The organism is Halalkalibacter oceani, from assembly GCF_023715705.1.
Taxonomy (GTDB): domain Bacteria; phylum Bacillota; class Bacilli; order Bacillales; family Bacillaceae_D; genus Halalkalibacter; species Halalkalibacter oceani_A.
Genome location: NZ_JAMBOS010000003.1, coordinates 57,672 through 115,342, shown reverse-complemented (window position 1 = coordinate 115,342; position 57,671 = coordinate 57,672). Strand labels below are relative to the sequence as shown.

The 57,671-nt window shown below is 47.0% G+C and carries 53 protein-coding genes and 1 riboswitch (2 of these 54 cut by a window edge); of the genes, 17 read left to right on the top strand and 36 right to left on the bottom strand.

The annotated features are described in order from the left end of the window. Together M3212_RS04135 and M3212_RS04130 are read right to left on the bottom strand one after the other, a co-directional pair. Positions 1-97: the 5' end (the start) of a DMT family transporter gene (locus M3212_RS04135; RefSeq protein WP_251192690.1), read on the bottom strand. The gene continues 251 nt to the left of window position 1, outside the view; only the first 97 of its 348 coding nucleotides appear in the window; it begins with the start codon at positions 95-97; its stop codon lies beyond the left edge, outside the window. A 66-nt stretch (positions 98-163) separates the two neighbouring features. Further along, a riboswitch (guanidine-I (ykkC/yxkD leader) is annotated at positions 164-263 on the bottom strand. A gap of 198 nt (positions 264-461) precedes the next feature. Next, positions 462-1,661, bottom strand: coding sequence for a class I SAM-dependent rRNA methyltransferase (locus tag M3212_RS04130; RefSeq protein WP_251192689.1), 1,200 nt, complete (start codon positions 1,659-1,661; stop codon positions 462-464). A 139-nt stretch (positions 1,662-1,800) separates the two neighbouring features. Here M3212_RS04130 and M3212_RS04125 point away from each other — a divergent pair, with 139 nt between their 5' ends. Both M3212_RS04125 and M3212_RS04120 read left to right on the top strand, forming a co-directional pair. After that, the gene (locus M3212_RS04125; protein WP_251192688.1) at positions 1,801-3,192 is read left to right on the top strand and encodes a hypothetical protein; all 1,392 of its coding nucleotides are present in this window, start codon (positions 1,801-1,803) and stop codon (positions 3,190-3,192) included. Positions 3,193-3,339: 147 nt separating this feature from the next. Beyond that, the gene (locus M3212_RS04120) at positions 3,340-3,663 is read left to right on the top strand and encodes a DUF3817 domain-containing protein (RefSeq protein ID WP_251192687.1); all 324 of its coding nucleotides are present in this window, start codon (positions 3,340-3,342) and stop codon (positions 3,661-3,663) included. Between the two features lie 162 nt (positions 3,664-3,825). Here the strand turns inward: M3212_RS04120 and M3212_RS04115 are convergent, their stop codons facing one another. Continuing rightward, a complete protein-coding gene (locus tag M3212_RS04115) occupies positions 3,826-4,413 on the bottom strand; it encodes a DNA-3-methyladenine glycosylase (RefSeq protein WP_251192686.1) in 588 nt (195 codons plus the stop codon). A 133-nt stretch (positions 4,414-4,546) separates the two neighbouring features. Here M3212_RS04115 and M3212_RS04110 point away from each other — a divergent pair, with 133 nt between their 5' ends. Then, on the top strand, positions 4,547-5,506 hold the full coding sequence (locus tag M3212_RS04110; RefSeq protein ID WP_251192685.1) for a D-2-hydroxyacid dehydrogenase: 960 nt from the start codon (positions 4,547-4,549) through the stop codon (positions 5,504-5,506). A gap of 206 nt (positions 5,507-5,712) precedes the next feature. Here M3212_RS04110 and M3212_RS04105 read toward each other — a convergent pair whose 3' ends face one another. Together M3212_RS04105 and M3212_RS04100 are read right to left on the bottom strand one after the other, a co-directional pair. After that, on the bottom strand, positions 5,713-7,938 hold the full coding sequence (locus tag M3212_RS04105) for a sensor histidine kinase (RefSeq protein ID WP_251192684.1): 2,226 nt from the start codon (positions 7,936-7,938) through the stop codon (positions 5,713-5,715). Beyond that, on the bottom strand, positions 7,916-8,608 hold the full coding sequence (locus M3212_RS04100; protein WP_251192683.1) for a response regulator transcription factor: 693 nt from the start codon (positions 8,606-8,608) through the stop codon (positions 7,916-7,918). The genes M3212_RS04105 and M3212_RS04100 overlap by 23 nt, the downstream gene beginning before the upstream one ends. Before the next feature lie 485 nt (positions 8,609-9,093). Between M3212_RS04100 and M3212_RS04095 the strand changes: the two genes are divergently transcribed. From M3212_RS04095 to M3212_RS04085, 3 genes are all read left to right on the top strand, one after another. Further along, positions 9,094-10,143 (top strand): tripartite tricarboxylate transporter substrate binding protein, encoded by a 1,050-nt coding sequence (locus M3212_RS04095; RefSeq protein ID WP_251192682.1) that lies wholly within the window; start codon positions 9,094-9,096, stop codon positions 10,141-10,143. Between the two features lie 106 nt (positions 10,144-10,249). Beyond that, positions 10,250-10,690: a tripartite tricarboxylate transporter TctB family protein gene (locus tag M3212_RS04090; protein WP_251192681.1), complete on the top strand. Its 441-nt coding sequence runs from the start codon at positions 10,250-10,252 to the stop codon at positions 10,688-10,690. Between the two features lie 100 nt (positions 10,691-10,790). After that, on the top strand, positions 10,791-12,299 hold the full coding sequence (locus tag M3212_RS04085; RefSeq protein ID WP_251192680.1) for a tripartite tricarboxylate transporter permease: 1,509 nt from the start codon (positions 10,791-10,793) through the stop codon (positions 12,297-12,299). A 177-nt stretch (positions 12,300-12,476) separates the two neighbouring features. Here M3212_RS04085 and M3212_RS04080 read toward each other — a convergent pair whose 3' ends face one another. The 15 genes from M3212_RS04080 to M3212_RS04010 all read right to left on the bottom strand — a co-directional run bounded on the left by M3212_RS04080 (position 12,477) and on the right by M3212_RS04010 (position 25,915). After that, positions 12,477-12,680, bottom strand: coding sequence for a helix-turn-helix transcriptional regulator (locus tag M3212_RS04080; protein ID WP_251192679.1), 204 nt, complete (start codon positions 12,678-12,680; stop codon positions 12,477-12,479). Continuing rightward, positions 12,677-13,204 carry a DUF6773 family protein gene (locus M3212_RS04075; RefSeq protein WP_251192678.1) on the bottom strand — a complete coding sequence of 176 codons (528 nt, stop codon included), beginning with the start codon at positions 13,202-13,204 and terminating at the stop codon, positions 12,677-12,679. Before M3212_RS04075 ends, M3212_RS04080 begins: the two co-directional genes overlap by 4 nt. 140 nt (positions 13,205-13,344) lie before the next feature. Further along, complete coding sequence (locus tag M3212_RS04070; RefSeq protein WP_251192677.1) at positions 13,345-14,193, bottom strand: SDR family oxidoreductase; 849 nt, start codon at positions 14,191-14,193, stop codon at positions 13,345-13,347. Next, positions 14,184-15,263, bottom strand: coding sequence for a mannonate dehydratase (uxuA, locus tag M3212_RS04065; protein ID WP_251192676.1), 1,080 nt, complete (start codon positions 15,261-15,263; stop codon positions 14,184-14,186). Before uxuA ends, M3212_RS04070 begins: the two co-directional genes overlap by 10 nt. Positions 15,264-15,281: 18 nt before the next feature. Next, positions 15,282-16,685, bottom strand: a complete 1,404-nt coding sequence (uxaC, locus tag M3212_RS04060; protein ID WP_251192675.1) for a glucuronate isomerase — start codon at positions 16,683-16,685, stop codon at positions 15,282-15,284. Positions 16,686-16,704: 19 nt separating this feature from the next. Further along, positions 16,705-18,027 (bottom strand): TRAP transporter large permease, encoded by a 1,323-nt coding sequence (locus tag M3212_RS04055; RefSeq protein ID WP_251192674.1) that lies wholly within the window; start codon positions 18,025-18,027, stop codon positions 16,705-16,707. Between the two features lie 3 nt (positions 18,028-18,030). Beyond that, complete coding sequence (locus M3212_RS04050) at positions 18,031-18,522, bottom strand: TRAP transporter small permease (RefSeq protein ID WP_251192673.1); 492 nt, start codon at positions 18,520-18,522, stop codon at positions 18,031-18,033. Between the two features lie 55 nt (positions 18,523-18,577). Next, on the bottom strand, positions 18,578-19,615 hold the full coding sequence (locus M3212_RS04045; protein WP_251192672.1) for a C4-dicarboxylate TRAP transporter substrate-binding protein: 1,038 nt from the start codon (positions 19,613-19,615) through the stop codon (positions 18,578-18,580). Between the two features lie 97 nt (positions 19,616-19,712). After that, positions 19,713-20,414 carry a GntR family transcriptional regulator gene (locus M3212_RS04040; RefSeq protein WP_251192671.1) on the bottom strand — a complete coding sequence of 234 codons (702 nt, stop codon included), beginning with the start codon at positions 20,412-20,414 and terminating at the stop codon, positions 19,713-19,715. Positions 20,415-20,675: 261 nt separating this feature from the next. Further along, positions 20,676-21,293, bottom strand: a complete 618-nt coding sequence (locus tag M3212_RS04035) for a hypothetical protein (protein ID WP_251192670.1) — start codon at positions 21,291-21,293, stop codon at positions 20,676-20,678. 97 nt (positions 21,294-21,390) lie between these two features. Then, on the bottom strand, positions 21,391-22,521 hold the full coding sequence (locus tag M3212_RS04030; protein ID WP_251192669.1) for a hypothetical protein: 1,131 nt from the start codon (positions 22,519-22,521) through the stop codon (positions 21,391-21,393). Positions 22,522-22,533: 12 nt separating this feature from the next. After that, positions 22,534-23,745 (bottom strand): hypothetical protein, encoded by a 1,212-nt coding sequence (locus tag M3212_RS04025; protein ID WP_251192668.1) that lies wholly within the window; start codon positions 23,743-23,745, stop codon positions 22,534-22,536. Beyond that, a complete protein-coding gene (locus M3212_RS04020; protein WP_251192667.1) occupies positions 23,742-24,611 on the bottom strand; it encodes an ABC transporter ATP-binding protein in 870 nt (289 codons plus the stop codon). Before M3212_RS04020 ends, M3212_RS04025 begins: the two co-directional genes overlap by 4 nt. A gap of 1 nt (position 24,612) precedes the next feature. After that, entirely contained in the window at positions 24,613-25,368 is a 756-nt protein-coding gene (locus M3212_RS04015) for a hypothetical protein (protein ID WP_251192666.1), read from the bottom strand. Next, positions 25,358-25,915, bottom strand: coding sequence for an RNA polymerase sigma factor (locus tag M3212_RS04010; RefSeq protein WP_251192665.1), 558 nt, complete (start codon positions 25,913-25,915; stop codon positions 25,358-25,360). The genes M3212_RS04015 and M3212_RS04010 overlap by 11 nt, the downstream gene beginning before the upstream one ends. 498 nt (positions 25,916-26,413) lie before the next feature. On the opposite strand from M3212_RS04010, the gene M3212_RS04005 reads away from it, so the two are divergent. Further along, positions 26,414-34,426, top strand: coding sequence for an S-layer homology domain-containing protein (locus M3212_RS04005; protein ID WP_251192664.1), 8,013 nt, complete (start codon positions 26,414-26,416; stop codon positions 34,424-34,426). 95 nt (positions 34,427-34,521) lie between these two features. Here M3212_RS04005 and M3212_RS04000 read toward each other — a convergent pair whose 3' ends face one another. The 7 genes from M3212_RS04000 to M3212_RS03970 all read right to left on the bottom strand — a co-directional run bounded on the left by M3212_RS04000 (position 34,522) and on the right by M3212_RS03970 (position 40,662). Next, positions 34,522-35,310, bottom strand: coding sequence for a cyclase family protein (locus M3212_RS04000; RefSeq protein ID WP_251192663.1), 789 nt, complete (start codon positions 35,308-35,310; stop codon positions 34,522-34,524). Positions 35,311-35,337: 27 nt separating this feature from the next. After that, positions 35,338-36,126 carry an SDR family NAD(P)-dependent oxidoreductase gene (locus M3212_RS03995; RefSeq protein WP_251192662.1) on the bottom strand — a complete coding sequence of 263 codons (789 nt, stop codon included), beginning with the start codon at positions 36,124-36,126 and terminating at the stop codon, positions 35,338-35,340. 29 nt (positions 36,127-36,155) lie between these two features. Further along, positions 36,156-36,821, bottom strand: coding sequence for a cyclase family protein (locus tag M3212_RS03990; RefSeq protein ID WP_251192661.1), 666 nt, complete (start codon positions 36,819-36,821; stop codon positions 36,156-36,158). 24 nt (positions 36,822-36,845) lie between these two features. Beyond that, positions 36,846-37,637, bottom strand: coding sequence for a cyclase family protein (locus M3212_RS03985; protein WP_251192660.1), 792 nt, complete (start codon positions 37,635-37,637; stop codon positions 36,846-36,848). 95 nt (positions 37,638-37,732) lie between these two features. Beyond that, positions 37,733-39,007: a TRAP transporter large permease gene (locus tag M3212_RS03980; RefSeq protein WP_251192659.1), complete on the bottom strand. Its 1,275-nt coding sequence runs from the start codon at positions 39,005-39,007 to the stop codon at positions 37,733-37,735. Further along, positions 39,004-39,531 (bottom strand): TRAP transporter small permease, encoded by a 528-nt coding sequence (locus M3212_RS03975; protein WP_251192658.1) that lies wholly within the window; start codon positions 39,529-39,531, stop codon positions 39,004-39,006. The genes M3212_RS03980 and M3212_RS03975 overlap by 4 nt, the downstream gene beginning before the upstream one ends. An 87-nt stretch (positions 39,532-39,618) precedes the next feature. Further along, positions 39,619-40,662: a TRAP transporter substrate-binding protein gene (locus M3212_RS03970; RefSeq protein WP_251192657.1), complete on the bottom strand. Its 1,044-nt coding sequence runs from the start codon at positions 40,660-40,662 to the stop codon at positions 39,619-39,621. A 374-nt stretch (positions 40,663-41,036) separates the two neighbouring features. On the opposite strand from M3212_RS03970, the gene M3212_RS03965 reads away from it, so the two are divergent. Together M3212_RS03965 and M3212_RS03960 are read left to right on the top strand one after the other, a co-directional pair. Continuing rightward, positions 41,037-42,041 carry a LacI family DNA-binding transcriptional regulator gene (locus M3212_RS03965; protein WP_251192656.1) on the top strand — a complete coding sequence of 335 codons (1,005 nt, stop codon included), beginning with the start codon at positions 41,037-41,039 and terminating at the stop codon, positions 42,039-42,041. 296 nt (positions 42,042-42,337) lie between these two features. Next, a complete protein-coding gene (locus M3212_RS03960; RefSeq protein WP_251192655.1) occupies positions 42,338-43,357 on the top strand; it encodes an LLM class flavin-dependent oxidoreductase in 1,020 nt (339 codons plus the stop codon). A gap of 239 nt (positions 43,358-43,596) precedes the next feature. On the opposite strand, the gene urtE is transcribed toward M3212_RS03960, so the two are convergent. From urtE to urtA, 5 genes are all read right to left on the bottom strand, one after another. Continuing rightward, entirely contained in the window at positions 43,597-44,289 is a 693-nt protein-coding gene (urtE, locus tag M3212_RS03955) for an urea ABC transporter ATP-binding subunit UrtE (protein ID WP_251192654.1), read from the bottom strand. After that, complete coding sequence (urtD, locus tag M3212_RS03950) at positions 44,267-45,073, bottom strand: urea ABC transporter ATP-binding protein UrtD (RefSeq protein WP_434084032.1); 807 nt, start codon at positions 45,071-45,073, stop codon at positions 44,267-44,269. The genes urtE and urtD overlap by 23 nt, the downstream gene beginning before the upstream one ends. After that, positions 45,018-46,109, bottom strand: coding sequence for an urea ABC transporter permease subunit UrtC (gene urtC, locus M3212_RS03945; protein WP_251192652.1), 1,092 nt, complete (start codon positions 46,107-46,109; stop codon positions 45,018-45,020). Before urtC ends, urtD begins: the two co-directional genes overlap by 56 nt. 85 nt (positions 46,110-46,194) lie before the next feature. Continuing rightward, a complete protein-coding gene (urtB, locus tag M3212_RS03940) occupies positions 46,195-47,097 on the bottom strand; it encodes an urea ABC transporter permease subunit UrtB (protein WP_251192651.1) in 903 nt (300 codons plus the stop codon). Between the two features lie 96 nt (positions 47,098-47,193). Next, positions 47,194-48,477: an urea ABC transporter substrate-binding protein gene (gene urtA / locus M3212_RS03935; RefSeq protein ID WP_251192650.1), complete on the bottom strand. Its 1,284-nt coding sequence runs from the start codon at positions 48,475-48,477 to the stop codon at positions 47,194-47,196. A gap of 271 nt (positions 48,478-48,748) precedes the next feature. On the opposite strand from urtA, the gene ureA reads away from it, so the two are divergent. The 8 genes from ureA (at position 48,749) to M3212_RS03895 (ending at position 54,861) form a co-directional block, all read left to right on the top strand. Continuing rightward, a complete protein-coding gene (ureA, locus tag M3212_RS03930) occupies positions 48,749-49,051 on the top strand; it encodes an urease subunit gamma (protein ID WP_251192649.1) in 303 nt (100 codons plus the stop codon). A 76-nt stretch (positions 49,052-49,127) separates the two neighbouring features. Further along, entirely contained in the window at positions 49,128-49,499 is a 372-nt protein-coding gene (locus M3212_RS03925) for an urease subunit beta (RefSeq protein ID WP_251192648.1), read from the top strand. Continuing rightward, complete coding sequence (gene ureC, locus M3212_RS03920; RefSeq protein ID WP_251192647.1) at positions 49,496-51,211, top strand: urease subunit alpha; 1,716 nt, start codon at positions 49,496-49,498, stop codon at positions 51,209-51,211. Before M3212_RS03925 ends, ureC begins: the two co-directional genes overlap by 4 nt. 23 nt (positions 51,212-51,234) lie before the next feature. After that, complete coding sequence (locus tag M3212_RS03915) at positions 51,235-51,717, top strand: urease accessory protein UreE (protein ID WP_251192646.1); 483 nt, start codon at positions 51,235-51,237, stop codon at positions 51,715-51,717. Then, positions 51,617-52,369 (top strand): urease accessory protein UreF, encoded by a 753-nt coding sequence (locus tag M3212_RS03910; RefSeq protein WP_251192645.1) that lies wholly within the window; start codon positions 51,617-51,619, stop codon positions 52,367-52,369. The genes M3212_RS03915 and M3212_RS03910 overlap by 101 nt, the downstream gene beginning before the upstream one ends. Before the next feature lie 165 nt (positions 52,370-52,534). After that, entirely contained in the window at positions 52,535-53,164 is a 630-nt protein-coding gene (gene ureG, locus M3212_RS03905) for an urease accessory protein UreG (protein WP_251192644.1), read from the top strand. Continuing rightward, positions 53,161-53,961, top strand: coding sequence for an urease accessory protein UreD (locus M3212_RS03900; RefSeq protein WP_251192643.1), 801 nt, complete (start codon positions 53,161-53,163; stop codon positions 53,959-53,961). Before ureG ends, M3212_RS03900 begins: the two co-directional genes overlap by 4 nt. A 96-nt stretch (positions 53,962-54,057) precedes the next feature. Continuing rightward, positions 54,058-54,861 (top strand): alpha/beta hydrolase family protein, encoded by an 804-nt coding sequence (locus M3212_RS03895; RefSeq protein WP_251192642.1) that lies wholly within the window; start codon positions 54,058-54,060, stop codon positions 54,859-54,861. A gap of 167 nt (positions 54,862-55,028) precedes the next feature. Here M3212_RS03895 and M3212_RS03890 read toward each other — a convergent pair whose 3' ends face one another. The 4 genes from M3212_RS03890 to M3212_RS03875 form a co-directional block, all read right to left on the bottom strand. Then, positions 55,029-55,433: a hypothetical protein gene (locus M3212_RS03890; protein ID WP_251192641.1), complete on the bottom strand. Its 405-nt coding sequence runs from the start codon at positions 55,431-55,433 to the stop codon at positions 55,029-55,031. A 111-nt stretch (positions 55,434-55,544) separates the two neighbouring features. Continuing rightward, positions 55,545-56,567 carry a fatty acid desaturase gene (locus M3212_RS03885; protein ID WP_251192640.1) on the bottom strand — a complete coding sequence of 341 codons (1,023 nt, stop codon included), beginning with the start codon at positions 56,565-56,567 and terminating at the stop codon, positions 55,545-55,547. A 531-nt stretch (positions 56,568-57,098) separates the two neighbouring features. After that, a complete protein-coding gene (locus M3212_RS03880) occupies positions 57,099-57,404 on the bottom strand; it encodes a DUF3221 domain-containing protein (RefSeq protein ID WP_251192639.1) in 306 nt (101 codons plus the stop codon). 114 nt (positions 57,405-57,518) lie between these two features. Then, positions 57,519-57,671: the 3' end of a catalase gene (locus tag M3212_RS03875; protein ID WP_251192638.1), read on the bottom strand. It continues 1,887 nt past the right edge of the window; only the last 153 of its 2,040 coding nucleotides appear in the window; the start codon falls outside the window, past its right edge; the stop codon is at positions 57,519-57,521.

Below are 57,671 nucleotides of genomic sequence, written 5' to 3'. Positions count from 1 at the left end.
ACTCTCCTGCCGCAGCGGCATATTTCAGCCCGATCACCCAGCCAACCTCAAACACTGCTGCCACCACAACCATTATCCATTCAACTGATCCTTTCATCCTCATTCCCCTTTCCTTCTTCTCCTCACAGAAAAAGCCCGGGAGCCTTCTGTCTCTTCAACAGAATTCTCCCGGGCTTTTATCCCTCCGTGTCACAGGCTCGGAGCCCGTGCGTTTTCTCTCGGTCCAGACCGCCTGCCGGCGCGGAACCCTAGAAAACCTTTTTATCCTATTGCCCCTTATGAAAACCGCGTAGCGGCTTTTCTTAGAAGCGGCGTGCGGAGCCGTTACAATCTCTTTTAAGGATGGCTGAAAACGGGCTTTCTTCAGCCATCCGCGTAACGCGCGAAGCCGACGCCCTTCCTCGAATCCCTCCTTATCGTTGAGCAAAGTCTCAGATCAAGTCAACCTCACCTGCAACCCGTCAGCTTAGCCTTTTCAGAAAGACAACCTTTAAATAATCACCTTCAGGGAAGGCCTTCATTGTGCGGAAATCAGCAGGCAGACTATATTGCTCAATCAACTCATAGTTGACTCCTTCACGTGAAAAAGCTTCGCGAATAAAGGAATGAAACTTTTTCATCGAAAAGAGGCTGCAATTGGTCGAGGCGACAATGACACCATTTCTCCTCGTCAAGGCAATCGCTTCCTGCAGCAAACCGGTATAGTCTTTCTGGGCGCTGAACGTTCTTTTTTTCGAGCGGGCAAAGCTTGGCGGGTCAAGCACAACCAAGTCAAATGTCTTTCCTTTTTTGCGTGCGTAGGAAAAATATTGAAACACATCCATCACGACAATATCCTGTGCTTCATAATCAAGTTGGTTGATACTGAACTGTTCAATGGTTTTTGGTAAACTGCGTTTGGCAAGATCGACGCTTGTCGTTTTTCGCGCTCCTCCCAAAGCGGCCGCAACCGAAAACGCTCCCGTATAAGAAAATGTATTTAACACATCCTTGCCGGCGGCATAATGATCGCGAATTCGTCGGCGGACGTCACGCTGATCAAGAAAAATCCCCGTCATCGGTCCATCATTCAAATACACAGCGAATGTCATACCATTCTCCTTAACCAATAATGGAAATTCCCCCCGTTCGCCGCTGACAAAATCATCGTCCTCCACATACTGGCCTTTCGCCGAGAAGCGCTTTTTCTCATAGATCCCTTTGCATGACACGATTGCTTGCAGCGCCTCGTAAATCTCTTTACGAAAGGTATAGATCCCCTCGCTGTACCAGGTGCACAGATAAAACCGGTCATAATAATCGATCGTCAATCCGCCGATTCCGTCTCCCTCGCCGTTAAACAGGCGGAAAACCGTCGTCCGGTCATCTGCCTGCAGCGCGGTCCGTTTGTCAAAGGCGGCCTTAAGACGGGATTGAAAGAAATGACGGTCAATCTTCTCACCCTGCTTTCTTGTCAGCACCCAGCCGACTCCTTTATTTTGCCGGCCAAAATACCCTTTGCCGAGAAATGAACCCTTTTCGTCAAGCAGCTGGAGCAGCGTTCCTTCCTGAAGCGAATCGATAAACGGCTGGTCGAACGCTGATTTCTCAATGAGCGGATAGCCATTTTTCATTTTCGTCGCGAAACGCTGTTTAATCACTGCTGTTTCTTCTTTTGCCATTACGATCCAACCTTACTCTTCATTAGCTGTTTTCTTTTCTCATCTTACCATAAACAGCTTCCTTTCCCTAAGCAGGCCGAAAAGTCGCTCAGGAAATCAAACCTGGAGTGTGTTACACTTATAAAAAAGGAGGGATTGGGTGAATAATTCATATGTTTGGACCCTGATCATCAATAAACAGAGCAAAAAGATACAGCCAGATAAAATAACGGTTTTTCAACAATGTACCCTGGTGGAATGCGAGGAGACGACAAGCGCTGAACGCTACCTGCTCTATTTTTATCATAATCATTTCCTTACCGCTCTTCCACAGCATGCAGCGGAGCCGGGGACCTTTTTAGCTTTGGCCGAAAAAAGAGGTCTTCATATTGAACAGGCAGCCCCGTTTTTTTCCTTACTCGCTGACCCGGCAGAGACACTTCATGCTGATGGTCTGTCACAATTTCTCCTGCGCCTGAAACGGTCCTATCCGGCTGAGGACACCGCGCTTATTTTCTCCTATTTCGATCATATTCTGACCCCGAAGGAACTCGAAACCTCATTGAAGGATCTCTTTTTTTCCTATCGCCGCAATGGTCAGCTGAACAATGCCTTTCGCCTTGCCACCCTTCTGCGCCTGCGTGGCTATAAACAGGATTGGCTGCAATCGACGGTCATCCATCCGGACTACACAAAAGCGGCTGAACTATATCAGGCTCCACTTTCCACCCTGCTGGAAACCGATCCTTTGTATGTGGAACAGAAAGCGTTCATCCGCTATATCAAAAAGGAGGACGACGGCCTACTAACCGCTCTGTATAAAAATCAGAAAAACACGCTCAATCTCCTTGTCCTGCAAACCGACAGCTACAAGCGAAACCCGTCCAGGGAAGCCCTTGCGCCCCTGATCACCTCTTACCAATCTGCTTTTAGTGAGCAGGATTGTCTACGCTGCCTCTTCGCCCTGACAGAAAGTGTCCCTGCTGAAAGCGGGCTTCATGCTCAAGTCTTCCACTTCCTGATCAAGCAAAATGAATATGACAAAGCGATCCAGCTCCTGTTGACACATTCTTTCCGTCTTTCCAAGGAAGAGCTCATGCAGTTACCTGATATTTGGCGGCAGCTAACGGCGGTTCCGGACAATCTGCTGGCCAAAAAGGTCTCAAAACGATTATTCAAGCTGCTTCATGGCCACCCCGCTGTGCTGGAACGGATCATCCGTCTCTCGCTTCCTGCCCTGCTGCAGCGCTACCAACTAAAGGAGCTGCACGAATGGATCAAAAATGCCAAACAGGCCACCTTGCAACCGTTGGAGGAGCGGCTCGCTCAAGTGCTGAAACTCGAAGAAGAAGCCGACAACCAGCTGGAACTCGGCCAGTTCTATTTTGAATTTGGGCAGTATGAAAAAGCAATCGACTGCTTTAGTTGGGACATGGAGCTGCGCCCGAATGACACCAGTCCACTTGAATGGCTTGTGAAGACTTATCAAAAACTCGGGAAACATGAGGAGGCGGCCGCCTACCAACAGCTGCTTGGTCAGTTGAAAGCATAATCAGCGGCTGCTTTCACGTTTTCACAAAAAATCCACCAGATTGCCGCATTCCTGGCTCTCTCCGCTAAGAAAAAGCTGCTATACTTGGTATGGATGCTATGCAAAATAACCACCATCTACTTTTTCTTATTATAAAGGAGCTGATTATTGGTGAGTGCCTCTTTAAAAAGTTTTAGAATCATCAGCTATTTGGAAGGCATATCCTTCTTACTGTTGCTTGGAATTGCCATGCCATTAAAATATTGGTTTGATATGCCGCTCGCTGTCACGATCACAGGAATGGCACATGGGATTCTTTTCGTAATTTACTTGCTCGCTGTCGCCTATTTAATGATCGCCTTCCGTTGGTCGTTCATGAAAGGACTGCTCGCTGTCGTGGCGTCAGTCGTTCCGTTTGGTCCGTTTATTTTCGATGCGAAAATCATCAAGAGCGAAACGGCCGCTACTGACAAAGCGGCAAGCGAAGCATAACCGGAACGCAGAATGAGACAAGCTATTAGAAAAGCTGTCCTGAAAGGGTTGAACATGACCTTTCAGGACAGCTTTTTTTCGCTTCCAAAATCGTTGTAGAAGCTGTAAGCAGGTTGACTTTCCCGGTTGCGTGCCTACAGACAAAATACCTTTAGCTGACCCTTATCTTGACACAAAGCGGTTCCCATTGACCCAAAACCGCCACGGATATTCTCTTGCTTCTCCGCTGTTGTCAATCCCGATCCGCGGACCGCTCATAATGCTGCCGGGCTGGCGTCCTTCGGCAATATACAAAGGAGGCTCCACAAAGCGCCGTCCGTAGTCGTTACGGTCGATGCCAAGCGCTTTCGTCAGCTTTCCTGGTCCATTCGTCAACTCCTGCTCTTTTTTCTTCTCTCCGCGCCGCTCATACATGAGCTCCAGCCCCTGATACGGCTCTACCGCCCGAATCAGCACCGCTTCCGGCTGATCGATATCGCCTGACACGACATTGACGAGACAATGGGTATGCATGACATATGTATAGACATAGCCCGGTGCAGCAAACATGATTTCCGTGCGCGGCGTGCGCCGGTTGCCAAAGCTGTGAGCCGCGCGGTCACCCGGTCCAATATACGCTTCCGTTTCGACAATCCAGCCGGAGGCCATACCTGAAGCCGTCTCTTTCACGAGCAGCTTGCCGAGCAAGGCCTTTGCTAAATTAAGAGTAGGCTGTTCAAAAAACGATTGCGGTAATGGCTCAACCTTCATTGGCTTCTCTCCTTCCAAACTCCGGCCCGAGTACCGGTTCCACTATTTGTCTTTCTTTCAAAAGAAAGCGATATAGCGCTATAATAGATTATAGCAAATAAGTCGCTGTCTCAATAACGAAAGGAGTTTCCCAATGACCCGAACCCTCATCATCACTCACGATATCGAAAGCGTGCTGCTGGACAAAGTCAAAGACGCTCTCCCGGATTGGAATATAATCAGTGGAAGAAACAAGGAAGTTTGGCATGACAAATTGAACCAGGCCGAAATTATTGTCGGCTGGAAGAAAGAAATGGCCTTGGCCTGTCTCGAGCAGCCGGCAGAGCTTCGCTGGCTCCAATCATGGACGGCTGGCGTCAATAACCTGCCATTATCCAAGCTCAAAGAGCGCGATATCCTCGTCACCGGCGGGAATGGTGTTCACGCCTATCCTATTTCTGAAACAGTATTTGCCCTCATGCTTGCTCTTACCCGCAACATCCATACGTATGTCAGAAACCAGCAAAAGAAAGTGTGGCACGACGGCTCCATCCGTCTTGAGCTTCACCAAAAAACAATCGGCATTATCGGCGTAGGGGCGATCGGCAAAGAAACAGCGAAAATCGCCAAGGCATTCGGAATGACCGTGCTTGGTGTCAGACGGTCGGCGAAGCCAACGGATTATGTTGATGAGATGTATCCGATTGATGAATTAAACTCGATCCTGCCAAAATGTGATTATGTTGTTGTTACCCTCCCGCTCACAAAAGAAACGCATCACCTCTTTGGTCAAGAACAGTTTGCCAAGATGAAGCGCTCGGCGTTTTTCATCAATATTGGCCGCGGTGATATTGTCGACGAAGAAAGCCTGATTACAGCCTTGCAGCAGGAGCAGCTTGCCGGCGCCGGACTCGATGTTGTCTCAACCGAGCCGCTTCCGGCGGACAGTCCTCTCTGGGAAATGGAACAGGTAATCATTACGCCGCACACAGCCGGAGCCACCGAACATTATGCCCGTCGGTTAATCGAGGACATCTTTCTGCCAAACCTCAAAAGCTATTTAGCCGGCAACCAGCCCTCTCTAAATGTCATAGACTACGAGGCGGGATATTAAAGAGACTGGACCAAAAGGTTGTTTGGTCCAGCCCCCAAGCATGAGCGTAACCGCCACGTTCTTTGAACGCGTGTTGTGAGCGGGTTTCTCACAACACGCTTGTGGCGAGTGAAGCCATTGCTGCTCTATGCTAACTGGTTTTGTCCCAAGCTCTTCCCCGGGGCGATTGTATGTGCGCAGAACGAAGCCACTGCCTTCGCCAATTTCTACCTGTCCAGCGCGTCCAGAACAACAATTACCTTGAATAAGTCACCGTCAACCTCAATGGTCAGGCTGCCGCCGTGGAGGTCGATAATCGACTTGGCGATCGCCAGACCGAGACCGGAGCCTTCAGTATGACGGGAAGCATCACCGCGCTTGAACCGTTCGAATAACTCTTCACTATTGTCGCCAAGCTCGTATTTCGTTACATTTTTGAAGGTGATGATAACCTGGCCGTTCTCACGCTTGCTTGAAATATAGACCCTCGTATGCTCAAGCGAATAGTGTAAAATGTTGGCGATTACGTTATCGAATACCCGCCAAAGCTTTTGCCCGTCAACGAATGCAAAGACATGCGTCTGTTCATGGGTGACGCGGAACTGTAATGTTGAAGCCTGAATCGTTTCATTATGCTCAGCGAGCGTCTGCTGCAGCAGCTGGACGATATCAGCCCGCTCTTTAACCAATTCAATGTTTCCACTGGCCATTTTCGAGGCTTCGAATAAATCATCAATTAACACTTTCAGCCGCTTTGACTTCCGATCGATGATTTCAATATACGCCTGCCGATCCTCGCTTGTCGTATCCGGCGCCTTGAGCAATTCGGTATAGGTAATAATCGATGTGAGCGGCGTCCGTAAATCGTGACTGACATTGGTGATCAATTCTGATTTTAACCGTTCACTTTTCGCCTGCTCCAGCTGTGATGCCTGCACGCCAGCCTTCATTTTATTCATCGCATCTGCCAGCTCGCTTAGCGCCGACTTTCCTTTCACCGGCAAGTCAGCCGTCACCGCTCCTGTCGCCACAGTCGCCGCATGGCTGACAATTTTGTTGAAATACCCGACTTGCTTCAACAGCCAGAGCATAAGCGGTCCTCCAACAAGGAACAAGACTATGGCATATGGAATAACGAGAGTTGGCTCAACACCGATAAAAATCGCGCCGAAGCCCATCAAATAGATCATGCCGAGAAGAAGGAGCATTTGCGTGCCGACCTTCCGATTCGCAAAGGTCTCCTTAACGGCCTGAATCATCCTGCAAAGTAGCGTTCTCTCCCAATAAAGTCCCCACTCATCTTTTTCTTTGGCAACGGTCAGTAAGTAGCTGCCTTGAACTAGACAGAGACCGATCAGAACTGCCGCGAGCAGCCAGTTGATGATAAAGCCCTCCAGCATATAATAAAGATTGTAAGACAGACTGTAGCCAAGCGGCTTTCTTGCCAATGAATCAACGAAATCCAGGGCGAGAAAGACTAGAATGATAAACAGGATCACCCCGGCGTCCTGCGGCATCCGCTTATAAAGCTCCAACCCTTTTTGATAAGGAAGAACCTCTTTAAAAGGAATTCTTTTTCTTCTAAAGATCATCGCGCAGGTTAAAAGAAGCCCCAATGAAAAATATCCTGCTAATAGCCACTGCGCCTGTTGATAATGATCGTACGATTCCATAATGAAATTATTTGTCCGATCCTTTGGAATGGCAATAACACCTTCGATATTGCCCATATCCGCATAGGAGAAAAGCGGAAAGCCGTCGTCCGCGTGTACCAACTGGCCATCCATCGGCAAATACTCACCGTTTTCACCTGAATAGCGCTTCATAAATATCATCTTATCCGTGGAAAATACTTGGTCGAAATCGGCAATATTCAAGGTCGTATTCGTATAAATATTACCCGTACCCGTATCCTCTAAATAATACGTAAAAATGCTTTTATACGTTAAAAAAGCCGCACGTTCTCTCTCCAGCTCCTGAAAGTATTGATCGACCTGCCTTGCTTTCATATTGCGAATCTTCGCTTCAATATGCTCATCGCTATTAAAATTAAGCGTAATATCCTCTATCTTCGCATCGCGTTCCTCCCGGTAGGCTGAGGCAAGCTCTTCGTTCCCTTCGCTTTGTGCGAATTGAATATCGGCTTCATACTGCGCGTTAATCGACGATATCTGTTCTGTTAAATCCCCATAGCGATAGCGATGCTCTTCAATTTCTTCCTGCGAGACGGGGATCCGTTCCTTCGCTTCTTCCTTGGAAAGGTCGTTCAGCTCGTATAAGTGTAAGTAGCCGATAAATTGCGAAAGGATATGCTCAAAATCTTCTGTTTCGAAGTAGTTCTTTTTTGAATATTCACTGCTATGAGTCAGACCGGCCATTATTCCACTGACCCCCAGGGTGATCAGTAAGAGCCAAAGACCTACTCTTACTCTACTTTTCCATTTTATAGCCAACTCCCCACACCACCTTTACATATCTTGGATTCTTCGGATCAATCTCGATCTTTTCCCGGATTTTGCGGATGTGAACGGCGACCGTATTTTCCGCATTGTAGCAAGGCTCGTTCCAAACCCGCTCATAAATTTCCTGAATCGAAAAGACCCTACCTGCATTTCTCATCAACAGTTCAACGATTTTATATTCAAGCGGCGTTAATTTGACTGCCTCCCCATGAACGGCAACCTCCTTCGCCGCCGGATCAATCGTCAAACCGTGCAAATCAATCACTCTCGCTCCGCCCTCATACGTGCCAAGCGTGACATAGCGTCTAAGCTGCGACTTCACCCGGGCAATCAGCTCCAGCGGATTAAACGGCTTTGTCACATAGTCATCGGCGCCGACCTGCAGCCCGAGTATTTTGTCAATGTCCTCACTTTTTGCACTGAGAATGATGATCGGAATGTTTTGCTTTTCACGAATTTTAAAAGTCGTCGCTATTCCATCAAGCCGTGGCATCATAATATCAAGAATAATCAAATGCACGGTCTGCTCATTCAGAAGATCAATCGCTTCAATCCCGTCCTTCGCCTGAATGACGGTAATTCCCTCGTTGCGTAAATAGATCTCGATTGCATCGCGAATCTCAGTTTCATCATCAACGACCAATACCGTGTACGGCTCCATTTCCGTTCTCCCCTTTCCTGTCTAACGTAGTATAGCATGTCTCTCTTTTCCTGCTCACTCAGTATAAACAGGAAATCTTAACATCTCCTTACTGAATTTCTTAAGAATTTCTTAACATTGCAAGCTAGAAGAAAGAAGCGGCGTACGTAACCGTTACAACTTTTCAAAGGTGGCTAAAAACGAGATTCTTTTAGACATCCGCGAAACGCCATTACTTGAATTACCCCCAAATTTTTATTCTTCTTATCTAATAGAGGGGCGTGTGACAGGCGACAAAATGTTTTACAGTTATTGGTTTTACTAAAAAATTTTTCTTCGTTAAAGAAATTTATAAAATTAAAAATATTGACTTTTATTTAATTAAATAATAAACTCAGTTTTGTAAACGCTTTCTATACTCCTTTTTTAACTCAATTTCCGTAATTGATCTTAAATATAAGCGAGTTTTTAGAAAGCGTTTTCTATTTCGATAAAGGGGGACTACTATGAAAAAATTTATTGCTAGTTTATTTTTTGTATGCTTCATGCTGTTTTTAGCCGGTTGTGGAGGGTCAGAATCAACTTCCGATGATGGGGCCGGGGAGCCTGCTGAAACGGAAGAACCGGCTGAAAATGGAGAAGAGACAACAGATGGAGCCGAATCCGGGACATCATTCCCTGAACAAAACATTACATTAATTGTTCCTTTTGATGCTGGGGGCGGAACGGATGCCACAGCAAGAGCTCTTGCCTCTGCCGCAGAAAAGCATCTCGGTGCTTCGATCGGCGTCGTCAATCGCAGCGGCGGCGGCGGTGCGGTTGGAATGTCTGAGGGAGCCAATGCCTCACCCGACGGATACACGGTGACGATGGTAACGGTCGAGCTGGCAACCCTGCCTCACTTAGGACTTGCTCCGATCACACATGAAAACTTTGCGGGAATCGGCCAAATAAACTTTGACCCGGCGGCGGTAACTGTTCCGGCTGATGCCCCTTATGATACATTGGAAGAATTTATTGAATATGCGAAGGAAAACCCTGGACTGCAAATGGGGAACTCCGGAACTGGCTCGATCTGGCATCTTGCCGGAGCTTCGATCGAACAAGCGACAGGTACGGAATTCAACCATGTGCCATTTGATGGAGCAGCGCCTGCTGTCACAGCATTGCTTGGCGGACATATTGATGTCGTCCCGGTCAGCCCGGCGGAAGTATTGACTCATGTCGAGGCTGGCACATTGAAGACGCTTGCCGTCATGTCGAATGAGCGCTCACCTGCCATGCCTGATGTTCCTACGTTTGCCGAACTCGGAATTGATGCTGTCGCTGTTGGTCCTTGGCGTGGACTTACCGTGCCGAAGGATACACCGCCAGAAGTCATTGAAGTGTTGACAGAGGCATTTAGTAAAGGTGCACAGGAAGAAGAGTTTATCGAGTTTATGGACAATAACGGCTTAGGGATTGTGATTCTGGACGGTCCTGAATTTGAAGCGATGATGCAGGAATCCCATGATTTCTATGGAGAGCTGATTCCAGACCTTGGCTTAGACGAATAACCAGCAATAAACAGACGCGGAAATGACATTCCGTTGTTCAGGCGGCCCCGGACCTATATCGTCCTTCCGGGCCGCCGGCTATTTCTTTTCTATATGAGGTGATCATATGACAAAAGCCAATCATGATGTACTAATCAGCATTTTTGTAATGGGATTTGCTGTCTTTTTCTTTTATCTTACTTTCCAATTTCCGACCGGCAACCCGCAGGATATGGGTCCGGCCTTCATGCCGAGAGCCTACGCCATCATGATTATGATCCTTGGACTATTGTTATTTTTCAAAGGGTTAAAAGGCGGCCAGCAGACCGGGAAAAAAGGAACAAAACTCGTCTTAATGACGATTGGTTGGCTTTTTATTTATATTTTCTTTGTCCCGATTATTGGTTTCCATATTATGACACCAATCTTCTTATTTGTTTTCCTGTGGATGGTCCGTGAACGCCGGCTTATCCCGTTGCTCGCCATCCCACTTCTCACAACTGTTCTTATCTTTTTCTTTTTCAAACAGCTCCTCAATGTTCCGATTCCAACCGGAACATTATTTTAAGAGTCTGCATGTTCACTTGATGCAGAACGGATGCACTGTCTCATGATTACGGGTTGGAAAAAGGCGCTGAGACAGCTCCATTATGTTAAGGAGGGATCGCATGGACTTATTTATTCAAGGCTTAAGCAATATTTTAACGATTCAAGTAATCGCCATCCTCCTGCTTGGATCGGCAGTTGGAATATCAATCGGTTCACTTCCGGGACTGACGGCGACAATGGGCGTAGCCTTGATTTTACCGATAACGTTCGGAATGGAAGCCGTCACAGGTATTCTGTTGCTGGTCGGCGTTTATTTTGGAGCAATTTACGGCGGCTCAATCACAGCGATTCTACTGCGAACACCGGGTACACCCGCCTCTGCGGCCACAGCGATTGAAGGCTATGCGCTTTCCCAAAAAGGCTATGCCCACAAAGCGCTGACGGTAGCGACTTTATCTTCTGTCACAGGCGGCATCCTCAGCGTTCTTGTGCTGATCTTAATTGCACCGAAGCTGGCCAGCTTTGCCTTGCAGTTCAGCGCGCCGGAATCATTCGCGCTGGCATTTTTTGGCTTATCGATTATTTCAAGCATCTCCGGAAACTCGCTCATTAAAGGATTAATTTCCGGCTTTGTCGGCTTGCTCATCGCCACGATCGGTCTTGATCCGATGGGCGGCTTTCCGCGCTTTACGTTCGATAGCCTTAATTTAATGAACGGCGTAAACTTCATTCCGGTGATGATTGGTCTGTTTGCTGCGGCAACCGCCCTGGAGTCGTTGGAGGATCTCTTCTCCGCCTCGACGAAGAAGGTGAACGATACGCTGAAAAAGGTCAAATTAAAATGGGTGGAGTTCCGCGCTCTCACGGTTACGATTTTACGATCGTCAGCGATCGGCACCGGTATCGGCATGATCCCGGGAGCCGGCGGCGATATCGCCGCCTTTGTTGCTTATAACGAAGCAAAGCGGTTCGCGAAAAAAACCGACCAGTTTGGTGAAGGCGAAATCAAAGGAATTGCCGCGCCCGAGGCGGCCAATAACGGCTCGACGGGCGGAGCGATGATTCCATTATTAACATTAGGAATCCCCGGCGACGCTGTCACCGCCGTCATGCTCGGCGCTCTAATGGTACAAGGCTTACAGCCGGGACCGTTGCTGTTTGATACAAATGCCGAGCTCGTCTACACCCTCTTTGTCGGGATGCTTGCAGCCAATTTAATCATTCTGCTATATGGAATGCTTGGTATACGCTTATTTACAAAGGTGCTGCTCGTTCCAAAAGCATTTCTCGCGCCGATTATTCTCGTGCTATGCGTCATCGGTTCCTATTCCTTAAACAACAGCTACTTTGATGTTTGGGTCATGCTCGTGTCAGGAATAATCGGTTATATTATGCTGCGCTATGGCTTCCCTGCTTCCCCGGTGATCCTTGCCCTGATCCTTGGACCGATGATGGAGGCGAATTTCCGGAGAGCGCTCGTCATGTCCGAAGGCAGCTACAGCGTCTTTTTCAGCCGGCCGATTTCAGCCACTCTGATTATTCTTGGGCTGTTCACGCTGCTAACTCCATTGATCAAAAGCTGGTATCAAAGCAGACGAATCGACAATAAGCAATCACTTGATCTGTAAGGAAATGGCGGACCCGCTTCACCATGAGCGGACCGTGACGGCTTCCAACCGCCCGTCCAACATGGCATTTTGCATGAGCGGTTACTCGTGAGCAGGAAAACAGACGGATCTCCTGCTCACTTTGTGCTTTTTTGCACCCGTTCCATTTCCTTTCCACTCCGTGAGAGGGACCCTCTGCTACCCCTGATCATCCTCCCAAAACAGTTCATCCAATGTGCGGGAAAGCGCTTTGCAAATAGCAAGACAAAGGCTGAGGCTCGGATTATACTTTCCGAGTTCAATCAGCCCAATCGTTTGTCGTGAAACGCCAACGATTTTGGCAAGCTGCTCCTGTGATAAATCCTTTTCGACGCGCGCCATTTTCAATTTGATATTCTTCACGGTTGATCACTCTCTTCATCTTCCTTAAGCTCACGCTCTATCGCCCGCTCACTTCTTTTTAACGCAGCCTGATGGGAGATAACTAAAATGAGAACAAGCACTGGAACGTACATAATCAAGGACGCTAAAAAGACGATTCCAAAATAAGAGAGACTTTGAGCGGCTCCTTCTCCATAAACAATCGCGCTGCGAATGCCAAAAAACAGCGCGATCGCCACGCCAATCGCTAACCCTATGATGATATTCTTCTTATTCATCGACAGCCTGCTTTCCCGGTCATGAAGCTCTACTTCGGCAGAAAAGACACCAAGATTAGCCGACCTCACTGCATAATAAACACCCTGACTAAATAAGATAACCAGTTCAGTTACGACCAGTCCTAACTGAACACCATGGATAATCGTTTTTACGACGATGGAGCCGATACAAATAAGCAAGACTAGCATGTAAATCTCACGGTAAATTTTATTTTGTAAATGAACGATCCTTTCATCGACGCTGGCGCTTCCTTTAAACAGATTCATCCCGCTCACCCTCATTTCCTTTAAGATACTCATATTATATAATATATTCATCTTTTTGCAATATATATATGTCATTTTGTATCATAAAATAGTCATCAGCCGATTTACCATAATCGACTGATGACTATGTACATTCTTATTTAAACACCGGAATAGGCGAGAAAACCGCCGTCAACCGGGACTGTAATCCCCGTGACAAACCCGGACATTTGCTCGTCGACCAACCAGAGCAATGTACCGAGCAAATCCTCGGGCTTGCCGAAGCGTTTCATCGGAGTGTGGGTAATAATTTTCTCCGAGCGCTCTGTTAATGAACCATCCTCATTCGTTAACAGCCGGCGGTTTTGCTCAGTGAGGAAGAAGCCTGGCGCGATCGCATTGACACGCACGCCAGCCGGTGCAAGATGAACGGCGAGCCATTTCGTGTAATTCTCCACCGCCGCCTTAGCGGCGCTGTAGGCCGGGACCTTCGTCATCGGGGAAGGTGCGCTCATCGATGAAATATTGATCATTACCGCGCCCGGACGGTTGATCATCCGTTTGCCGAACACCTGGCTCGGGATAACCGTGCCGATAATGTTTACGTTAAAGACGAACTCAAACCCATCTCCCGTTAAATCAAAAAAGCTCGTTACATCCTCATTCTCGATATCCTCAGGCTGCAGCGTTTCCTTCGTCGTCGTCCCCTGCGGATGATTGCCGCCCGCCCCGTTGATTAGAATATCACACGGTCCGAACGCCTCATAAACAGCAGCCTCAGCGGCTTGAACGCTTTTGCCATCCGTAACGTCACAAGAAACAGCCAGCGCCGTCCCCCTTGCCGCCACAATATCATCGACAACGAGCTTTCCTTTTTCTGCACTGCGATTTAAAACCGCGACCTTAACTCCATGGCGACCGAGCTCTCTTGCCATCGCTCCGCACAGCACGCCGCTGCCACCCGTAATCACCGCCACTTTTCCAGCTAAATTTTCATTTTTCATTCGCATGACCGCTCCTCCTTAAGCTGACTGAGTGTATCCCAAATTCCCCATAAATACATAATCCCCAGCGCCCGGTCATATAGACCGTAGCCCGGGCGGCATTGCTCATCCCAAATATGACGGCCGTGGTCAGGACGCACGTAGCCTTTGAAATTCATGTCATGATAGGCTTTGACAATACTCGTAATATCGACGCTGCCATCCTTTGTGCGGTGAGACGTTTCGATAAAGTCCCCGTTTTCGAATACTTTCACATTGCGAATATGAGCGAAGGCAATTCGGTCACCAAACTCCTTAATCATCTTTACCAGATCATTCTCGCCGTTCGCGCCGAGCGAGCCGCTGCACAATGTGACCCCATTGGCCGGGCTATCGACCAGCTGCAATACGTTGCGGATATTTTGCTGATTGGTGACAATCCGCGGCAGGCCGAATACAGACCATGGCGGGTCATCAGGATGAATCGCCATCGTCATACCATATTTCGCCGCAACGGGAACGACTTCCTCTAAGAAGTAACGCAAATTTTCCCATAAATCGGCCTCGGTCACATGCTGATAACGTGCAAACAGCTCCGTCAAGTATTTCAGCCGTTCAGGCTCCCAGCCGGGCATCGTGAAATCATCGTTCTTCGTTATCTGTTCAACCAATTCCAACGGGTCCATATCATCCAGCTTCGCCTTCTCATAAAAAAGGCTGGTTGATCCATCCGGATGCGGTTCAAAAAGATTCGTGCGCACCCAATCAAACACCGGCATAAAATTATAGCAGATCACCTTAACGCCGACTTGAGCGAGACGCTCAATCGTCATCTTGTAATTTTCGATATACGCATCCCGTGTCGCTGCCCCCAGCTTAATATCCTCATGAATATTCACACTCTCAACGACATCAATAGTTAAATTATACTTTTCAGCTTCCTGCTTGATCTCCATCATCCGTTCAAGCGGCCATGCTTCTCCGGCCGGGATATCATGAAGCGCCCAGGCGACTCCTTCCACCCCTGGAATTTGCCTTATATGGTTCAGTGGAACCGTATCGTTTCCCTCACCAAACCAGCGGAATACCATTTTCATCTGATGTGAACCTCCGTTCTAGTGAGCCTCTAGTAAATAAGAATGTATATTGTGGAAGCAAATATTTTCAACAAGCTCTCCTAAAAATTCGTAATCCTCGGGGTATTCTCCATTCTCGACCCAATTGCCGATCAAGTTGCAAAGAATCCGCCTGAAATATTCGTGCCTCGTGTAAGACAGGAAGCTCCTTGAGTCTGTCAGCATCCCGACAAAGTTGGAGAAGACGCCAACATTGGCGAGAACTTTCATTTGCTCTTCCATCCCGTCCCGCTGGTCGTTGAACCACCAGGCCGTGCCAAACTGCACTTTCCCCGGCCTGCCGCCTTGAAAATTGCCGGCCATCGACGCCACCATATAATGATCACGCGGATTCAGGTTATAGAGAATCGTTTTCGGAAGCTCATCCGTCTGATCAAGTGTATCGAGCAGCCGGGCAAGGTCTTCGGCATAAGTAAAATCAGCAATCGAATCAAAGCCGGCATGCGCCCCTGCCATCCGCTGCATTTTCGTATTCGTTCTCCGCAAAGCACCAATATGAAACTGCATCGCCCATCCTTTTTTCGCATACATTTTTCCGAGTGCTAACAGAGTCGCCGTGCGCAGCTTCAATGCCTCTTCGGCAGTTAGCTGCCGGCCCTCCATCCGTTTTTGAAACAGCTGCCCGACTTCCTGCTCCGTTGCCTGCTGAAAGAAAGGCTGATCAAGACCGTGGTCTGACAAGCGGCAGCCCACGTCATGAAAATAGGCGACCCGCGTCTCCAAGGCGGCGATAAAATCGTCGTACGTGGTAATCTCTCTGTCCGTGACCGCTTCAAGCCTATGCAGCCAGTCAACAAAGCCGGCCAGCTCAAATTGCAGCGCCTCATCCGGCCTGAACGTCGGCAACACGCTCACCTTAAAGGAGCGATCCTCCTTCAGCTGCTTATGATATTCCAGTGAATCAACCGGATTATCTGTCGTGCATAATGCTTTGACGTTGAACTTTTGAATCAATTCCCGTGCAGAAAAGGATGGCTTCTGCAAAAGCTCGTTGCATGTCCCCCAAATCAGTTCCGCGTTGGCAGGCGTCAAAATCTCCTCCATGCCAAAGCAGCGCCGCAGCTCTAAATGAGTCCAGTGATAAAGCGGGTTCCCGATCAAATGGGGTACGGTTTCAGCCCATTTCTGAAACTTCTCCCTCTCATCCTTTTCTCCCGTAATATACGCTTCCTCAACGCCATGGGCGCGCATCGCCCTCCATTTATAATGGTCGTCACTTAGCCACGCCTCCGTTATTGTCTGAAACTGTTTGTTTTCCGCGATGTCCTGTGCCGATAAGTGACAGTGATAATCAAAGATCGGCATCTCCTTCGCAACATCATGATAGAGCCGTTTCGCGGTGTCTGTTTCCAGCAGGAAATCCTCATTGATAAAACGCTTCAATTCATTCACCTCACATCGTTTATCTCATTAACAACTCTGGCAAAAACATAACAATCTGCGGGAAGATCGTCATTAATGCAATCAGCACAATCACTGCCAATAAGAAAGGAGTGGCCGATTTTATATAATCACCAACAGAAACCCCTGTCAGCGAACAAACTGTATACATCGTCACCCCTACCGGCGGAGTCATCCCTCCCATCGTCACAATCGTCATCATGATGACGCCGAAATGAACCGGGTCGACGCCGATGCTAGTCACGACCGGCAGCAGAATCGGAGTCAGAAGAATCGTATTCACCGTGCTTTCCATTACCATGCCGGCTAGCAATAAAAACAGCAGGACAATTAGCATGATGATCACCGGATTTTCCGTTATACCTAAAAGGGTATTGACGGTCGTCTGCGGTATTCTGGCAAACGTGATCGCATAGCCTAAAATCGAAGCCGCAGCGATAATCAGCATAATAACCCCGTTATCTTCGACTGTATCCTTCAGCACCGTGCGCATGCTTTTCTGATCAAGCTCCCGATAGACGAACTTCCCGATAATGAAGGCATAGACGACAGCAAAGGCCCCCGCTTCAGAAGGAGTAAACACGCCAAAACGGATTCCAACAATTAAAATAACTGGGAATAGTAAGCCCCAGAAGCTTTCTTTAAAGGCGACCGCGACTTCCTTAAATGTCGCCCGTCGCGGCCGATCAAGGTCGTAATCATTTTTCTTGGCGATCACGAAGGCGGCGATCATTAAGAGCAAGGTCATCAAAATCCCCGGAACGATCCCGGCAATAAACAGCTGTCCAATCGAAACCTGACCGACAAACCCATAGAGAATAAGCCCAATGCTCGGTGGAATCGTCGCCGTAATTAAAGCACTGACGGCAATGACAGCTACCGAGTAACCACCGGAGTAGCCTTTTTGCATCATTTGCGGCGCCAAAATTCGACTTTGCATCGCCGCATCGGCATTGGCCGAACCGGAAATCCCGCCCATTAGCGCACTAAGAACGATTGAGACGTGTGCCAGGCCGCCAACCAAATGGCCGGTGAGCGCGTTGGCAAACCGGATCAGACGCTTCGTAATCCCGGTCGCATTAAGCAAATTCCCTGCGAGAACAAAGAATGGAACGGCCAGAAGCGGGAAGGACTGGGTTCCCGACACAAAGCGCTGTATTGCTAGGTTAATAGGCAAATTTGGTTCAAGAATAAAAAAGAGCAAACCCGAAATCCCAATCGTAAAAGCGATCGGCATATTCAGTAACAATAAAACCACAAAGACTATCACGACGATCAGCATCCCGGCACCTCCCTGCAGCAAGCCTCTGCATTCAAATGACATCTCTTATTCATCATCTCTACCTACTTTACGATTCCGCTGCGCAGACAGCGCCCGGCTCCATTTAAAAATAAGTGTCAGCAGCATTAAAGAGCAGCCGACCGGAATCGCGCTCGTAATATAGGAATAGCTCAACGGCAAGTTTTGGATCGACCGCAAGGAGTGGTGCAGGCTATGCTGGAAGCCATAATAAATCATGAAAATCAGAAACGCTGCCACGAGGAGATCCATCAGAGCCGCCACAGCGACTTTCACCTTCTGCGGCAGCTTCTCTGTCAGAATATTGACGCCGATATGCCGGTTGTTCCGCAATGCCTGATTCGCCCCAAGAAAAATAATCCAAATAAAGAGAAGCTGGGCCATTTCAACCGACCAGGCAACAGGAAAGCCCCCCCACCTAAATACAGCGGCAAAGAATACTAACCCGACAACGGCGATTAATAAAAGCTTTGTCAGCTTTTCTTCTATTAAAATGATATATTTTTGCACGTTTGACATGAAGGCCACCTTCCCATTCCTCGTCATTACTCGTTTTCACCCAGCCTACTCCTGCTTAATGTCCTAACAGCTCATTGATTTGCTCGCGCAGCTCGGCATAGCCTTCAAACTGCTCATATACCGCATCTGTCGCTTCCCTGAAAGGAGCGGTATCTACTTCGATAATTTCCATTCCCGCCTCAGCCATCATTGCTTCGTACTCATCAAGTTGATCGATCACACGCTGCGAGGCGAACTCTCCGCCGGCGACCGCTTCCTCCAGCACAATCGTTTGGTATTCCTCTGGTAAACTAGTAAACCATGCATCGCCAATTACAAGCCCCGTTACCAATTGAAAATGAGCGGTTTTCGACAAGTAATCAGCCACTTCAAACAGGCTCGCCCCATGCGTGGCAGGATGCTGCGCCTCGGCGCCATCAATAACGCCCTGTTGAATTCCTGAATAAACCTCAGCCCAGGCCAGTCCGGTTGGGTTGGCTCCCATCGCCTCAATCGATTTTAGAAAGACGTCGGCGCCAATCGTCCGAATGCTTAATCCATTCAAATCGGCAGGCTCATGGATCGGCTTATTCGTCACCATATGACGAGCACCCTGATACCAGTTCATCGACAAAATTTTCAAATTGTGTTCAGCCGCCAAATCATCCGCCCAGCCCTGAAACAAGTCGGACGTTGTCACCGTCTTGATTTCCTCGTAATCTTTCAGCAAATAAGGTCCTTGCAAAATCCCCATCTCATGATTAAAATCGGCCATGATTCCGGCATCGGCCACCGTTCCAACGTTTGCACCGGCCATCGCCTGCTCCTGAATTTCGGCCGTATCACCTAATTGCGAGTTTGGATAAATTTCGACCGTTAAGTCTCCATTTGTACGCGCTTCCACATTGTTTTTAAATTCAACAAGCCCTTCATAGATTGGATCATTTTCTGTCACAACAATACCAATGTTCAATGCATAGCTTCCCTCTTCGGCGCCTTCAGCACCTCCTGAATCCCCTGTTGCCTCCCCACCTGAGCTTTCTTGATTGCCGCCGCAAGCAGCCAAAAGAAGTAAAAGAGCCAAGCCTACTAAAAACAATGCTTTCTTCGTCATCCTATTTCCCCCTTAAGATTGGTTTTGTCTATGACAAAGGAAATCTCATCCATGTCACCGCTTTCATTTTGCCGGACAAGCTGTTCTTTAAGCTTGTCTACCATAAAGAGCGTTCCCCGACCGAAGCCGTGTAAAAATATTGCGGGTACTCCTGCATGAACTTGGCAAAATCAATTGATTGAAGCCCCATATGGTCCGTCATGATCTGACGTGCTTGATCACGCTCATTGTTCCTCATGCTGTCAATAATTTGCTCATGCTGTAATAAAAGGGTTTCCCAATGATAGTTCGAAGCAAGGCTAAGCATCCGGATACGATTCAGGTTGAACATCATGCCCTGCATATAATCCCAGACACGCAGCTTGTTACATGCTTCAAAAATCGTTTTATGAAAATCCTGATCGTACTCGAAGAAATCCTCATATCGCTTTTCAGCGATGCTGTTCTTTTGCTTTTGCAGATTCTCCTCAAGCTTGACCAGCATCTCTTCAGAAACATGGTCAAATGCCAATTCAACGGTGGCAATCTCTAATGTTGCCCGCATGTATCTCGCCTCTTCCACATGCTCCGGGTCAATTAGCGAAATAAACGAGCCGCGCTGTGGATAGACAACGATCAGCCCTTCCTGCTTAAGCCGCAAAAACGCTTCCCTTACCGGAGTTCGGCTGACACTAAGCTTTTCGGCAATTTTGTTCTCTGTAATTTTTTGTCCTGGAACTAAATTGAACTTCACAATCTCGTTTTTGATAATGTTGTACACGTTTGTTTGCACGGTATTCGTATTCTCGTTATGAATCATGACAACTCCACCTTTTTTAGTTCCAAAATAACAGATGATTAGCAATTAATCTATTTGCATACTTGTATACTACAATACATGTATTCCAGGTGTCAAAACTTTTTCGCAATTTCGATTAAGTTTGTTCACTTTCATTTTGGTATTCTACAAATGAAGGAGGGTGGATATGAAACATGACGGTGCGGTGAATAAAGCGATTTACTACATTGAAACCTGTCATGCGCCTTGCGAGAAAAACATTCATAGCAGCTACGTTCATTACTAAAAATCCGCACCGAGGGTTTCTTCGGTACGGACTTTGCGCCACGCGGAGCTACCGCCAGCGTTTATTTCGTTTATTTTCTCCCACATGCTTCGGTAAGTTTCATAAAATTTATGTATCGGTACATCTTTATATCGTCCTGTTACAAGATGTTCCTCCAAGACATGACGGAGGTACTGGACGTCATTTTCAATATCGCCAGCGATTTGTATAAGCTGAGCTTTATTTTGTCTCTCTGCCACCTTCTCTAATTCAGTCTGAAAGAACGTTAGATAACTTTCAAAGTTAGCAACAAGATTTGAATGATCATTAAGAAGAAACAAAGCATTCAGGAGGTTCGAGCTATGTAACACCATACTATCAACGAGGTGATTGATCGAATGGAGATGAAGAAGTTCCTCCTCGGCATTGGCTGCATTCTCAAGCTCGCCAATTTCATCAATTATTTTTTCTAAATAGTGAACTTGGTGATAGATCGTATAGGTGTACATCTGACTTACTCTTTCTTTATAAATACGCAGCTCTCTTTCTGCTGAATTTTTTTCATTGTAGAAATAAAATGTGCTGACCATGAACAGCAAGAGTATGACAGACAAGGCGAAAAGTGTCTTCTTCATTCCATTGTCCTCCAAAAAACGATATTTCTTCTAGTATATCAAAAATAGCAGCCCGGACCTTGATCAGCGTCCGGGCTGCTACTAGTTTTTCTGTTTGTTAGTAAAGCACATCTGCCTGTCTTTCCCGCCGCCATCTCACGACGATCAGGATTATGGCGCCGGTAATCAGGCAGCCATATAAGAGCGGCTGCATGTAGACCGGCAGCCAGAAAGTGGTCAAGTGCTCAAGCAAGTAGTCAAGCCCAATCGAAAAGCTGACAAAAGCAAGCGGCACCTGTACGCCGACCGCGCTAATATAATTTGGGACGACACTTGAAATAAAGAAGATAAGCAGCGTGAAAAGAAAGCCGAGTAAATAAACAGCGACGATCGTCAGCGCGATATAATCCCTGAACGTCAGATCAAACCAGGAAATCAGCTCATAATTAAAGAATGAATTGACCGGCGCGTCTAAAAACATGGCGGTATGATTCCCGCGATAAAGCAGGAAGAGCGCCGCCAAATAAACTGTAATTAGCAAAAAGCTGGCGGTCAGAGAGGCAAAAAGCTTTGTAATCAGCAGCGGCCGCCCTTTCTTGAATGTATATTGCAGCTCGACGAGACGAGTGCGGCGATCCCGCAAATAGACCGGCGTCAGCAGGACCATTAAACTAAGCAGGATCAACACCGTCGTATAAGTGATCAAAGAATTGTAATTAGCAAAAATTTCACCCGAGAAAATCGCCGTTATCTGCCCGCTGGCAATTAATTGCTGCTCTCGTGCCAGCTGGGCTTCATTGTAATCATTTGACAGCGTACCAATCCTGCTATAGCGCTCGATAATATATTCACGTGCCTGCAGCTCCCAGAAAAGATCCACTCCCTCGTCAAACAAAAGCCGGCTGCTAAGCTCATACTCACCCTCACCGGAACGGTTTCTAAAATCGGCATAGGTGCCCATCCCGGCTTCGACGTATTCGGGGCGCGCCTGCAAAAATTGATCGGCCTCAGTGACCCGTTCTTCATATTTTTCCTGGAAATGAACGAACTCCTCCTCATCCAAAAATCGGCCATAATCCTCCCTCATCTCGATCAAAGCAAGATGACTGTCTCCGTTCGGTCGGCCATTTGGAAAGTGGTCGAAATAAAAGCTGATAAACAGCTGATAAAACAAGCAGGCGACAATGAAAAGGAGCAGCATGATTTTCCAGGTAAACAACTTCTTAAGTTCATATAAAAAAATCCTCATCAGTTTCTCCTTTTATAGATTGGATTTGCCAAAGCGTTTCAGGGCAAAGGTTGAAGCAAGAACGACTATAATTGTCCAGCTGAGAATCGTTGCCTGTTCATAATAGGAAAAGATCGTTAATGTTCCATTGCCCGTCCACCATATATGCGGATTAAGAATGAGCGTAAAGGGAGTAAACATCGTCACAAACAACAGATTTGACGATGTCGGGACAATGCCGGGCAAAAGCACCGCTGCGCCAAAGACAATCGCAAATGTAATAAAGACGAGATAGCTGTTGCGAATAAAAAGAGCGAGCACAGCCGTAAAAGCAGTAAACAGCAGCTGGCAAAGATAAACGAGCACAATCGAAGCCAGTAAATATTCCGCAAACGACAGGTTCCACCATGAAAGATAAGCCATTCCTGATTCACTGTTGAACTGGCTGCTGATCGGCACGTGCCAAAGCCCGCTATAATCAAACCTGAGAAAATACGCCGCCAAGGTCGAGCCGACGAGGACGGTGGTGGCAAGGACACTGGCTACTAGCGACACAAGCAGCTTGTCCAGCTGCAGCCGTCTGCCCCTTTTCGTCGTATAGGTGACAAAGGCGGTGCGGTTTTCAAATTCATACGTCAGCAAAAAGCCCGTCATCAGGACAATGAGAATCAGCGATTGATTAAGCAGGGAACGGAAAATGGTTTGAAATAAAGCGGTGTGCATTTCATACACTTTGCCGTAAAAAAACAGCGTATTCTGTTCCCCGGCCTCGCCCGCCTCTCTTTCCCGTTCCGCCAATGCCCGGTACTGCTGCCTGATCGTCTCTGCCGCTGTACCGCTAAGACCGTACTTCATAATCTCCCCTTCGGCAATTTCGTCCATCGCAATGGATTCACCGCCTTGCGCAAGCTCAACCGCCGCCTGGTAATACGCGTCCTGGACGATCCACTCAAACCAGCGCGCCCGCTCCGCTTCCCCCGCCAGCTCCAGATCGGCCAACGAAAAACCCGTTTCCGCCTCCAACAGCAGCTGTTCTTCATCAAGATCCGCTTTCCACTGAGCCAGCATTGTCTCATCAATCTGAGAGCCGTATTGATCAACAAGCATATTCAGCAGCGCCAGCTCATCCCGGTCCTGGGGCATCGTCAAAATCAAATAAAGATTGAAGGCGATAAAAAGCAGCATAAGCAAAGGAACGACCGGGGCGCTGACAATCTTCTTTAATTCCAGCAGCCAAATTCTCATTGTTCGACCTCATCGCGGTAAATGTAAAGAAATACGTCCTCCAGCGTCGGCGCGGCTGCCCTCCATTCAGGGCGCGGCTGACCCTCGCAAATAAAGCGAACCTTCATTTGCCCTTCCTCCTGCTTTTCAGCGAGAGATATATACTGCTGACGGAAGGCCGGTGCCTGGGCAAAATCAATCGTGGTTTCGTACACTTTTCCGGCGACAACGTGACAAATCTCCGCGATTGGCGCTTTATAAAGCACCCGCTTGTCCTTGATCATAATAATTTCATTGGCGATCGATTCAACATCGGAAACAATATGAGTCGAGAGGATGACGATACGATCACGGGCAAGCTCGGACATCAGGTTCCGGAAGCGCGCCCGCTCTTTTGGATCAAGGCCGGCAGTCGGCTCATCGAGAATCAGGATTTCCGGGTCATTAAGCATCGCCTGGGCGATCCCGACGCGCTGGAGCATTCCGCCTGAAAATTTTTTCAGCTTTTTGTTGGCGACATCTTTAAGCGCGACCAGCTCCAGAAGCTCGGCAATTCGTTCATCGGCCTGCCTCGCCTCTACTCCCTTCAAGGCTGCCAAATAGCGTAAATACTGCTTTGGCGTGTAGTTTTTGTAATAGCCAAACTGCTGAGGCAAATAGCCGAGCACAGCTCGATATTTTTCATCAAGCTTTCTTATATTTTCGCCTTTATAGCGGATTTCGCCGCGATCCGGAAACAGCAGTGTGACGAGCATTTTGATCAATGTCGTCTTGCCGGCTCCATTTGGCGCAAGCAGTCCGTACACCCCATTGGTGAATTCAAGATTAATATTTTCCAGCACTTTCATGTCACTGAAGCTTTTTTCAACCTGGCGAACAGCCAACATGTTACATCACGCCCTCTCGTTTTCGTCCAATCATTTTCTTTAATGAAGCAACATACATTCCCGCGCTCGCAACACATAGAAGCAAATAAATAACAACGGGAACCCGGCTGAGAAACAGCTGATAAAACTCAGCACTGTAACCCGCCAGCAGAAGATTCATGACCACCCAGCCGGCAGCGAACCCGTACTTCGTCAAGCGCGAACGTAAAAAATAAACAACATAAAGCGAAAAGCTTGAGAACAGGAACAAAGCAACCGCCGAAATAAGCAGCGCAAAGAGCGGATTAATTCCGGTAAATGGCGCGACGATGCCAATAATAACGGCATTTCCGAGTAAAGAAACAAAGCTGAACATCAGCATTTTAAACGCGGTCAAATCGTAGAAGCTCCACTTGCATACCATTTCGACCTCATACGTCTGATGCTCATACACCCTTAAAAAGGAAAGCAGACAGCTCAGAATATAGAGAAGCGGCGAGGTAATAAATAGAAATGAATAAAGCTGACCATCCGTTTGCAACATCGAGCTTTGCCCGCTGATTGCAACAAAGGCAAGTAAGGCGATCGCGGTGAAAAATAAGAAAAGCAGCTCTGTCCGATTATGAAACAGATGCTTAAAACCAACCTGCTGATAAAGCTTAAGCAAATGTTTGTAGAAGGAATCCTTTTCCTCCAGTCCCGCCGCCACAATGGTCTGAATCTCTGCCTTTATCTCCTGCTCGGCCGGATAATCAATCTCAAATTTGTCACGCTTCATGTGCTCCCTCCTTCCAAACTTGTTTGACATACTTTTGTGCCGTGTAAAATTTCGTTTTCACCGTTGACTCAGGCAAATCAAGCACCTCCGCTATATCGCGAAACGTATACTCGGCAAACAGCTTTAGCCGAAAGATTTCCTGCGAACCGGCATCAAGCTGATTAACGACCGCCACCACCTTTTCCAGATCCTGCTGCTGCTCGAGCCTGATCGTGAAATCCTCTTCACCATTTAGGCTCTCCTCCTCCATCGGGACGATCAGCTGGTGGTATTTATAATATTTCGAGCGATAGTAATCAATAATGCGATTCGTAGCCAGCCTGTACAGCCACGTGCGAAAGGATGCTTTGCGCTGATCGAAAGTATGAATCGATTGAAGGACGTTAATAAAAACCTCCTGCGTCAAATCCATCGCCAGTTCCTTCTGCAACGTCTGCTTATAAAGAAAGCGGTACATTTCTTTATAATAGAAAGAAATTAACTCATTCGCCGCCTCTTTATCCCCTTTTCGTTTGATTCTTTTTAGTAAAGCTGCTTCTTTCTTCATCCTGTCCACTCGCTTCTGCTTCGTTTTTGCTCCTCATGGATATATTCGTAAAGGAATAACAAATAGTTTGGACTTCAATAAAAAAATAAATAACAACTAAGCGGATCATCGTAAAACAATGTCAAAATTCACTAACCGTTAACAATCGTCACACCGCTTTGTCTGTAATCATGCCACCTTCCTCATTCCTCTCCACTATAGCAGTAATTCGGTATTGCCTCCCCGCTCATTGAATTTGTATAGGAAGTGTATAGATAGACTTGCTACTATGTACCTTGGCGAAAATTGTGGAAATGAGGGTGTGTATGTCACTTTTAGTAGACTAACTTCTCAAGAATGTAACTTCAGCAATCATCGTCATAACATACACTTATCTTTTCCATTATTCGATTATCAATTAACCAAAAACAATACGTATGGGAGGTACGCATACTAGCAGGAAAATGAGAGTAAGTCATTGGTCAGTACATTCAAAAATCTTAGAAAGGAATGATCTGAATGCATAGCTATGAAATTACTTTGCGGAAAATAGGGATTATGTTCCTGATTTTTCTTCTTGTCTTCACGGGCATGGGAGTAAACTTAGGAGCTTCGGTCAGCTATGCCGCTACAGAAGGCATTTACGTTTCCAGCGACGGCAATAACTCCACAGGTGATGGAACCCGAGCGAATCCTTATGCTACATTGAACAAGGCCTATCAAGAGGTTCCTGACGGGGGAACAATCTATGTCTTGAAAGATATTACACAAACTACTAAAGATGGACAGATGCTTAGTCTCGGCTCAGACAAGCGTGTTACGATCACAACGGCCCCTGAAGTAGAAACTGTTACGATTAAGCGTGGTGAGCCAAGCGGTAATAATTCAACAGATTCGCAGTTTAACTTAACTGAAGGCGAGCTAACATTAAAAAATATTATCATTGACAGTAACTACAACGAGCAAAGGATCAGTGGAAGAATAATTAATGTCTTCAATGGTTCAAAGCTGATTATTGAAGAGGGCGTTATTTTACGTGGAAGCTATTCTTCATTTAATGGAGGCGTAATCCATATTCAGCATGCAGGTTCGGTTGTCGAAATGAAAGGTGGAGAAATTAGCGGCAACAATTCGAACGGTGCAGCAGTCTTGGTTGACGCAGAAACACAATTTATTATGAGTGGTGGTCTGATCACGGACAATATTGGTGGAGGAGTTGGATTCCGCGGTACTAATGGTGGTCAGTTTTTGCTTTCAGGTGAAGCAAGTATCATGGGGAATAGAGATAATTTGGGCCAAGCCCTGAACGTTAATATGGCAAACTATAGAACTCTTATTCTAAACGGTAATTTAACTGGAGAAGTAGGTATTACCTCGTCCTCTATGACACCAGGAGCGCAGTTTGGACAAGCAGCCGAAGCCGGTTTGACAGGGCTGGAGAATCTGTTTGCCGATAACAATCCACATCTTATTGCTGTTTATGGTGATGGTAATACGTTGGAATGGCAGATTGATAAATCGTCGTTGCAATCGAGAGTAGATACGATCAACGGAGAAAACCTGATCGAATCGAAGTATACGGAAGAGAGTTGGCAAGCTCTACAAGAAGCATTGCAAGACGCGCAAAACGTGTTGAATAAGCGAACCGCCACACTGGCTGAAGTAAATGCAGCACTTGAAGCATTAAATGCTGCCTACGCCGCGCTGGTATCAGGACCAGTTTACGTCTCCAGCGGAGGAAATGACAGTACCGGTGACGGTACCCGAGACAATCCTTATGCCACTATACAGAAAGCCTCTCAAGAAGTTCGTGACGAGGGGACCATCTATATCTTGGACGATATCACATTGTCAGGTGGTGTTGAAGTAGTTGCTAGAATAACTGACAAGCATTTTACAATTTCTACTGCCCCTGATGTCGCAGAGACCGCGGTGATTAAGCGGGGCGACCCAAGTGGGAAAGTACTATTTCAACTTGAAAATAATAGTCATGTAACATTAAGAAATATCATCATTGACGGCAATCTCGAACGAGGGTCGCTCGATGGAAGATTATTTAATGTCTACACTGGTTCAACCCTTACTATTGATGAAGGTGCTATTTTACAAAACAGCTATTCCTGGCATTTAGGAAGTGCGATATTTGTCAATAACCCCGGTTCTGTTGTAGAAATGAAAGGTGGAGAAATCAGCGGCAATAAGCGCCGTGATTCAGGAGGCGCCGGTGCAGCGGTCCTGGTTGATTCTGGAGCACAATTTATGATGACTGGTGGCCGCATTACGAACAATACCGACGGAGGAGTTCAGTCCCGTGGTGGTCAAATCCTTCTTTCAGGCGATGCAGTGATCACGGGGAATACGCATGGAACTTCGGAGCGAAATGTTTATTTGCAAGACGCTCATCTCCTTACTCTAAACGGAAACTTTACCGGGGAAGCGGGGATCACCGCGCAAAATCGGATGACTCCAGGAAGTCAGTTTGGACAAGCAACGGACGGTAATTTGACGGGGCTGGAGAACCTGATTGCCGACAACCATCCACATCTTTTTGCTGTTTATGGTGATGGTAATGCCTTAGTATGGCAAACTGACAAATCGCCTTTGCAAGCGAAAGTAGATGAGATCAACGGTGAAGGTCTAATCGAATCGGAGTACACGGAAGAAAGCTGGAAAGCATTGCAGGACGCGCTGAATGAAGCGCAAGCCGTGTTGGTAAAGAGCAATGCCACTCCAGAAGAAGTAACAGTTGCGCTTACAAATCTGGAAGCGGCAAGAAATCATTTACAGGCAGTTACTCCTGTTACTCCAATTGCCCCAGGGGGGGTTAGAGACGGTCTACTTTCTTGGGTAGATGTAGGGAGAAGTGCGGTTATTGCCGACGGTAATGTAACATTTTTGGATGACTTGGCTGTTGATGAGCAATGGAGACGTGTTGATCCCGCCACCAGCATTCCATATAATGCCAATTCCGTTAACTTTAACCCTGGCATTAGAATTACTCCCGATTCTGCTTATTTTGTAAAACCAGGCGTCGGTTCTACTTCCGACACTGAACGTGAGATGTTTTCCGTCCAAGCAAGTGACAATTATGCTGGATTCCCTTGGGATCTAGGCGGAACAGGCTACAATAAACCTGGGGCATCAGCCTATGGACTGAATAACGGTCAGCAAATCCGCACATATTTTGGTTCCACAGTCAACAAAACGATTGATGTTCAAGGATTTGAACTGAAAAATTCTCGTGTGATGAATATTTGGAGTTCAACTGAGGATGGATGGTCCTTCTCTTTGGACGGAAATGAGTTATATACAGAGGCAAGCGATGTAAATGAAGTGAATTTTAATTACTCTGCAGGACCGTATATCGGCGCGGGTCATTATAGTCGTTTTAATGGCTCTATTTCCGAAGTCATTGTGTTCAACAAGAAATTGGATGAACCGGACCGGATCAAAGTTAACAGCTATTTAGCATTAAAGTATGGGCTGACTTTACCGACCGATTACGTTGACAGCCATGATACCACCATGTGGACCGTAGCTGACAACACGGAATATGGCAACCGCATTACCGGTATCGGACGCGATAACGATGGAGCTTTATATCAAAAGCAATCAATGTCGCAGGAAGTCGGTGCCAATGTAACGATCGCCCTGGGCAATTCCGTTGCCAGCTCTAACGAAGAAAATCTGAATACCATCTGGAATGACCAATCGTACTTCTTGTTCGGTGATAATGGAGCAGGCACTAACTTTATTGATCCAGCCGACAAATCGGATGAAAATCTGAAACGGATGGAACGTGTTTATAAAGTCAAGAAAACGAATTGGCAAGACGTGAACCCTGACACAAATGAGGATACGACAATCACTCTGAAAATCGACAAAGTAGACGGCGCTACGGATTGGCCGCTATATGTCGTACTAAGTGACGACGAAACATTTGATGCTGACGATTCGTTCTATCGGATCGAAAATGGCGAGGTCACAATTGATACAAAGGATTTTGCCAGCATTTCGTACTTTACGATTGCCGCTTCGGTTCCGGAGCTAGTAAACGCAACCTTAAAGAAATCAGATGCAGACGAAACTCATATCGTCCTGACGTTTGATCAGGAAATAGACTTAAGCGATGTGAGCGGTTTTACCGTTACTATTGATGGTACGGAAGTAGGCATAACTGCTTTCGAAGTTGATTCGCTAGATAAAACCAAACTGATTTTGATACTGCCGGACGGAACCGATGTGACGGATAAAGCAGTTGACGTAGACTATGATGGAAACCGGACTCTAAAGGGCACTAATGGTGTTCCGATTGATCCATTCAACCAGACAGTAGATCATCAATTCGTGACTGGTCCAGCAGTCCCAGGTGGATCAAACGTACAACCGGTTCTTTGGTTGAAAGCGGATGAGGGTGTAGCTCATGATGGTAGACTGCTGACCGGGTGGGCGGACAGATCTCCTGCTCCTGTCAATTTTTCACTTGACGTACCAGCAGGACAGGAAGCAAGAACACCGACATATAACGCGAACGGTGTGAACTTCAATCCGAGCATAACGTTTGATAATCCTGCAAAATACAAGCACTACAATGAGTCAGCCAAACTAGTTGGAGATAAACAGCTAACATTCCAGTCCGGTTACGCCGTTTATAAGTCCCCTTCATCCGGGCATTCTGGTGTTCTTGTAGGAAGTTCGGTAAATCCAGGAGGCAACAATGGTGTAATTATATTAGGAGGCTGGGAAAATGACTTTGCTACAGGTAACGGTCACCAAAACCTGTATACTTATGTCCCAACAGTCGATAGAACTCGTCATCAGCTTACGGGATTTGAGATTATAACTAACACAAATCATGTAGGTAGAGTTGATGGCAAGAACAGTACCGTAAATCGGAGAGGAAACTTTGGACCAATAACATTTTCTCCTGTCATTGGGGCTACAAACGGCGGTACTCAAGATTGGACAGGTCTTCGTGCCGATGTGGCTGAGATCATCCTTTATGATAATCTAACTAGTGCCGAAGCTGCCAAAATTGAAACGTATCTGGCAGTGAAGTATGGGATTACCCTCAACGAAGGTAACAGTCCTTACGTTGCTACCAACGATGAGATCGTATGGGAAGTAGACGGTACTTACAAGCACAACATTGCAGGTATTGGTCGTGATGATGCCCAAAATCTTAATCAGAAACAAAGTCACAGTATTCATCCAGACGTACCGCAGATTGCAATCGGTTTAGGGATTGTAGCGGAAACCAATGCGCAAAACAGCAATGAATTTACTAGCGATGGGCAATATCTGATCTGGAGCGACAATGGGGAAGACCTGGTATTTGACGTGCATGTGAAGGATACAGAATACCATCCGCAACGGATTTGGAAAGTCCAAAATTCGAAGGATGTAGGAACCGTACAAGTAGCTATTCCGGCAGATGCGCTTCTAGACGGGAAAAAGCTGCTTGTTAGTGACAATGATACCGACTTTTCAAACGCTACTGAATATGCATTAGCAGTTAACGAGATTAATGGGATTTCGTATTACGTAGCTGAAGATGTTACGTTAGAAGACGGACAGTATTTCACATTTAGCGTAGTTGCTCCTGAACTAGCGACTGCTTCGGTTGAGGATGTAAACGTTAATGAGCAAGAGATCATCTTGACTTTTGACAAGCCTATTACTTTAACTGACTTGAGCGGTCTTACGGTTACAATCGGTGACGAAACGTTAACGATTGACAGCTATGAAATTGACCCAGATGACAATAAAACGTTGAGGTTGAAGCCAGAAAAGGAAATTAAAGTCAGCGATACTGTTTTGGTGTCTTATACGAAAGAAAATGGCAATTTAAAAGGCTTGAATGGCGCGTCGATTGATGATTTTGAGATGGAGGCGGTTAATAAAATCGGTGCCACTCCATTACCAGCGCCAACAGTGACGCTGACAGACGATGTGTTAACATGGGGTCCGATCAACGATGCAGAAAAGTATGAAGCTACGATCGAGCTGGAGGACGGCACAACCCGTACAGTGGAAGTGACGGATCCAACGCTGGATCTCTCAAGCTTGGAACCGCCATTAGCACCGGGCACATATAAGGTCAACGTCGTTGCGAAGTCTAATAATCCGAATTACACAACTTCGGCTCCGTCGAATGAAGTAAGTTATGTTGTCATTGACAAAACTGCTCTACAAAACAGAACCAGTGAAATCAACAATGAAATTGCTGATGACTCTCTACTGGAAGAAGATTACTCTCCTGTTACGTGGCAGGCTCTGCAAGACGCTTTAGACGAAGCTCAAAAGGTTCTCAATGACCCAGATGCCACTCAACAGGAAGTAAATGATGCTCTGAAAGCTTTAAACGACGCGTACGGTGCTCTGGAGAAAGTCCCTTCTCCTGTAGTAAACAAAACTGCTCTACAAAACAGAGCCGATGAAATCAACAATGAAATTGCTGATGACTCTCTACTGGAAGAAGATTACTCTCCTGTTACGTGGCAGGCTCTGCAAGACGCTTTAGACGAAGCTCAAAAGGTTCTCAATGACCCGGACGCCACTCAACAGGAAGTAAATGATGCTCTAAAGGCTTTAAACGACGCGTACGGTGCTCTGGAGAAAGTCCCTTCTCCTGTAGTAAACAAAACTGCTCTACAAAACAGAGCCGATGAAATCAACAATGAAATTGCTGATGACTCTCTACTGGAAGAAGATTACTCTCCTGTTACGTGGCAGGCTCTGCAAGACGCTTTAGACGAAGCTCAAAAGGTTCTCGATGACCCGGACGCCACTCAACAGGAAGTAAATGATGCTCTTGAAGCATTAGATAATGCGCGAGGAGCACTGAAGAAAGTAACCGAACCTGGCCTAACACTTGGCTCACTGATTCCTTCTGTCGGCACCCTAAGCCCGGCTTTCGATCCGGAGAAGGACTCTTACTCACTAAACGTAGCCAACACGGTTAGTCAGCTGAAATTAACGCCTACAGTAGAGGTTCAAAATGCAAAGATCGAGATTCGTGTAAATAACGGTGGTTGGCAGGAAGTTTCCAGCGGGCAGCCGAGCGAAAACCTTTCTCTGAATGTAGGAACAAACACTATTATTGTTAAAGTGACGGATGAGAACGGAACGTCCAGAGAATACACTGTAACTGTTACCAGAGCACCTGGTAATAGTGGTGGTAACGGCGGCGGTGGAAGCGGCGGTAGTGGCGGCAGCGGTGGTAACGGCGGCGGCCAGAGCCCGACTCCTCCTGCTCCAGATAATGGTTCTGGCTCAGAAGACATTATCTCAACCGTTGATGGAATGGAAGATCCGTTTGCTTCTGCTAAGAAAAACGAACTTGAGGATAGTACCGAAATCACCGTCAATATCGACCAGGATAAGCTCTCAGATCTTCTCGATGAAGAGGATGGCCAGAAGTTAGCTATTCATATTCGTGAGGAAGGCAATGTAAATGTTCAAGGGTTGACTTTGGAAGATTTGAAAAAGCTGGCCGATACCAACTCTAGTTTAGAGATTGAAGATCTGCTGGCAGTTTATCCGGTTCCAGTAGACCAATTGAATGTAGATGACATCGCCCAACAGTTTAACGATGTACCACTCGGCGATATTGATGTACACATTCAGATCAAACGCTCCGCAGAAGAACTGGCTCAGCTTGCAAGTGAAACAGCTACTGGAAACGGTCAGGAATTACTCGTTCATCCTGTTGAGATTGAATTGAGCTTCTCTCACGACGGACAAACGAATAAAGCCGGACAACTGGATGGGTATGCAGCAAAATTAATCGCCCTTCCAGAAGGAATTGATCCAAATCGGATTACAACAGGGGTTATCGTCAATCCGGACGGAAGTCTGTTCCATGTTCCAACAGTTGTAACGGAAATCAATAACCGTTACTTTGCTGAAATACATGACCTGCGCAATTCCGGAATCTATTCTGTCATCTGGAATCCAAAAGATTTCAATGATATCAAAACCCACTGGGTGAACACAAGCGCCAATGATATGGGTGCACGCCTTGTCATTGAAGGAACCGGAAATAATAATTTCACTCCGAACCGGAATATTACCCGGTCTGAGTTTGCCGTAATCGCTGTAAAAGGCTTAGGCTTAATGCGTCAGGATGTCGAGCAAAACGTCTTTGATGACGTTCCTTCATCAGCCTGGTACCATGACGCTGTGACGATTGCCAATGATTTTGGAATCGTGCTTGGTCATGACAACGGAGCGTTCCATGGGCATTCCAATATTACGCGTGAACAAGGAATGACAATGATCGCCCGCAGTTTAACATTGATTAGACCAGAGGCAGCAATGAACGAAGGACAAATCAACCAAGTGCTTGCGACATACGACGATGCGAACCAAGTCGCTCCTTGGGCCAGAGAAGCTGTTGCTCTCTTAATTTCCGAAGGAATCATTGAAGGAAAGAGCGACCAGTTCTTGAAACCAAAGGATACGATGACGCGGGCGGAAGCCGCTGCGATGGTTCAACGATTATTAAAAACAACAGAGCTTATTGATTAACGTAAATCAACCAACCGCTATTGGCTGTTCAAGCTAATGGCGGTTGGTTTTGTATTTGTATAAAAAATCCTCTTATCTAGCTATTCAATTACTTCTTATTCTTCAAATGCCACAACATTGCATGTGGCCCCGCGGGCTCCCTGTACCTTGAGCGGAAGGACAGATAGCTTTACGCGCGATTGCCTTATCTCCCCAAGGTTACACATCGCCCCGATATACATCACATCCGCTGAATTGAGTACATGCGGAGATGGAAAATCCTCATATGCCTTTTCCAATGTATAATTGGCGAGAAACCGCTTTGCTTCTACTGATGGAAACGGATTGCGCTCCCATGCCGGCTTTGAGGCCCATTGCGGCAGCTGATACTTTCTTCCTCCACCCCAATATGGGATATCCGTGCCAACGAGCTCCGATTCATTCTCCTTCATTATCTCAACCAGCTTCTCTGCTGCTTCCTTAGAAAGGTGAGGGGCTGTCCGAGCATAATCATCACCCAATTTTACCCAATTCTCATCATCGCCCCATCCTGTGCGCAAGATAATCGCATCTCCCTTTTTCAGAGTAACATTGGCGAAGGCTTTCTCAATGTCTACAGCAAAGAGCTCATCATCAGCTTGACAAGGCAGTTCCACTACCACCGCATCTTGCATCATCAGCGTATCTAATGGCAGTTCGTGAACTTTTGGAGCATCCGCATCTTGCATTGCCCGGATCATTAGCCTCGTTCCCGTCTCAGAAAACATTGTAATCATCGTGAGTTCATAGCCATTAAATGTATCAGATGTAATTGGAGTAGACTGGAATGGCACATCCCACGCCCAGACATTCCCTACCGGCATATAGTCATATAAAGGTAATGTTAAATCAATCCATTTTCCCATTTGTTATTCCTCCTCAAATCATATTTTTTATTTTTCAGGTAATTCACAGGGCAGTTTGGCAAGCAGCCCTCCATCCACTGTGTGGACGCCGCCTGTGGCAAAGCTCGCCTTTTCGCTACATAGGAAGACAGCGAATTCAGCAATTTCCCTGCTTTCCCCAAGCCTTCCAACCGGATGATCTGCGCCCCAGGCTTTTAATGTTTCATCTCCGGCAAAACGACTTGCTGACTTCACTAAGGCAGGGGTATAAATCGTTCCTGGACATACGGCGTTGACGCGAACACCTGCCTCGGCATGATCGATCGCCATCGCTCTTGTCAAGGCGTTAATGCCGCCTTTTGACGTCGTGTAGGCTACAACGTTTTTTTGCGAGGCAAAGGCTTGAACGGATGAAATATGAACAATCGCCCCGCCCCCACCCTCAATCATTTTAGGTAGGCAATATTTCGCTGTTAAAAACATCCCCTTCAAATTAACATTGATCACCTGATCCCAAATATCTTCCTCTAACGTCATCGCATTCCCCGAAACTCTTATCGCCGCCGAATTGACTAAACAATCAATTCGTCCAAACGCCGTATAGACCTGCTCTGCCATAACCGAGACTTGCATACTATCAGATACATCTGTTTGCATGGCAATAATATTTTTGTTGCCTGTTTTGGCAACCGTCGCTTCCACCGCTTCATTAATCGCTTCCTCGTTAATATCAATGAGCGCTACAGATGCTCCCTGTTCAGCAAACAGCTGTACTGTTTCAAGTCCAATTCCGCTCGCGCCGCCAGTTACAACTGCTGTCTTTCCGGAGAAACTCATAAACTACCTCCTACCTTATTCCTGCCTTTTTAGTTATTCTCAATTACAATAGCCCTTGCCGGAGCCCCTTCAAAGCCCATTAGCTTGATTGGTAGGCAAATAAACTGCACGCGGGAGCTTGTGAGTTGAGACATGCCACATAAATACTCAACCAGTAGAATGCCCTCTTTCAACAGAAGATCATGAGTCGGCATGTCCTTCAAACCAAATTTGCCAGTCCCATCAATGAGCTTCATCGGGTAATCCTGAGGAAAATCGAACCCAACTACCTCCGGGTTTCGCTCCTTTAACCATATGGCCGCCTCTTCTGTCACATATGGTGCTTTTGACCAATATTCTCGACTGTAAGGACTATACTTTTCATCCCAGCAGGTTTTTAATAGAATAATTTTTTCATTATCGTGTAATTTACCGTTATTTTCTAAGTCAGCCACTGTAATTGCTTCATCAGCCTGTTTCGCTGATAGATCGATAACTACCGCTTCACCACTGTAGGCATCTACGTTAAGCTTTTCAATCGTTACCGCTTTTTCCTTGCAATGCAACGGTGTATCAACATGAGTAAAGGCGTGGGCACTTGTTTGTAAGCGGGAGGATCTAAAATCATCTCCCTCCTTAAAATCACCCGTCAGCTCATGGTTAATGTTCCAACGCCAATGGTCTTTCACTGTCATGGATAAATCAACCATTTTCATCACGTAAAGCCCTCCTCATCAAGCTTAGTCCTCGATGGCCACAACAGTAACAGGAGCCCCTATACAGTCTCTTGCCATTAATGGTAAAGCGGTCAGTTTGATTCGTTTGCTTGTAATTTGGTCTAGATTACATAAGGCAGCAATGATATAGCCATGGGCATGAAGCGGCCATGAAGCGGCCCAGTCAGGCCAGGCCTTATCCTTCGTATAATTCTTTAGGTAGATTTTTGCTGTTTCTGATGGGAACGGTGGCCGAAGCCATTTAGGAAGGTCGACCCACTCTTTTTTCATATGCTTCCAGCCACATGACCCAATATAAGCGACGTCAATTGCCACCGTATCGCTACCCTTTTCCTTCATTATTTCAGCAAGTCTAATAGATCCGGCCTCGCTAAAATGAGGGGTCTTAATGGCATAATCATCTCCTAATTTCTCATATCGCTTATTATTTCCCCACCCTGTTCGAATGAGAACAATATCCCCCATGTGGTAATCAGGGTTATTAGCAACATGCCGATCGATATCCTCCGGTCCAATTTCTTCCTCCGCACCTTTCGGAATATCGATTACTACAGCTTCACAGTTGACAAATTTATCAAGCTCAATTTCACCAATTGTCGGAGCATTATCATCAATCGTTGCTGCCATCATTAGTCTCGTCCCTGTTTCGGAATGAAACGACAAAGCATCGATCCGCACTCCATTAGTCTCCAACGTTACAATGGGCTCTTGGCGAAACGGGGCATCCCACGCCCAAACATTTCCGACCGGCATTCCTGGATAAAGCGGTAAAGTAAGGTTAATTGTTTTTGACATCCTTTCTATCTCCTTTCTTGCACTACGTTGGTTTGTTTCTAAACACCTTATTTCAATTCTTTCGTTGCTCACCCCCTTTACCTATTTCTTAACACTTACATCAGCAAAGACGGCAGCCACGTCGTAAGAGTCGGAAATAGGATAACTAAAATCAATGCCACTAACAAAATTGGGATAAAAGGTAAAATTGATTTCATTACTGCTTCTAAAGAAAGATCAGCAATTTTACTTGTTGTAAATAGCCCCAAGCCAAATGGCGGGGTCGACAAGCCAATCATCAGATTCAAGACCATCATCACGCCAAAGTGAACCATATCAATGCCAAGCGTCTGGGCCAATGGGACAAAAAACGGCGTCATGATAATTAAAACAGCCGTTGTTTCCATCACCATTCCAAGCAGCAATAAAAAAATATTGATAATAACCAGGAATAGCAATGGATTATCAACAGCTGAAGCCCATTGTGCTAACAGGTTTCCGAGCTGTTCCATTGTAAGGACCCATGAGAATGCTGAAGCAACCGAAATAATGAGCATCACAACAGCTGAAGTAATAATTGTTTCCATAAAAATCTCAGGCAGCATTGCTAACTTCAGCTCGCGATAAACAAAAAAACCTAAAATAAACGCATACACTACTGTAAAAGCTGCCGCTTCAGTCGGAGTAAACACACCTGTTACTATTCCGCCAACAATCAGTACTGGTGTCATCAAAGGAAAAAGGGCTGACATAAATGTTTTTCCGGCGCGTCCCAATGAGAATTTTTCATCGCGCGGATAGTTTTTCCGAACGGAAATAACATAGATAAGCACCATTAAGCAGACTGCAATCAATAGTCCTGGGATTACACCGCCCAGGAAAAGCTCGCCGACGGAGACACCGGCAATTCCTCCGAAAATAACCATCGGAATACTAGGCGGAAAAATAGGTCCAATCGTTGAGGATGCACAAGTCACAGCTGCGGAAAATGGTTTCGGATACCCTTGTTCCTCCATTGCCTTAATTTCCACCTTACCTAAAGAAGCACTATCGGCAACCGCTGAGCCGGAAATGCCGGCAAAGATGATACTCGCTAAAACATTTGAGTGGCCTAGAGCGCCAGGCACCTGACCGACTAACGCTCTTGCAAACGAAAAGATTCTTCTCGTAATTCCCGCCCGATTCATAATCCCTGCGGCTAAAATGAACAACGGAACAGCTAAAAATAGGAAGGAATCCACTCCAAGCAGCATTCTTTCCACCATGATATGGAGGGGGACGTCCATCGTAAAAAAGACAGAAATTGCAGTTCCAATACCTAATGAAAACGCCAATGGCATACCGATGAATGATAAACCGGCAAATAAAACAATCACTAAAATGAGTGTCATGCCTTCATCCCCTTACTTAGGCGCTCAATGTCCGATTTCGATTCTTCATTACTTCTAGGACTAAAAAAATCGGTATATAGAAAATTCAAAACGTGAACAAGCATTACAAAGGCCGCTAACACAATCGGCAAATAAAGCCAAACTGCTGATACTCCGGAAGCCGGGAGTACTTGAGTGGATATAGAAATTGTCAATCGTGTACCGACAACTAGAATCATGCAAAAAAAGCCCACATACAATAAATTACAGAGCACATCAATTGTTTTTCTTACCATTCCTTTTGTTCTAATGTAAAAAAACTCAAAACGAGAGTGCTCCTTTTGTTTAAAAACGATGCAGGCTCCAAAGAACGTACACCATAAGAAAAAGATCCGCGCAAAATCATAAGACCCGACAAAACTAATTCCAATTACATACCGCAAGGCGGCAGTGCCAAATACATTTATGAACATGATCACTAGTAGAACCATTGTGATGATCCTTGAAAGGCTATCAAGCTTATCGCTCAAATACCTAATCCACATTCGGAAACCTCCCTAAAGTCCGACTGGAGTTGTCCCGGAGGAGTTGCTTGCCTTCGGGACAACTCGCCCCAGCTCGTATAACGATTTTTACTGCCATCCCAGTTCACGAATTGAGTTGACTAAATCTGCGCCAAATGTATCCTCCCACTTCTCATAAACAGGCTGAACAGCATCAATCCACGGTTGATAGTCCTCGATATCATTAATTTGCAGCCCGTCATCAATCAGTTCCTGCTTATACTTTTCATCCGCCTCCTGCTGAAGTTGGTTGTAATATTCAGTAGCCTGACTGTAAGCAGTGAGAATCATTTCCTGATCGTCTTCCGTTAAACCGTTCCACCAATCGAGATTGGCGGCAACAATTTCAAAGTTGTTCAAGTGTCGTGTTTCTGTTTTGTAATCATAGCCCTCTTGAAACTTTTGGGTGGCTGTAATAACATACGGGTTTTCCTCCCCATCAATCGCGCCTGTTTGCAAGGCAGTATAGACTTCCGTAATCGGCATTACAGTTACGTCAGCACCAAGCGCTTCAAGTGTGTCCTTCAACATTTCATCCTCAAATGCACGAATAAGTAAACCGTTTAAGTCAGCTGGGGTCTCAAGCGGGTGATGTCTATTTCCTATATTTCGAAATCCGACCGTCCAGAAGCCTAACCCATAAACATTATGATCCTGCAACCTTGCCAGCAAATCCGTTGAAATATCGCTATTAACAAAACGGTTAATATGATCGAAATCTTCAAACAAATAGGGAAGATTTACAACTAGCTGTTGCTGGTCCACCGTACCAAAGGTCGACGTTGCCACCATTTCGACACTGCCATTTTGCACACCAGTCATTAATTCACGAGAGCCACCCAACTGAGCGGACGGGTATACATTTACTTTAATCCGACCTTCAGTTTCCTCATCCAGTATCTCCCCCATTCGCACGGCCGCTAAGTGCTCTGGGTGATCTGGGGCCATCGCATGGCCAAAACCAAATTCAATACTTTCACCTCCGCCATCTCTTGACGCTTCTTCTCCACCGGCTTGATCTTGAGCACTCCCTGTATCACTTGTTTCCGAAGAGCCGCAACCAACGAGTATCATACTCAGACTAAGCAACAACAGAAAAAATGTTTTCTTCAAACTAATTCACTCCTTTTTAGCGTTGATTTTTTCACTTAAATACGTAATGAAAGCGCTTTAGTTATTTAGGACAAAATAGACAAGTGATCATTCAAACCTCCTTTACTAAACAATCCATTTCCAATCCAGATGTAACAAGAACACATTTTCGGGAAATCGTTTTCCTAAAAACAATAATAATCCTCCGTTTTTATAAAGTCAAGAATTTTTAGATAATTTTTTTATTTAAAAAAACACTTGTTATTATGCTTTATTTTCCACTTTAATCAAAACTTGTGTTAGAATATACTTATATACAAGAATTAAGCTTATGCTTTTTTTACATTGTTTTTATAGCATTTTTTGAAAACGATTACCCATAAGGAGTTAAGAATATGAAGGTCACAATGAAAGATATTGCAAAGGAAGCAAATGTTTCAGTAGCTACAGTCTCTCGAGTCATTAATGGAACAAAACCTACCTCAGAGGAAACTTACAAAAAAATCATGGATGTGATTAAAAAATATAATTACGTGCCTAATTCTTCTGCTCAAAATCTGCGCCAGAAAAATACAAAAACAGCCGCTTTAATCGTTTCAAGTTTTCCAGATTCTTATATCACGAACATCACGAAGGCTGTTGGTCAGCGAGCACGAGAGTATGGATATAGATTACTTTTTATCGATACAAACGAACAGGCCGACTATGAGCAGGAGTCTATTCAGCTTCTAACCTCCTCACAAATGGTCGATGGCTTAATCTTATCACCAACGTCAAATAATATTGATTATCTTCAACCATTAATTGACAAACAATTTCCGATTGTGTTGGTGAACCGCTACGACCCTGATTTAGAGACGATTCCCCGGGTTACAGCCGACGACTATCAAGCCGGTTTTGATGCAACAAATCATCTACTGTCTCACGGTCACAAGCATATAGGGGTTGTCTATAATTTTCCAAATGTCACCACTACCATTGACCGTCTTAACGGCTACAAAGAAGCTTTGAAGTTGGCCGGTATCCCTTACAGGGAGGATTACTTGGATCAGGGTTTCGGAACTGTCGAGGGTGGAATGAGAGCAACTGAACGATTATTAAAAGGGCAGCCTGACGTAACCGCTTTATTCATTCAAAGTGACCTGATGACAATTGGAGCGATTTCAGCTTTAAAAAACTTATCACTGAGGTGGCCCGATGACGTATCACTAATTGGATTTGGTGACTTCGAGGCTTCGGAAATTATTGAGCCGCCGATAACAAATGTTAATTTGCCGCCGGATACCATTGGGAAAACCGCTTTTGATGCTTTATTAAACAAAATGAGCAATCCTCAATATAACCGTCACATTCAGCTTCCGACCTCATTAATTGTGCGGAAATCATGTGGTACCCACTAAAACCCTGCTCTTCACAGAATTCAACTCGGCATCCGCTCTATTATTTTTTGGGGGCTCGCCCCCCCTTCCTTTCCACTTACAAGCAGTTCCCTTCCATAGTTCACACTCTATATTTTTTATGAGCCCATCCTCAATTCGTTTCCTTCTATTCAAGAGCCAAACCTCCCCGGTAAAATCTCTTTATACAGGGCAAGCTACAAGAGGGCTTTATTTGATCCAAGCCGTTTAATTGGACGCTGCAAAAGAAAAGCCGTATCATTTTTATGGAAGGATGTATTTCTAAGGAGGGAAAGACCTTGACCTCATTTACCCCTAAACATTTTCATAATATACCGTTATCCGTGTTGGATCTTGCTCCGATTACGGAAGGCAGCGACGCGAGTCAGTCTTTTAAAAACAGCGTTGAGCTGGCCCAGCATACAGAGAAATGGGGCTTTCACCGCTATTGGCTTGCGGAGCATCATAATATGCCGGGTATTGCCAGCTCGGCCACTTCGGTCGTGATTGGTCATATCGCCGGGGCGACGAAGCATATTCGCGTCGGCTCTGGCGGCATTATGCTGCCAAACCATGCGCCCTTAATGATCGCTGAGCAGTTCGGCACGCTTGAAGCGATGTATCCGGGCCGGATTGATCTTGGACTCGGTCGGGCACCAGGAAGCGATCAGGCGACAGCATATGCGCTGCGCCGTACGTTGCAGAGCCGGGGCGAGGATTTTCCTGAGCTTGTTGAGGAATTGGAAGGCTATTTTGCCGGTGGAGAGTCAGCCCGTGTCCGCGCCTTTCCCGGCGAGGGAGCCGAAATCCCGATTTGGCTGTTAGGCTCCAGCGGCTTCAGTGCCCAGCTCGCTGCCCATAAAGGCTTGCCTTTCGCCTTTGCCAGTCACTTTGCCGCCGAGTACACGTTGCCTGCACTTCGGCTCTATCGTGATAACTTTAAGCCTTCGGAGATTTTAAAGAAGCCTTATGCGATGGTCGGCGTTAATGTGATTGCCGCCGATACAGAGGAGAAAGCCCAGTTTCTTGCCACCTCGCAGCAACAGCAGTTCCTGAGCTTGCGCCGCGGTGCTCCGACACCTCTAAAGCCACCGGTCAAGAACCTGGAGGAGGTTGTCAGCAGCTATGAGCTCGCCAGCTTATCACAATCGCTCGACTCCCGCACGACCCTTGTCGGCACGAAAGAGACGATCAAGGAGAAGCTTGAGCAATTCCTTGCTGAAACGAAGGCTGATGAAATGATCATTAATTCACAAATTTATGATCAGCAGGACCGCCTGCGTTCCTACGAAATTGTCGCGGAATTGCTTGAAGTATAAGGGGCTAAAAAAGGACGATTTTCCCTTTTTTAGCAGCATTTTCGTCGAACTACGAAAAAGGACATTTTTCAGGGGTCTCGTTGTGAAGCCATTGTCACTAGGTCTGAAGCTAGTTTTGTCTTCGGCTCTTACAATGCGAATCACCGCGAAAACTACTTTCTGATCTTTTGCTATAAGAAAAAGCAGGTGAGCCCGACGGCGATGAGCAATCACCGTTCGAGTCCTCCCTGCTTTTTTTCTTATACACTGAGCAGCCGGCTGACCTCTTCTTCAATCAGCTCCGCACCTTCGTAAACGATTCTTCCTTTGTCGACGATATAGAAATAATCGGCGACACTCTTGGCGAAATCGAAGCTTTGCTCAACAAGTAGGATTGAGGTTTCCTTTTGGTTCTGCTTAATGTCCTTAATAACGTTTTGAATATCCTCGACGATATTCGGCTGGATTCCTTCTGTCGGCTCATCAAGCAACAGCAGTTCCGGCTCGGACACAAGCGCTCTCGCAAAAGCAAGCTGCTGCTGCTGCCCGCCGCTCAGGTCGCCGCCGGGGCGGTCCTTCATTTCCTTTAATACAGGAAAATACTGATAGATCGTTTCATCAATCGTCCGCTTCTTATCGCTTCTTGCCTCAAGCCCTAATAAGATATTTTCATAAACCGTCAGATTGGAGAAGATTTCCCGGCCCTGCGGAACAAAGCCGAAGCCCTTTTTCGCCCGGTAGGTCGGATTCTTGCTTGTGACATCCTCGCCTTTATACGTGATCGTTCCTTTTCGATTCGCCAGCACGCCCATAATCGTCTTAATAATTGTCGTTTTTCCAACGCCATTTCGCCCCATCAGACAAACGACCTGACCCTGCTTGATCTCAAGCGATACGTCACGAATGACGACACTATCATCATAAGCTACTTCAAGCTGTTGTAGTTGCAACATCCTTCGCCTCACCCTTACGTCCGAGATATACTTCCATTACGCGCTCATTTGTCTGGACGGTTTCCATCGGTCCGTCACAGAGCAGCCGTCCTTCATGCATCACTGTCACCTTTTCCGAATATTTACGGACAAATTCCATATCATGCTCGACGACAATGATCGCGCACTGCTCCCTTAATTTCAGCAGCAATTCACCGGTCTTCTCTTCCTCTTCTTCCGTCATGCCGGCAATCGGTTCATCGAGCATTAGCAGATCAGGCTTCTGCATCATTACCATCCCGATTTCCAGCCATTGCTTCTGACCGTGGGAGAGCAGTCTCGCCATTTCGTCTTGATGAGGAAGCAAACCAATCAGCTCGAGCATTTCCGTAATTTGCGCCCTCTCCTCCTTTGTCGACTTCGCCTTTAAAATGCTGAATAGCCGTTTATCCTGCTTCATCGAAAGCTCGAGATTTTCCCAGACAGTTAAATTCGGAAACACGGACGGAGCCTGGAATTTACGCCCGATCCCTTTGCGGACAATTTCAAATTCCTTCAACTTTGTCAGATCATGCTTTTCTTTAAACGTCAGCGTCCCCTCGCTTTGCTTTGTTTTTCCACAGACGACGTCAAGAAAGGTTGTTTTACCGGCGCCGTTCGGACCGATCAGAAAGTGAAGTTCCCCTTCCATAATTTCAATCGAAAAATCGTTAATCGCATAAAATCCGCCAAAGGCGACCGATGTATGCTCAGCTTGCAGGATAGTCCGCTTCTTTGCTTTCTTTGTTGACTGTTCGTTTTTCATTTGCATTTCCTCTCCTTTTTAATTTGTCCAGTAAGCTCATCAGGCCACCAGGTAAGAAAATGACGACAATCACAAACACAGCACCAAGGAAATAAAGCCAAATATCGGGGTACGACTCACTGAAAAACGTCTTGGCACTGTTTGTTAAAACCGCTCCAATGACCGGACCGACAAGCGTACCCCGGCCACCGATCGCCACCCATAATATCATTTCAATCGAAGGAATAATCCCAATCATCGTCGGTGAAATGATGCCGACTTGCGTGACGAACAGCATGCCGGCCAAACCGGCAATCCCGGCTGAGATGGAGAAAACAAGCACCTTGAACATCGACGTATCATAGCCGGAGAAGCGCAGACGGTTTTCCCCGTCACGGATGGCGATTAACGCCTTTCCAAAACGGCTGTTCACGAGACGGGTGCAGATGAGAAAGACGATGACGAGGCAGGCAAGCGTAATATAATAAAGCGCTTTTTGCGTTGCCGGATTGGACAGCGAATAGCCAAAAATCGTCGAGAAGCCTGTTAACCCGTTTGTTCCGCCCGTTACATCCTGCTGACTAATAATCAGCGTCACGGTAACCATCACTAGAGCCTGTGTCAAAATGGTAAAATAGACGTCCTGAATCCGATTGCGGAACGTAAAGAACCCGAGGACCGTCGCCACTATCATCGGTATAAAAATAGCGGCAAGAATCGCAACGGCCGGATTTTGCAGCACGGCCCAGAACCAGGGAAGCTCGGTAATGCCGTTCCACATCATAAAGTCAGGCACGCCGTTCGATGTTTCCATCGTCAAATAGATCGCCATAATGTAGGCGCCCAGTCCGAAGAAAATCCCGTGTCCGAGGCTGAGCACGCCCATATAGCCCCATAATAAATCAAGTCCGATGACAAGAATCGCAAACGCCAAATAGCGGCCTAACAGGTTCACGCGAAAATCTGACAGAAAAAATGGCAATATGATTAAAATAATCGTCAAGATCAGAAACAGCCACTTTCGGCTGATCAAATAATTGGCAATTGAAAACTTCATAATATGTTGTTCTCCCTTCTATCAATCCTGCTGACAGGTCGTAAGCTTCCACATCCTCAGCAGGCCCCATCCCCGTCTCCCCCGCTTAATCGAGGGAACGGGTCCGCAACGAAAACATACCCGACGGGCGCCATTGCAGGAATAGGACAATTAAAGCGAAAATGAGCACCTTGCCCATTGAAGCATTTGTCCAGTATTCAAATACTGTATTGAAGACACCGATCCCCATTGCGCCGGCCACCGTTCCGACAAGCATCCCGACACCGCCGACGACAACGACCATAAAGGCATCAACGATATAGAACGTACCAATTGTCGGTCCGATCGGACCAATTAGCGTTAGCGCGGCACCAGCAATACCGGCGATACCGGCGCCGATCGCAAAGGTCGTCGCATCCACGCGCCGCGTCGAAATCCCGACACACATCGCCATTTGCCGGTTTTGCATCACCGCCCGAATCTTTCGGCCATTGTTCGTTTTATAAAGATAGAACGACAAAATCGCAAAACAGACGAGAACGAGCGCGATAATAAACAGACGTGAAACCGGCAATGTCACGGACATGACTTCCACTCCGCCTCTAAGAAACGACGGTGCCTCGACGCCGACATTCGGCGCCCCAAAAATAGACCGGGCTGTTTGCTGAAGAATGAGACCAACACCAAATGTCGCCAGTAAACTGTCTAGCGGCCGGCCATAGAGATGACGAATGATCGTATATTCTAATAACATTCCGATTAATGCTGCAACAATAAAAGCGATGGGAATGGCCAACACGAAATAAAGATCGAATAAATGCGCAGGAATGTATTGCGTAAAGATCGACTGAACCACATAGGTCGTATAAGCTCCAATCATAATCAGTTCCCCATGTGCCATATTGATTACTTTCATTAATCCAAATGTTATTGCCAAACCGAGGGCGATCAGCAACAGAATCGATCCTAAGCTGATCCCATTAAATGCCTGGATAAGTAATGCTTCCAACGTCAATCACATCCTTTTTTTCATCAATCAGAATCAGCATAGCGCACAGCTGCCCCTAGAACAGACAGCTGCTGCATTGCTTACGTGGTGTATCGGCTATTGAGCCAATGTGCTGCTGATTTCACTCGCCCAGTCATAACCTTCTAAATAAGGATCTGGTTTAACCGGCTCTCCTGAATTCCACACCTCCGTAAATTGACCATCTGCTCCGATTTGACCGATCCGCACCGTCTTGTAAACGTGCTGATTATCGCCATCGATCGCAACAGGTCCACCAGGCGCATTAAATTCAATGCCGGCCGCCGCTTCTCGGACTGCGTCAACGTCAGTCGTGCCGGCCGCTTCTACAGCCTGGGCCCATAAATGAACCATGAAATAACCGGCCTCAATCGGATCACCTGTCACCCGGTCTTCGCCGTATGCTTCCTTATATTTCGCGACAAATGTTTCATTTTCTGGTGTATCTGTAGTTTGATAATAATTCCAGCTTGCATAATGACCTTCCAGAACGTCGGCACCAATACCGCGGATTTCCTCTTCAGCCACACTGACAGAAAGAATCGTCACATCATCAGCTGTAATTCCTGCATCTGACAGCTGCTTGAAGAAGGCTACATTACTGTCACCATTTAATGTGTTGAAGATAACCTGTGGCTTAGATTCGCGAATCCGGGAAATAATCGTATTGTAATCAGTATGACCGAGCGGCGTATACTGCTCGTCAACTAATGTTGCACCATTCTCTTCAAGCTGTGCTTTAATAATTTGGTTCGCCAGGCGTGGGAACACATAGTCAGAGCCTAAGAGGAAAAACTCTGTCCCTTCATTTTCAAGCAGCCAGTCCACCGCGGGCACAATTTGCTGGTTCGGTGCAGCTCCTGCATAGAAAATATTCGGGGAAGCTTCCATTCCTTCATATTGAACCGGGTAGAAAAGCAGTCCGTTGTTGTCCTCTACGACCGGCAGCATCGCTTTTCGGCTCGCTGATGTCCATCCACCAAAGATGACATCGACCCCGTCCTGCTGCTGCAGCTTCGTCGCTCGTTCAGAGAAAATATTAGGCTCGGAAGCACCATCTTCAATAATCGGGACGAGTTCTTTTCCCAACACGCCGCCAGCTTCGTTAATTTCCTCAATGGCCAACAGCTCGGCATCTCGGACGGAGGTTTCACTCATCGCCATTGTTCCACTTAAAGAATGAAGGATTCCTACAGCGATTTGTTCACTTTCATCAATTTCAACCTCTTCTCCTTCACCTGCATCCGGTGCCGCGCCGCCCTCTGTTCCTGTCGTCGGCTCATCAGCGCCTCCGCCGCAAGCCGTTAAGGCAAGCATTGTCAACCCTAGCACTCCAGCTAACCACTTCTTTTTCCGTAACATGTTTGACCTCCCAATTATTTCTTTTTCGAACAATTCCGATAATACCAAGTTTCTAACTCAAGTACAGCTTTTATGTCAGAAAAGCTGACAAGGACATTTCCTCACAAACGGAATAAAAATCTAACAAATGAATGTCAATTTTACTATCCAACTTCCATGTCAGATTATTTGACAACAATATTGCAGCCGGTTTTTTTACAAGGTACAGTTCATGTATGACTTTTGGATATTCAGCTGCAAAAGCTTACATAAGATGTGAGGTGAAACATAGATGATCCTTAACCCAATCGAAAAAGAGAAGCTGTTTCTATTTATGGCAGGCGAGCTGGCAAAGCAGCGCAAGGAAAAAGGGCTGAAGCTGAACTACCCGGAAGCCGCCGCTATCCTGAGCTGCTTTATTCTTGAAGGAGCAAGAGAAGGGAAATCGGTTGCTACATTAATGAAGGAAGGGAAGCATGTGCTAACCGCAGACGATGTCATGGAAGGAATCCCGGAAATGCTGGACCATATCCAGGTCGAGGCTACCTTCCCCGACGGAACAAAGCTTGTGACGATTCATGACCCGATCCAATAGCGGCCGGGACCAAAGTCGAGGCTGAGAGGGAAAAACCGCCCCTTTTGTTTCAGCTCATACCATAGGAGGGATTGTCGTGATACCAGGAGAAATCCGGACCGGGAAAGGTTCGATCGAAATAAATAAAGGAAGAAAAACGATCACATTACGGGTTGCCAACAGCGGGGACCGTCCCGTCCAAATTGGCTCGCACTATCATTTTGCCGAGGTCAATCGCGAGCTCGTCTTTGACCGCAAAGCCGCTTATGGCATGCGACTCGATATCGCCGCGGGTACGGCCGTCCGCTTTGAACCCGGCGAGGAAAAAATCATTGAGCTCGTTGAGTTCGGCGGTTCAAAGGCGATTTATGGCTTAAATCAATTAACAGAAGGAAGTCTCACAACAGAAGAAACAGCCTTTTTAAAAAAGGTTGAGGCATTTGCCCGTCAAGGAGGCGAACAAACTTGAAGCTGACACGCTCACAATACGCAAGCCTATACGGTCCGACAACCGGTGACAAAGTCAGGCTCGCTGATACAGAGCTTTGGCTTGAGGTCGAGCAGGACTTTACCGTTTATGGCGATGAATGTAAATTCGGCGGCGGAAAAGTACTGCGTGACGGCATGGGACAAAGCGGCATCCATTCCCGCGATGACGGCGTGCTTGACCTGATCATTACAAACGCGACCATCGTCGACTATACCGGGATTATCAAGGCAGATATCGGGATCAAGGATGGCCGGATCGTCGGCATCGGCAAGGGTGGAAATCCGACTGTGATGGACGGCGTCGCTGACAATATGATCGTCGGCGCCAGCACCGAAGCGATTGCCGCAGAGGGGTTGATCGTCACAGCCGGCGGGATTGACGCTCATATCCATTTCATTAGCCCACAGCAAATCGAGACAGCGATTTCCTCGGGGGTAACGACGATGCTTGGCGGCGGCACAGGCCCGGCAACCGGCACAAAGGCAACGACCTGCACACCCGGCAGCTGGAATCTCCACCGGATGCTCGAAGCTGCGGAAGCCTTTCCGGTCAACATCGGCTTTCTCGGCAAAGGCAACAGCGCCACCCATGATCCGTTGCGCGAGCAAATTGCGGCCGGAGCAATCGGCCTGAAGCTTCACGAGGATTGGGGAACGACGCCGGCGACGATCCGCACCTGCCTCGATGTTGCCGACGAGATGGACGTCCAGGTCGCCATCCATACCGATACATTAAATGAAGCAGGCTTTTTGGAGGAAACCGTGGCGGCAATCGGAGAGCGGGTGATTCACACCTATCATACCGAAGGAGCCGGTGGCGGACATGCTCCTGATATTATTAAAATCGCCGGTCTGGCCAATATCCTGCCGTCCTCAACGAATCCAACGCGGCCGTTTACGGTCAATACAATCGATGAGCACCTTGATATGCTGATGGTGTGTCACCATCTTGATCCGCGCGTCCCCGAGGATGTCGCTTTTGCCGATTCGCGCATTCGGCCGGAAACGATCGCAGCCGAGGATGTGTTTCACGACCTTGGGATTATTAGTATGGTGTCCTCCGACTCCCAGGCGATGGGCCGAGTCGGCGAGGTCGTTCTGAGAACGTGGCAGACGGCGGATAAGATGAAAAAACAGTTTGGACCACTTGAAGAGGACGCCCCTTATGATCACGATAATTTCCGGATTAAGCGCTATATCGCAAAATACACGATCAATCCGGCGATAACGCATGGCATCGCTCACGAAGTCGGCTCTGTTGAAGTCGGCAAGCTCGCCGACCTTGTCCTGTGGGACCCGCGCTTCTTTGGTGTCAAGCCTGAACTGACGCTTAAAGGCGGCATGATTGCCCATGCCCAGATGGGAGATCCGAACGCTTCGATTCCGACGCCGCAGCCGGTGATGCAGCGGCCGATGTTCGCCAGCTTCGGCAAAGCTGTCCAGACGACGAGTCTGACATTCCTGTCACAGGCAGCCTACGATCAGGGAGTCCATAAACAGCTGGGACTGCAAAAGACAATCGCTGTCGCCCACGGCTGCCGCACCCTGACAAAAGCGGACATGAAGCTGAACGACGCGACACCGCAAATCGATGTCAATCCGGAAACGTATGAGGTGAAGGTTGATGGCAAACTGGTTACGTGCGAGCCGTTTGAAACAGTCGCCATGGCTCAGCGCTATTTCTTATTTTAATTTTATCGAGGAGGCAAGCAACGATGCGAATGACAAAAGTGATTGGCAACCTTGAAGGTATACAGCATGACAGTGAGAAGGTCGAATGGATTGAGCTCGACTGGGAGGAACTGAACAAGCGTATCCTGCGCAAAACGACCACAACTGGCCGCGAGGTGGCGATCGTCCTCGACGAGCAGGGCCTGCGTTATGGCGACGTGCTCTTCCACGACAATGCTTCGACGATCGCCGTCCGGACGAAGCTCGAGCCGGCTTACGTCATTAAGCCTGCCACGATCGCCGAGATGGGAAAGGTCGCCTTTGAGCTTGGCAACCGCCACACTCCCTGCATTATCGAAGACGATGAGATAATCGTCCGCTACGACCGGACACTTGAAGTGATCTTTCGTGAAACGGGGGTAGCCTATGTCGAAGCAGAGAGACGATTTAACGAGCCTTTCAAATACAAAGGACACCACCATCACGATGCAGATGAATCAGCTTCTGCAGCTCATGCACATTCATGATTCCGCTTTTCCGATCGGATCATACACCCATTCCTTTGGGATGGAAACCTATATTCAGCAAGGGAAGATCCACGACAAAGAGACGCTGCTCACGTATTGCCGCAGCTACCTTCATGGCAATCTCGGCTCAGGTGATGCGATCTTTGTGAAGGAAGCATGGCAAAGCCTTGCCGCTGCCCCCGGGCTAACAACTCTTTACGAGCTTGACTCGTTCTGTCATGCGCAAAAGCTGGCAAAGGAATCCCGGGTCGGCAGCACCAAAATGGGGCGTCAGTTTCTTGAAACGGTCTGCCCCCTCTCCTCTTCTCCCCTGCTTCCACAATGGAGAACGGACATTAAGGAAAAACGGACCTATGGACATCACGCGCTCTCTTATGCGCTCTATGCGTATACCGAAGGAATGCCGTTAGCAGTAACCATTTGCAGCTTTCTTTACTCCTCGGTCGCCAACCTGATCCATAATGCTGTCCGTGCCGTCCCTCTTGGGCAAACAACCGGTGTTCAGGCAATCCAGGCGATTTTGCCCGATTGTGAACAGGTCACGACCCAAGTATTGGCGCGCACACTTGACGACGTCTCCAACCAGGCCATCGGCATTGAACTCGCCTCAATGGAGCATGAATTTTTATTCTCACGCTTATTTATTTCCTAAGAAAAGCGCCACAGGCGACTTTTTCTTAGAAGCACTGTGCGGAGCCGTTACAAAAAAGCTACTGAAAGCAGGGTTCTTTCATAAAGAACGTAACGGACGGAGCTTAGTACCCAATTTTTTATCAAAAAAAACGCCATAGGGCGATTTTAAAAAGGAGATGATAGGATGAAGCCTGTACGAATTGGAATCGGCGGTCCGGTCGGCTCAGGAAAAACATCGCTGGTCGAACGGCTAACCCGCAAGCTGCATGAGACATACGAGCTGGCCGTTATTACGAATGATATTTACACGAAAGAGGATGCCCAATTTTTAACGACACATGGGGTGCTTGAAGCTGACCGCATTATCGGCGTTGAAACCGGCGGCTGCCCTCATACCGCGATTAGAGAAGACGCTTCGATGAATTTTGAGGCGATCCATGAATTAAAGCAGCGCTTTTCCGACCTTGATATCATTTTTGTCGAAAGCGGCGGCGATAATTTATCCGCAACCTTCAGCCCCGAGCTCGTCGACGGTTTTATTTATGTGATCGACGTCGCCGAAGGTCAGGACATCCCGCGTAAAGGCGGGCCTGGCGTCACCCGCTCCGATTTGCTTGTCATTAACAAAATCGATCTGGCGCCTTACGTCGATGTCGACCTCGACTTGATGAAATCAGATACGAGCCGGGCGAGAGGCGAGCGGCCCTTCGTATTCGCCAATCAAAAAAAGGATATCGGCATTGATGAGATCATTCGATGGATCCAGTCTCAGCTGCTGCTTGAGGACTTTGCCGAGGAGCCGGCCAATACATGAGCACTGCCACTGCCGCCTTTCAGACGCTGCAAGGTCGGCTTGACCTGAGCTTCACCCACCATCGCGGCAAAACGAGAATGATGAGCTGCTACCAGCTGCCGCCACTCAAAGCGGGCCGCGCTCTTTACCGTGATGATGACGGGGCGGCAACTGTTTATTTGGTCGACACATCAGGCGGTATTGCGAGTGGCGATGAGAACCGGATGACGATCTCGGCCTCCGCTGGCGCCAAGGTTCATCTGATCCAGCAGTCTTCAACGAAAATTTACCCGGCCCGGCTTGCCGGAGAAGTGAGCAAACAAAGCCTGAGCTTTGATATCAGGGGAAACAGCAGCCTCTACTGGCATCCGGAAACGACGATCCCATTTGCCGGCTCACGATTCGTACAAACGATCGAGATCGCGCTTGATTCCAGCTCCACCTGCTATTTTGCTGAGATTATGTCGCCTGGGCGGCTCGAGCACGCTGAAAGCTTTCAGTATGAGTCACTCGATTCAAAGCTGTCGGTTGTTTACGAAGGCCGGCAGATCGCCTACGACCGGCTTCGCTTCCAACCGGACGCCGAACCGCAGATAGGCATGCTCGATGACTATTACTACGGGAGCGCCTGGTTCGTTTCCCCGGACTTTGACGAAGCAGCAGCCACACTTCAGGAGGCTTGTCCCGTTGATCGAGATTGCCGCTTTGCGGTGACCTCGCTTGATCCGCTCGGCTTTCATGCCCGCTGGTTAAGCCGTGACCTGTGCCTGTTGAAAGCGCACATGGATAGCTTTTTTCAGCACATTAGCAACTCATAATCGATAAAAGACACTCACCCCCTTTACGGATAGTGATAAAATAAGTGGTGAGGCACTTATTTTTTCCAAAATCGCTAAAGTGAAGGGGACTTTTCAATGAGTAATCAAACGACACCTGTCTACAGTAACAAGTATGGCTCTGTTAGTCTTTTTGCCTGTCAATATGACCAGCGTTTTTCCTACTATGCCTATATCCCAAAGCGTGATGAAGGCACCACCTATTCGTTGGCTGTCATCGTTCACGGCGATGAACGCGCCGCGCAAAAATTCAGAGGCTCTTTTAAAGACTTCGCCGAAGAAACAGATACGATCATTTTAGCGCCGCTCTTTCCATCCGGCATCATTGAACCGGACGATACCGACAATTATAAATTCATCGCCTTTCATGACATCCGCTTCGACCATGTACTGTTGGCGATGATTGATGAAATCGCTTCCAAATATACGATCGCCAAGGATAAATTTCTCCTCCACGGCTTCTCCGGCGGCGGCCAGTTCGTTCACCGTTTCTACTACCTCCACCCCGATAAACTGCTCGGTCTTTCAATCGGCGCACCCGGCCGCCTTACATACCTCGACGAGTCAAAGCGGTGGTATGCCGGCATTCAGGATTTCGAAGAGCGCTTCGGTCAGCCGATTGATCTCGCCCAATTAACGAAAGTACCGGTGCAGCTCGTTGTCGGCAGTGAAGATCACGGTGTCGCCAAGCCGCTCTCCAACGCGCCAGCAACACTGGATACGAGCCAGATTGGCGACACCCGCATCGAACGCCTGAAAGCCTTACGAGACAACTATCAAGCTCACTCGATCGAGGTCGAATATGTTGAGGTGCCGGGAGTAAAGCACGAACCTTTCAAGCTACTCGACCCGGTAAAGGCATTCTTCAAACGGGTTTTATAGAGCTTGAGAAAAAAGGTTTGCTTTTATCTTTTTTCTTAAGCTCGAAGTCAGTATGCGGAGTCTGCGCTTGGTTTTATAAGTTCATCCCGAAGCGGGTTTCAAAGCCTATTAAAAACAGGAGCAGAGAAATTGTTCTCATGCTCCTGTTTTAAGCCTGACCGGATAGCTCACTCCGGCACATGATTCAATTGCTGAAAGCGACTCACCCATTCGGACATTAGCGTAAACAAAGGGATAGCAGCTAAAAAGGACAGGAAAATGACGTCGCCGATCATTTTCGCATTCAAAAAGCTGACCGAAACAAACAGAATGCCAATACTATTAAAAATGGCGATCTTTAAAAAAGGGCGGAGCGGTAATTTTCTAATACAATAGTACAGAGGCGCGGCGAACACTGAGAGGCCGAAGAAGCAGACGGCAAATGCGGTAAAAACAATCAGCCATTCAAAATCGAATCCTATCGGGCTGCGCTTCCATTCATAGGCCATAATGACCTTAACCGAAATTGCAACAATGACACTCACTAACAAAGATGTGAACACCGAATCAAAAAATAACCGTTTTCCTTCCATAAGGCATCCTCCTTCGGCAAGATTGCTCCCCTCGCAAAATGAAAAAAAGCCTGAGAACGAAGGCATCAGCTCTTTTCTCAGGCTTCCTTGACTTTCTCTCAAAAAGTCAGATCAGCTCGCCTTTTTCCTTGCCCGCTCTCGTCTTTTTAATTCACCAAAGCTGACAAATGTTCGGTTCTCTTCATCCCACAAACGGTGATGCAATGATCTAAGACTCGTCAGCAAATTAATCGTCGTCACCTTTTGCAAATCGGGAATGGCCGTATGCACCTTTTGCAAATGATAGTTTGGCAGCTTTGGGCTAAGATGATGCACATGGTGGTAGCCAATATTGCCCGTCATCCAGCGGAGGACGTGCGGCAGTTCGTAATAGGAGCTTCCGTGCACAGCCGCTCTAATATAATCCCATTTGTCATTGCGTTCAAAATAGGAATCTTCAAACTGATGCTGGACATAAAATAACCAAATGCCGGCAGCAGCCGAAAAGAAAAAGATGGGACCGTGCACGAGCAAAAATTGCTGCCAGCCGATCAAAAAGGACAGTCCAACAATGAGCGCGGCAATGCCACCATTCGTCAAATACGTGTTAAGACGTTCTTTCATACGCGCGCCCGAACGGTTGAACCGGTAATCAATCAGGAAAATATAAAATGGTCCGATGCCAAACATGCAAACAGGATTGCGATAAAGGCGGTACATCAGCTTCTTCAAACGGGAAGCCGCTACATATTCCTCCACCGTCATCGTCCAGACATCCCCCACACCGCGATTATCGAGCTTTCCGTTCGTCGCATGGTGAACATTATGAGTATAACGCCATTGGTGGAACGGGGTGAACGTCAAAATACCGGTGATCGTTCCGACAATCGTATTTGCTTTACGGTTGGAAAAAAAGGACTGGTGACAACAATCATGGAAGATAATAAAAATTCTGACAAGTAAGCCTGCTGTCGGGATGGCGATCGCCAATGTGAGCCAGTAGGAAACGGAGAGGGATAAGTAAGCCAAAAACCACAGTACCACAAAGGGCACCATTGTATTTATCAATTGCAATACGCTAGCTTTCGTATTTGATTTTTCAAACGGTACGATATTCTTTCTAAGATTTTCTTTCGCTTTTTTTTGGTTATTCATAGACGACCTACTCTCTTCGAGAATTTGAACAAAGAATGGATTCCGAATTGAGCCAGATCTATTCTCTAGTTTAAGTATAGTTGATCTGGAGAGAAAAAGTAAGCCATTTTTCGTGACAAAATTATGCATGATTCGAACATGTACGTTAATCCGTCCCGTAATTTTAATTGTCGACGCTCTTGGAGGGTCAGAGGTTTCTACATTGTCGGAATGTTTAACAGCGACCTTCATTCCTTCGGCAAGAGAATCAGCCTCCACCACTTGCTAATTGCTGCGGATCACGGCGTCTGGGCCACAATAAAAGGAAAACCGTTTCTGTTGTTGTTCATTTTCAACTAAAATACGCTCCTCCTGCTTCTCTACAATCGTACCCTCGAATGTATTTGTGCCCGCAACCGAAAGCAGTATGAAAAACATCAGATAACAAAAGAGCCCTCAACACCATCCCGCCTTTTTTTCTTTAACGGTACCATAATCTTGCCGTGTAACAAAAAAAGCTATCTCACCCGAGTGAGATAGGCCAAAGAACTGCTATTGCTTTATTTCAATTTTAAGGGCTGACGCACCCGGTGGATTGGAAGCGTTCACGTTTTCGGAGTGCGTAACCTTTACTTTCATTCCTTCCGCGAGAGAATCAATCTCCACCACTTGCCGGTTGTTGCGGATCACGGCGTCTGGGCCGATATGAAAGGAAAACCGTTCCTGCTGTTCATTTTCAACTGAAATACGATTCTCATGCTTCACTACAATCGTGCCCTCGAATGTATTCGATGACCCACAACCAAAGATAAGGGCGACGGGCAGCAGCATACAAACTAGCTTTAAAAGGATTTTCAAGATTATCCCTCCCCTTTCTATTACGATATCATACTGTTGCAAAGGGGATGACAGACAAAATGAAGAGGCCGGGATAAAGGTAGTTTTGTACCTTTTGCCCAGCCTCTTCCGGACTTATTTCACCTGACGATTCCAATGCCGGTGAGCCGCGATTGCTTCAAGAAACTGCGTAATAAACGTCTCGATATTCTGATCAGCGGAGATGACGCCCGGACTATTCTCCATTCCGGCTTCTTTCACCCACATCGTTCCCTGATGGGTCGCGCC

Coding starts and splice junctions, on each gene's coding strand:
- M3212_RS04110 (WP_251192685.1), top strand. CDS start 4,547: ATGACCCGAACCCTCATCATCACTCACGATATCGAAAGCGTGCTGCTG.
- M3212_RS03980 (WP_251192659.1), bottom strand. CDS start 39,007: ATGACACTCATTTTAGTGATTGTTTTATTTGCCGGTTTATCATTCATC.
- M3212_RS04015 (WP_251192666.1), bottom strand. CDS start 25,368: ATGAAGCGTGACAAATTTGAGATTGATTATCCGGCCGAGCAGGAGATA.
- M3212_RS04045 (WP_251192672.1), bottom strand. CDS start 19,615: ATGACGAAGAAAGCATTGTTTTTAGTAGGCTTGGCTCTTTTACTTCTT.
- M3212_RS04000 (WP_251192663.1), bottom strand. CDS start 35,310: ATGGGAAAATGGATTGATTTAACATTACCTTTATATGACTATATGCCG.
- M3212_RS04130 (WP_251192689.1), bottom strand. CDS start 1,661: ATGGCAAAAGAAGAAACAGCAGTGATTAAACAGCGTTTCGCGACGAAA.
- urtC (WP_251192652.1), bottom strand. CDS start 46,109: ATGAAGTTTTCAATTGCCAATTATTTGATCAGCCGAAAGTGGCTGTTT.
- M3212_RS04035 (WP_251192670.1), bottom strand. CDS start 21,293: ATGAAGAAGACACTTTTCGCCTTGTCTGTCATACTCTTGCTGTTCATG.
- M3212_RS04025 (WP_251192668.1), bottom strand. CDS start 23,745: ATGAGAATTTGGCTGCTGGAATTAAAGAAGATTGTCAGCGCCCCGGTC.
- M3212_RS04020 (WP_251192667.1), bottom strand. CDS start 24,611: ATGTTGGCTGTTCGCCAGGTTGAAAAAAGCTTCAGTGACATGAAAGTG.
- M3212_RS04115 (WP_251192686.1), bottom strand. CDS start 4,413: ATGAAGGTTGAGCCATTACCGCAATCGTTTTTTGAACAGCCTACTCTT.
- uxuA (WP_251192676.1), bottom strand. CDS start 15,263: ATGAAAATGGTATTCCGCTGGTTTGGTGAGGGAAACGATACGGTTCCA.
- urtD (WP_434084032.1), bottom strand. CDS start 45,073: ATGAAAAACGAACAGTCAACAAAGAAAGCAAAGAAGCGGACTATCCTG.
- M3212_RS03990 (WP_251192661.1), bottom strand. CDS start 36,821: ATGAAAATGGTTGATTTATCCATGACAGTGAAAGACCATTGGCGTTGG.
- ureA (WP_251192649.1), top strand. CDS start 48,749: ATGATCCTTAACCCAATCGAAAAAGAGAAGCTGTTTCTATTTATGGCA.
- M3212_RS03895 (WP_251192642.1), top strand. CDS start 54,058: ATGAGTAATCAAACGACACCTGTCTACAGTAACAAGTATGGCTCTGTT.
- M3212_RS04100 (WP_251192683.1), bottom strand. CDS start 8,608: ATGGAGCCGTACACGGTATTGGTCGTTGATGATGAAACTGAGATTCGC.
- M3212_RS03985 (WP_251192660.1), bottom strand. CDS start 37,637: ATGTCAAAAACAATTAACCTTACTTTACCGCTTTATCCAGGAATGCCG.
- M3212_RS04050 (WP_251192673.1), bottom strand. CDS start 18,522: ATGTCAAACGTGCAAAAATATATCATTTTAATAGAAGAAAAGCTGACA.
- M3212_RS04005 (WP_251192664.1), top strand. CDS start 26,414: ATGCATAGCTATGAAATTACTTTGCGGAAAATAGGGATTATGTTCCTG.
- ureG (WP_251192644.1), top strand. CDS start 52,535: ATGAAGCCTGTACGAATTGGAATCGGCGGTCCGGTCGGCTCAGGAAAA.
- M3212_RS04055 (WP_251192674.1), bottom strand. CDS start 18,027: ATGTCATTTGAATGCAGAGGCTTGCTGCAGGGAGGTGCCGGGATGCTG.
- M3212_RS04040 (WP_251192671.1), bottom strand. CDS start 20,414: ATGATTCATAACGAGAATACGAATACCGTGCAAACAAACGTGTACAAC.
- M3212_RS04085 (WP_251192680.1), top strand. CDS start 10,791: ATGGACTTATTTATTCAAGGCTTAAGCAATATTTTAACGATTCAAGTA.
- M3212_RS04075 (WP_251192678.1), bottom strand. CDS start 13,204: ATGAATCTGTTTAAAGGAAGCGCCAGCGTCGATGAAAGGATCGTTCAT.
- M3212_RS03995 (WP_251192662.1), bottom strand. CDS start 36,126: ATGAGTTTCTCCGGAAAGACAGCAGTTGTAACTGGCGGCGCGAGCGGA.
- urtA (WP_251192650.1), bottom strand. CDS start 48,477: ATGTTACGGAAAAAGAAGTGGTTAGCTGGAGTGCTAGGGTTGACAATG.
- M3212_RS04010 (WP_251192665.1), bottom strand. CDS start 25,915: ATGAAGAAAGAAGCAGCTTTACTAAAAAGAATCAAACGAAAAGGGGAT.
- M3212_RS03900 (WP_251192643.1), top strand. CDS start 53,161: ATGAGCACTGCCACTGCCGCCTTTCAGACGCTGCAAGGTCGGCTTGAC.
- M3212_RS04030 (WP_251192669.1), bottom strand. CDS start 22,521: ATGAGGATTTTTTTATATGAACTTAAGAAGTTGTTTACCTGGAAAATC.
- M3212_RS03910 (WP_251192645.1), top strand. CDS start 51,617: ATGTCGAAGCAGAGAGACGATTTAACGAGCCTTTCAAATACAAAGGAC.
- M3212_RS03890 (WP_251192641.1), bottom strand. CDS start 55,433: ATGGAAGGAAAACGGTTATTTTTTGATTCGGTGTTCACATCTTTGTTA.
- M3212_RS04090 (WP_251192681.1), top strand. CDS start 10,250: ATGACAAAAGCCAATCATGATGTACTAATCAGCATTTTTGTAATGGGA.
- M3212_RS04070 (WP_251192677.1), bottom strand. CDS start 14,193: ATGCGAATGAAAAATGAAAATTTAGCTGGAAAAGTGGCGGTGATTACG.
- M3212_RS03975 (WP_251192658.1), bottom strand. CDS start 39,531: ATGTGGATTAGGTATTTGAGCGATAAGCTTGATAGCCTTTCAAGGATC.
- M3212_RS03885 (WP_251192640.1), bottom strand. CDS start 56,567: ATGAATAACCAAAAAAAAGCGAAAGAAAATCTTAGAAAGAATATCGTA.
- M3212_RS03915 (WP_251192646.1), top strand. CDS start 51,235: ATGCGAATGACAAAAGTGATTGGCAACCTTGAAGGTATACAGCATGAC.
- M3212_RS04095 (WP_251192682.1), top strand. CDS start 9,094: ATGAAAAAATTTATTGCTAGTTTATTTTTTGTATGCTTCATGCTGTTT.
- urtE (WP_251192654.1), bottom strand. CDS start 44,289: ATGTTGCAACTACAACAGCTTGAAGTAGCTTATGATGATAGTGTCGTC.
- M3212_RS03965 (WP_251192656.1), top strand. CDS start 41,037: ATGAAGGTCACAATGAAAGATATTGCAAAGGAAGCAAATGTTTCAGTA.